This window comes from Protofrankia sp. Cas8, from assembly GCF_963555845.1.
Lineage (GTDB): Bacteria > Actinomycetota > Actinomycetes > Frankiales > Frankiaceae > Protofrankia.
In genome coordinates this window covers 1-50,151 of sequence record NZ_CAUVXI010000007.1, presented here as the reverse complement: position 1 = coordinate 50,151, position 50,151 = coordinate 1, and the positions used below count along the sequence as shown (strand labels likewise).

At 69.8% G+C, this 50,151-nt stretch carries 51 protein-coding genes, 3 tRNA genes, 1 pseudogene and 1 riboswitch; of the genes and pseudogenes, 49 read left to right on the top strand and 6 right to left on the bottom strand.

Annotation, left to right across the window (positions count from 1 at the left end):
• Nucleotides 1–337 (bottom strand): annotated as a pseudogene (locus U9977_RS02755) (site-specific integrase); the annotation flags it as partial.
• Between the two features lie 138 nt (nt 338–475).
• On the opposite strand from U9977_RS02755, the gene U9977_RS02750 reads away from it, so the two are divergent.
• Together U9977_RS02750 and U9977_RS02745 are read left to right on the top strand one after the other, a co-directional pair.
• Nucleotides 476–538, top strand: a tRNA-Leu gene (locus tag U9977_RS02750).
• A gap of 552 nt (nt 539–1,090) precedes the next feature.
• Complete coding sequence (locus U9977_RS02745) at nt 1,091–2,629, top strand: tyrosine-type recombinase/integrase (protein ID WP_322747556.1); 1,539 nt, start codon at nt 1,091–1,093, stop codon at nt 2,627–2,629.
• Nucleotides 2,630–2,667: 38 nt separating this feature from the next.
• Here U9977_RS02745 and U9977_RS02740 read toward each other — a convergent pair whose 3' ends face one another.
• Together U9977_RS02740 and U9977_RS02735 are read right to left on the bottom strand one after the other, a co-directional pair.
• A complete protein-coding gene (locus U9977_RS02740; RefSeq protein ID WP_322747555.1) occupies nt 2,668–2,877 on the bottom strand; it encodes a hypothetical protein in 210 nt (69 codons plus the stop codon).
• Between the two features lie 206 nt (nt 2,878–3,083).
• A tRNA-Ile gene (locus tag U9977_RS02735) sits at nt 3,084–3,157 on the bottom strand.
• Nucleotides 3,158–3,374: 217 nt separating this feature from the next.
• Between U9977_RS02735 and U9977_RS02730 the strand changes: the two genes are divergently transcribed.
• Nucleotides 3,375–3,917 carry a hypothetical protein gene (locus U9977_RS02730; RefSeq protein WP_322747554.1) on the top strand — a complete coding sequence of 181 codons (543 nt, stop codon included), beginning with the start codon at nt 3,375–3,377 and terminating at the stop codon, nt 3,915–3,917.
• Nucleotides 3,918–4,140: 223 nt separating this feature from the next.
• Entirely contained in the window at nt 4,141–4,722 is a 582-nt protein-coding gene (locus tag U9977_RS02725; RefSeq protein ID WP_322747553.1) for a hypothetical protein, read from the top strand.
• On the opposite strand, the gene U9977_RS02720 is transcribed toward U9977_RS02725, so the two are convergent.
• Complete coding sequence (locus U9977_RS02720) at nt 4,699–5,286, bottom strand: DUF1353 domain-containing protein (RefSeq protein ID WP_322747552.1); 588 nt, start codon at nt 5,284–5,286, stop codon at nt 4,699–4,701. The genes U9977_RS02725 and U9977_RS02720 overlap by 24 nt on opposite strands.
• Before the next feature lie 36 nt (nt 5,287–5,322).
• Between U9977_RS02720 and U9977_RS02715 the strand changes: the two genes are divergently transcribed.
• Nucleotides 5,323–6,339, top strand: a complete 1,017-nt coding sequence (locus U9977_RS02715; RefSeq protein WP_322747551.1) for an LLM class F420-dependent oxidoreductase — start codon at nt 5,323–5,325, stop codon at nt 6,337–6,339.
• A gap of 29 nt (nt 6,340–6,368) precedes the next feature.
• Here U9977_RS02715 and U9977_RS02710 read toward each other — a convergent pair.
• Nucleotides 6,369–6,441: transfer RNA gene (locus U9977_RS02710), tRNA-Asn, on the bottom strand.
• Nucleotides 6,442–6,755: 314 nt separating this feature from the next.
• Between U9977_RS02710 and U9977_RS02705 the strand changes: the two genes are divergently transcribed.
• The 17 genes from U9977_RS02705 to nusB all read left to right on the top strand — a co-directional run bounded on the left by U9977_RS02705 (nt 6,756) and on the right by nusB (nt 20,280).
• Nucleotides 6,756–7,052 carry a hypothetical protein gene (locus U9977_RS02705; RefSeq protein WP_322747550.1) on the top strand — a complete coding sequence of 99 codons (297 nt, stop codon included), beginning with the start codon at nt 6,756–6,758 and terminating at the stop codon, nt 7,050–7,052.
• Nucleotides 7,053–7,076: 24 nt separating this feature from the next.
• On the top strand, nt 7,077–7,484 hold the full coding sequence (locus U9977_RS02700) for a winged helix-turn-helix transcriptional regulator (protein WP_322747549.1): 408 nt from the start codon (nt 7,077–7,079) through the stop codon (nt 7,482–7,484).
• A 180-nt stretch (nt 7,485–7,664) separates the two neighbouring features.
• Nucleotides 7,665–8,594, top strand: coding sequence for a PaaX family transcriptional regulator C-terminal domain-containing protein (locus tag U9977_RS02695; protein WP_322747548.1), 930 nt, complete (start codon nt 7,665–7,667; stop codon nt 8,592–8,594).
• A gap of 193 nt (nt 8,595–8,787) precedes the next feature.
• Entirely contained in the window at nt 8,788–9,696 is a 909-nt protein-coding gene (locus U9977_RS02690; protein WP_322747547.1) for an MHYT domain-containing protein, read from the top strand.
• A 94-nt stretch (nt 9,697–9,790) separates the two neighbouring features.
• On the top strand, nt 9,791–11,215 hold the full coding sequence (locus U9977_RS02685; protein ID WP_322747546.1) for a replication-associated recombination protein A: 1,425 nt from the start codon (nt 9,791–9,793) through the stop codon (nt 11,213–11,215).
• A 290-nt stretch (nt 11,216–11,505) separates the two neighbouring features.
• Entirely contained in the window at nt 11,506–12,033 is a 528-nt protein-coding gene (locus tag U9977_RS02680) for a DUF948 domain-containing protein (RefSeq protein WP_322747545.1), read from the top strand.
• Nucleotides 12,033–12,329: a hypothetical protein gene (locus tag U9977_RS02675; RefSeq protein WP_322747544.1), complete on the top strand. Its 297-nt coding sequence runs from the start codon at nt 12,033–12,035 to the stop codon at nt 12,327–12,329. The genes U9977_RS02680 and U9977_RS02675 overlap by 1 nt, the downstream gene beginning before the upstream one ends.
• Before the next feature lie 57 nt (nt 12,330–12,386).
• Nucleotides 12,387–12,938 carry a Holliday junction resolvase RuvX gene (gene ruvX / locus U9977_RS02670; RefSeq protein ID WP_322747543.1) on the top strand — a complete coding sequence of 184 codons (552 nt, stop codon included), beginning with the start codon at nt 12,387–12,389 and terminating at the stop codon, nt 12,936–12,938.
• Entirely contained in the window at nt 12,935–14,176 is a 1,242-nt protein-coding gene (gene mltG, locus U9977_RS02665; RefSeq protein WP_322747542.1) for an endolytic transglycosylase MltG, read from the top strand. Before ruvX ends, mltG begins: the two co-directional genes overlap by 4 nt.
• Nucleotides 14,173–15,135 (top strand): shikimate dehydrogenase, encoded by a 963-nt coding sequence (locus U9977_RS02660; RefSeq protein ID WP_322747541.1) that lies wholly within the window; start codon nt 14,173–14,175, stop codon nt 15,133–15,135. Before mltG ends, U9977_RS02660 begins: the two co-directional genes overlap by 4 nt.
• Nucleotides 15,132–15,788 carry an A24 family peptidase gene (locus U9977_RS02655; protein WP_322747540.1) on the top strand — a complete coding sequence of 219 codons (657 nt, stop codon included), beginning with the start codon at nt 15,132–15,134 and terminating at the stop codon, nt 15,786–15,788. Before U9977_RS02660 ends, U9977_RS02655 begins: the two co-directional genes overlap by 4 nt.
• A 95-nt stretch (nt 15,789–15,883) precedes the next feature.
• Nucleotides 15,884–17,110, top strand: coding sequence for a chorismate synthase (gene aroC, locus U9977_RS02650; RefSeq protein ID WP_322747539.1), 1,227 nt, complete (start codon nt 15,884–15,886; stop codon nt 17,108–17,110).
• Nucleotides 17,107–17,643, top strand: coding sequence for a shikimate kinase (locus U9977_RS02645; RefSeq protein ID WP_322747538.1), 537 nt, complete (start codon nt 17,107–17,109; stop codon nt 17,641–17,643). The genes aroC and U9977_RS02645 overlap by 4 nt, the downstream gene beginning before the upstream one ends.
• Nucleotides 17,640–18,758 carry a 3-dehydroquinate synthase gene (gene aroB, locus U9977_RS02640; RefSeq protein ID WP_322747537.1) on the top strand — a complete coding sequence of 373 codons (1,119 nt, stop codon included), beginning with the start codon at nt 17,640–17,642 and terminating at the stop codon, nt 18,756–18,758. The genes U9977_RS02645 and aroB overlap by 4 nt, the downstream gene beginning before the upstream one ends.
• Nucleotides 18,759–18,768: 10 nt before the next feature.
• Entirely contained in the window at nt 18,769–19,209 is a 441-nt protein-coding gene (gene aroQ / locus U9977_RS02635; protein ID WP_322747536.1) for a type II 3-dehydroquinate dehydratase, read from the top strand.
• A gap of 103 nt (nt 19,210–19,312) precedes the next feature.
• Nucleotides 19,313–19,876 carry an elongation factor P gene (efp, locus tag U9977_RS02630; RefSeq protein WP_322747535.1) on the top strand — a complete coding sequence of 188 codons (564 nt, stop codon included), beginning with the start codon at nt 19,313–19,315 and terminating at the stop codon, nt 19,874–19,876.
• A complete protein-coding gene (nusB, locus tag U9977_RS02625; RefSeq protein WP_322756100.1) occupies nt 19,873–20,280 on the top strand; it encodes a transcription antitermination factor NusB in 408 nt (135 codons plus the stop codon). The genes efp and nusB overlap by 4 nt, the downstream gene beginning before the upstream one ends.
• 303 nt (nt 20,281–20,583) lie before the next feature.
• Here nusB and U9977_RS02620 read toward each other — a convergent pair whose 3' ends face one another.
• A complete protein-coding gene (locus tag U9977_RS02620) occupies nt 20,584–21,084 on the bottom strand; it encodes a transcriptional regulator (RefSeq protein WP_322747533.1) in 501 nt (166 codons plus the stop codon).
• 312 nt (nt 21,085–21,396) lie between these two features.
• Here U9977_RS02620 and pyrR point away from each other — a divergent pair, with 312 nt between their 5' ends.
• The 27 genes from pyrR to U9977_RS02485 form a co-directional block, all read left to right on the top strand.
• A complete protein-coding gene (gene pyrR, locus U9977_RS02615) occupies nt 21,397–21,996 on the top strand; it encodes a bifunctional pyr operon transcriptional regulator/uracil phosphoribosyltransferase PyrR (RefSeq protein ID WP_322747532.1) in 600 nt (199 codons plus the stop codon).
• Nucleotides 21,996–22,916: an aspartate carbamoyltransferase catalytic subunit gene (locus U9977_RS02610; RefSeq protein ID WP_322747531.1), complete on the top strand. Its 921-nt coding sequence runs from the start codon at nt 21,996–21,998 to the stop codon at nt 22,914–22,916. Before pyrR ends, U9977_RS02610 begins: the two co-directional genes overlap by 1 nt.
• Before the next feature lie 61 nt (nt 22,917–22,977).
• A complete protein-coding gene (locus tag U9977_RS02605; protein WP_322747530.1) occupies nt 22,978–24,357 on the top strand; it encodes a dihydroorotase in 1,380 nt (459 codons plus the stop codon).
• The gene (locus U9977_RS02600) at nt 24,354–25,376 is read left to right on the top strand and encodes a hypothetical protein (RefSeq protein ID WP_322747529.1); all 1,023 of its coding nucleotides are present in this window, start codon (nt 24,354–24,356) and stop codon (nt 25,374–25,376) included. Before U9977_RS02605 ends, U9977_RS02600 begins: the two co-directional genes overlap by 4 nt.
• Nucleotides 25,377–25,624: 248 nt before the next feature.
• Nucleotides 25,625–26,716 (top strand): glutamine-hydrolyzing carbamoyl-phosphate synthase small subunit, encoded by a 1,092-nt coding sequence (gene carA, locus U9977_RS02595; protein WP_322747568.1) that lies wholly within the window; start codon nt 25,625–25,627, stop codon nt 26,714–26,716.
• A 79-nt stretch (nt 26,717–26,795) separates the two neighbouring features.
• Nucleotides 26,796–30,293, top strand: a complete 3,498-nt coding sequence (gene carB / locus U9977_RS02590; RefSeq protein WP_322747528.1) for a carbamoyl-phosphate synthase large subunit — start codon at nt 26,796–26,798, stop codon at nt 30,291–30,293.
• Between the two features lie 52 nt (nt 30,294–30,345).
• The gene (gene pyrF, locus U9977_RS02585; RefSeq protein ID WP_322747527.1) at nt 30,346–31,098 is read left to right on the top strand and encodes an orotidine-5'-phosphate decarboxylase; all 753 of its coding nucleotides are present in this window, start codon (nt 30,346–30,348) and stop codon (nt 31,096–31,098) included.
• Between the two features lie 261 nt (nt 31,099–31,359).
• A complete protein-coding gene (gene mihF, locus U9977_RS02580; RefSeq protein WP_322747526.1) occupies nt 31,360–31,677 on the top strand; it encodes an integration host factor, actinobacterial type in 318 nt (105 codons plus the stop codon).
• Between the two features lie 287 nt (nt 31,678–31,964).
• Entirely contained in the window at nt 31,965–32,510 is a 546-nt protein-coding gene (gene gmk, locus U9977_RS02575) for a guanylate kinase (RefSeq protein ID WP_322747525.1), read from the top strand.
• Between the two features lie 297 nt (nt 32,511–32,807).
• Nucleotides 32,808–33,092: a DNA-directed RNA polymerase subunit omega gene (gene rpoZ / locus U9977_RS02570; protein ID WP_322747524.1), complete on the top strand. Its 285-nt coding sequence runs from the start codon at nt 32,808–32,810 to the stop codon at nt 33,090–33,092.
• A gap of 51 nt (nt 33,093–33,143) precedes the next feature.
• Nucleotides 33,144–34,430 carry a bifunctional phosphopantothenoylcysteine decarboxylase/phosphopantothenate--cysteine ligase CoaBC gene (coaBC, locus tag U9977_RS02565; RefSeq protein ID WP_322747523.1) on the top strand — a complete coding sequence of 429 codons (1,287 nt, stop codon included), beginning with the start codon at nt 33,144–33,146 and terminating at the stop codon, nt 34,428–34,430.
• A gap of 40 nt (nt 34,431–34,470) precedes the next feature.
• The gene (gene metK / locus U9977_RS02560; RefSeq protein ID WP_322747522.1) at nt 34,471–35,667 is read left to right on the top strand and encodes a methionine adenosyltransferase; all 1,197 of its coding nucleotides are present in this window, start codon (nt 34,471–34,473) and stop codon (nt 35,665–35,667) included.
• A 108-nt stretch (nt 35,668–35,775) separates the two neighbouring features.
• Nucleotides 35,776–38,058: a primosomal protein N' gene (locus tag U9977_RS02555; protein WP_322747521.1), complete on the top strand. Its 2,283-nt coding sequence runs from the start codon at nt 35,776–35,778 to the stop codon at nt 38,056–38,058.
• 189 nt (nt 38,059–38,247) lie between these two features.
• On the top strand, nt 38,248–38,796 hold the full coding sequence (gene def, locus U9977_RS02550; protein WP_322747520.1) for a peptide deformylase: 549 nt from the start codon (nt 38,248–38,250) through the stop codon (nt 38,794–38,796).
• Entirely contained in the window at nt 38,796–39,836 is a 1,041-nt protein-coding gene (gene fmt, locus U9977_RS02545; protein ID WP_322747519.1) for a methionyl-tRNA formyltransferase, read from the top strand. The genes def and fmt overlap by 1 nt, the downstream gene beginning before the upstream one ends.
• Nucleotides 39,833–41,374 carry an RsmB/NOP family class I SAM-dependent RNA methyltransferase gene (locus tag U9977_RS02540; RefSeq protein ID WP_416210450.1) on the top strand — a complete coding sequence of 514 codons (1,542 nt, stop codon included), beginning with the start codon at nt 39,833–39,835 and terminating at the stop codon, nt 41,372–41,374. Before fmt ends, U9977_RS02540 begins: the two co-directional genes overlap by 4 nt.
• A 166-nt stretch (nt 41,375–41,540) precedes the next feature.
• Nucleotides 41,541–42,239, top strand: coding sequence for a ribulose-phosphate 3-epimerase (gene rpe / locus U9977_RS02535; RefSeq protein ID WP_322747566.1), 699 nt, complete (start codon nt 41,541–41,543; stop codon nt 42,237–42,239).
• Nucleotides 42,240–42,384: 145 nt separating this feature from the next.
• A riboswitch (FMN riboswitch) is annotated at nt 42,385–42,513 on the top strand.
• A 124-nt stretch (nt 42,514–42,637) separates the two neighbouring features.
• Complete coding sequence (locus U9977_RS02530) at nt 42,638–43,351, top strand: riboflavin synthase (RefSeq protein WP_322747565.1); 714 nt, start codon at nt 42,638–42,640, stop codon at nt 43,349–43,351.
• Nucleotides 43,348–44,763, top strand: a complete 1,416-nt coding sequence (locus U9977_RS02525) for a bifunctional 3,4-dihydroxy-2-butanone-4-phosphate synthase/GTP cyclohydrolase II (RefSeq protein WP_322747518.1) — start codon at nt 43,348–43,350, stop codon at nt 44,761–44,763. The genes U9977_RS02530 and U9977_RS02525 overlap by 4 nt, the downstream gene beginning before the upstream one ends.
• Nucleotides 44,760–45,236 carry a 6,7-dimethyl-8-ribityllumazine synthase gene (gene ribH, locus U9977_RS02520; protein ID WP_322747517.1) on the top strand — a complete coding sequence of 159 codons (477 nt, stop codon included), beginning with the start codon at nt 44,760–44,762 and terminating at the stop codon, nt 45,234–45,236. The genes U9977_RS02525 and ribH overlap by 4 nt, the downstream gene beginning before the upstream one ends.
• Before the next feature lie 274 nt (nt 45,237–45,510).
• Nucleotides 45,511–46,662, top strand: coding sequence for a hypothetical protein (locus U9977_RS02515; RefSeq protein ID WP_322747516.1), 1,152 nt, complete (start codon nt 45,511–45,513; stop codon nt 46,660–46,662).
• Nucleotides 46,663–46,707: 45 nt separating this feature from the next.
• Nucleotides 46,708–47,178: an SseB family protein gene (locus U9977_RS02510; protein WP_322747515.1), complete on the top strand. Its 471-nt coding sequence runs from the start codon at nt 46,708–46,710 to the stop codon at nt 47,176–47,178.
• A 345-nt stretch (nt 47,179–47,523) separates the two neighbouring features.
• Nucleotides 47,524–48,108, top strand: a complete 585-nt coding sequence (infC, locus tag U9977_RS02505) for a translation initiation factor IF-3 (RefSeq protein WP_416210216.1) — start codon at nt 47,524–47,526, stop codon at nt 48,106–48,108.
• A gap of 43 nt (nt 48,109–48,151) precedes the next feature.
• Nucleotides 48,152–48,346 (top strand): 50S ribosomal protein L35, encoded by a 195-nt coding sequence (gene rpmI, locus U9977_RS02500; protein ID WP_239311477.1) that lies wholly within the window; start codon nt 48,152–48,154, stop codon nt 48,344–48,346.
• A gap of 87 nt (nt 48,347–48,433) precedes the next feature.
• A complete protein-coding gene (rplT, locus tag U9977_RS02495) occupies nt 48,434–48,829 on the top strand; it encodes a 50S ribosomal protein L20 (RefSeq protein WP_322747513.1) in 396 nt (131 codons plus the stop codon).
• A gap of 34 nt (nt 48,830–48,863) precedes the next feature.
• Nucleotides 48,864–49,703: an RNA methyltransferase gene (locus U9977_RS02490; RefSeq protein WP_322747512.1), complete on the top strand. Its 840-nt coding sequence runs from the start codon at nt 48,864–48,866 to the stop codon at nt 49,701–49,703.
• The coding region (locus U9977_RS02485) for a PAS domain-containing protein (protein ID WP_322747511.1) at nt 49,700–50,151 on the top strand (452 nt) is incomplete at its 3' end. The genes U9977_RS02490 and U9977_RS02485, both read left to right, overlap by 4 nt.

Sequence of the window (50,151 nt, the reverse complement as noted above, 5' to 3'; positions counted from 1 at the left end):
GGACATCGCCGGGCATGATCTCGAACATCCGCATCGTCTGGAACCACGGCATGATGTGGGCATTCACGCAGTAGCGGTAGACGCCTCGAGTGCTCGGCTCGATCAGATGGTGGGGAAACCACGTTCTGGTGACGTACTGCTCGAACGTCTGCCGGCCGCGACGTGGGTCGCTGACCCTTCCCTCGGACTGACGGGACTCCGCCCGCTGCCAGGCTTTGGCTGCCTTCTTGTCGCTGGTGAAGGTGCCCGCCGACTGCACAGTTCCTCGAAGATCGCGATAGCACGCTGTGTAGGTAACAGTGCCGTCCTTGCGGCGATGCTTGACGAGCCATCCCATGGGGTCACCAACATTGATCATCAGTTAGCGAGGAGTTAGCGGACGGGCTGTAATCGGGGGGCACGAGGCGGGAGGGGCCGGCATGAAAAAGCCTGTGCTACCAGCATCTTACCGCCGAGACAGACATTAATGCAGGAAGGAAATGAACGGGTATTTTCCCTGATAAGGAAGAGGCCGGTGGTTCAATTCCACCCGAATCCACCGAGATCAATTGTGGTATCCGTCGAGGTCCAATGATGATCGCGACGGGTGGCGATCTCGATCAGTGTTCGGGTTGTCGGTGTCCTCGGTGCTGACCGCTGCCCTAGCCAACCGGCTCCTCCACGACGCTCGCCCCATCCCCGTCAAGATTTTCTTGGTGGGGAGTTCCGCTTGAGGGGGGCGGATTCACACTGCGCGGGTGAAGCGGGGTCGTCGGCCGATTCCGCGTGATCAAGGAGGTTCGGTCGTGACCCGTGTGTGTTTTCAGTCCTGGGATGGCGGCGGTTGGGTCGGCGTGCAGCGGTGGCCGGTCAGCTCGCAACTGGGGCCGGTCGGGTCGAGTGGTGGCCGGGGGTGGCCGGGTTGGCGGGGTCTGGATGTGGGGGAGCGTCGGCTGGCGTTCGAGTCGCCTTGTTAGTGGGACCAGAAACGAAACGAGGCGACCATGAACATTTCTGCCCGCGCAAACCCGCGCACCCGGATGCAGGCCGGTGGCTCCGATATCGCGGCGGTATCGGCCGCACGGCCTGCATGTTGGGGAGGTGAGGGCCGGTGAAGGGCTCGGTGTACAAGCGGTGCGGGTGCCGTGATCCACAGTCTGGGCGGAAGATTGGCCGGGGCTGTCCCCGGCTGGACCGGTCGGATCACGGTGCCTGGTGGTTCCTGCACGATGTGCCACCCGGGCAGGACGGCCGTCGGCGCCGGACGATGGGCGGTCCGTTCCCGACCCGCGGCATCGCCGAAACCGAGTTGGCCAAGGCATTGGCCCGGCTGCACACCGGCGGCCATACCGACACCGATCGTGAACTGACAGTCGCCCGGTATCTGGACGACTGGATGGAGGGAAAGGTCAAGCTACGGGCCTCGACGCGGCGGTCGTATGAAAGCCACATTCGGCTGTACCTGAAGCCGGGTCTGGGGCATCTCCGGCTCGCGGACCTGCGTGATCATCATGTGGAGCAGTTGTATGCCGCGATGCGGCAGATCGGCCATGCCTCGAAGGAAGGTCGACCGTCGCCGTTGCTGCGGCGGCTGGTGGAGGTCCGCCAGGACAGTCCGGATCGGCGGCGGCCGATGAGCCCGGCGCGGATCCGGCGGGTGCATGCGACGGTGATGAGTGCGTTGAACAGTGCGGTGAAACGGCGGAAGATCTCGCACAATCCGGCGCAGTATGTCGAGTTGGCTTCGGGGCGTGCTCCCAAGCCGTTGGTGTGGACCACCGGGCGGGTGGCCGCCTGGCAGAACAGCGGCCGGCGGCCGTCGCCGGTGATGGTGTGGACGCCGGCGCAGGCGGGGGCGTTCCTTGATTTTGCCGCGGCGGATCGGTTGTATCCGTTGTGGCATCTGGTTGCCTATCGGGGTCCGCGCCGGGGCGAGGCGGTCGCTCTGGGCTGGGCTGACGTTGACCTGGACGCGGGTAGCGCGTATATCCGTGACAACCTGCCCGATCCTGATGATTTCGGTGAGGACGAGTGGGGGGATCCGAAGAGCGAGGCGGGGTTCCGCCCGATCAGCCTTGACCGTCGGACCGTCGCGGTGCTGCTTTCCTGGCGGGCGACGCAGAACGCGGAGCGTCTTCTCCACGGGCCGGACTGGGTCGACTGCGGCCGGGTGTTCACGCATGAGAATGGCCGGCGGTTGACCCCGAACGGTGTGTCGCAACGCTTTGACCGGCTGCTCGCCCGGTTCACCACGATCCGGCGGGAGCATGATGACAAAGGCTGGGACACGGCGTTCCTCGCGGCACGCCACCGCATGCCCGTCGTCGCTATCGAGACCGCGTTGGCGTTCGGGCCGTTGCCACCCATCCGACTACATGATCTTCGTCATACTGCGGCCAGTCTTACCTACCGGGCGACGCGGGATCTGAAGTTGGTGTCGGAGTTGCTGGGTCATTCCAGCATTCAGTTCACCAGCGACGTGTATACGTCGATCTTCGAGGAGGTGGATCGGGACGCCGCGGAGGCGGTCGCGGATATCGTTCCGCGCGCGCACCGTCCGGCCGGTTCCGCACCTGAGGGCACGGTCGCGACCGATAGTCCCATGGGAACAGTCGTCAATTTTGATCGGGGAAAGGATGTGACCGGGTAGGGCTGCGGTGCCCGCCCGTGAGGGGGCCGGGGCTGGTGTTACAGCAGCTCGGCGCGTCGTAGGGCCGGTTCGGTCCGGACGTTCTCGAGAAAGACGGCGGTTGTCTGTTCCTCGTGCAGGTCGTCGAGGGTGTCGCCGTCGGTGGTTGCCGCGGGCAGCGTGGCGACGGTGGCGGCCACGTCGCCGGCGTCGGTGGCCCAGGAGAGCACGAGCGCACGGCGGGCGGGGTTGTAGGCGTAGCGGCTCATCGTCCGGCCTGTCCTCGCGCTCTAGGTTTCACCCATCGCGCACTGTGGCGGTCCTCGATGATCGACGACCGGAAAGCGCTGTCCGTAGTTGCCATCCGTGGGAGGAAATATGGTTGCTGTTGCAACGTCACCACCACGTCACCACCAGGGCTAGTTGTGGATCTCTATGGCGATCTCCGTGACCTGTTCGTGCAGGTCAGCGGGGGTGGGGCGGGTGGGACTCGAACCCACGACCGACGGATTATGAGTCCGCTGCTCTAACCGACTGAGCTACCGCCCCGTGACCGCCGCGCCGGTCAGACCGACCGTATCGGTGGCTGGCGCCGACGGGGGCGAGCATATCCGCTGCCGGAGACTCGGATGCGATCGTCTGCCCGCTGGATCCGCCTGACAGGTGCAGCACAGCCGCGGCCCAGCGTCTCGACAGGTTCCGATTGGAAGGTGACCAGTAGCGGCCGCCAGCCCGGTGGCCACGCGACAAGGAGATCGCGCCAACCATGACCGACGATCAGACGACCGGTCGGACCAGAAGTAAGAAGGGACTCGCTTGGGCGGCGGGTCTGGTGACGGCAGGGGCTCTCACTGGCGGTGTGCTCGCCGGCACAATCAGTGCCTCCGCTGCCACGGAGAACTCCCCTGCCGCGGTGGTGGCCGCGGCGGACAGCAGTTCCACCACCCCCACCGCCCCCGCGACCACGGGTACCGCCGCGGGCCAGCCCCAGAGCCAGCGCCAGCCCCAGGGCCAGCCCAAAGGCCAGGCCGGCGGGGCAACGCCGGCGCGCAGTGACGAGAAACAGTTGACCGGCACCGACGCGGAGAAGGCGCGTGCAGCGGCGCTGCAGGCCGTTCCCGGCGGCACGGTGTACCGGGTCGAAACCGACGCCGGTGACGCCGAGTACGAGGCACACATGAAGAAAGCCGACGGCTCGCTCGTCACCGTCAAGCTTGACAAGAACTTCACCGTTATCAAGGTCGAGGACGGGATGGGTGCCGGTGATCCCGCTCCGTCCGGCCAGCACGGTACCAGGAAGAGCGGCTGAGGTAAGCCCCCGGAGCGGGGCTCACAACGCCTGACGCCGGGGCGGTTACGCGGTTGTTCAGTCGCCACGTAGCCGGCCCCGGTACGGCGGCTGAATGCGGCCGGCCCGGCTGTATGAGTCGATGTCTGCGGTGCGCTCGCGATCGTGGATGAACAGATCTACCCTGAGGAATATGACCATCACAACTGAGCCTGCACCGATAACGACCCGTAGAGGTGCGCCCGTGCCCGACACCGAGGCGGAGGCATTCCGGGCCGCGCGACCCGCGGACGTACCCGAGTCGCTGGACGAACCCGAGTCGCTGGACGTACTCGAGTCGGGGATCCGCCAACCGTTGGCCGGCCAGCCGGTCGCGGTGCGGTGGCGTCGCCGACCCGCGGTGCGCGCCCTGGGCATGCGGCCCACGACGGCGCGGCTGTGGGCTCTGGTCATGGTGGTCGGTTTCCTCACCGCCGGGGCGATCGAGCCGATACCGGACGGCCCGGATCCGGTTGTGCCCGCCTGGATCAACGCCGTCGGCAACGTGACCCTGTTGATTCTGCTCGCCGCCGTCGTGACGCTGCTCGCCGGCCGACGCGCCGGGTACGGCCTGGCCACCTATGCAAGCGCGGGTCTCGTCCTGCTGTCGGCGCTGTGCCCGACATCTGGTCACCATGTGCTGGCGCCCTGGTGGTTCGGCCAGTTTGCCATCACCGTCGGGCTGTTCGCCGGATCCCTCGCGCTGCGTTCCCGGGCGGCCCATTCTCAGGCGGCTCATTCCCGGGCAGCCCGGTCGCAGGCCCTACGACGACGTCCAGGGGAATGACGGGCGGTTGATCTTCTTTGCCGGGGTTTCCGATGGTTTCCGGCTTCCGCCGATCTTCAGCAGGACGAACGTGACGGATTCGGCGACGTAGAAGACGCCGAGCGCGGCCAGGACGACGAGTCCGGGTACGAGCACGAAGAGAAAGCCGGGAACCAGGACCGCGACGAACGCGGCGAACTGACCGAACCCGGGGTGCCACAGGGTGGAAAGTCCTGACTTGCGGACAGCGGCGAGCCTGACCGCTCCCCACATGAGCCAGCGCCGTAAGAAGGACACGTCCAGTTCCCGCATCGCGCGCCGGAAGATTCCGTCCGCGTCGGCGCGTTCGATGCCGCCACGGTCGGCCAGTCCCCAGAGCCAGTCATGGAGGATGGCTGCCTTGGTGTACCGTCCATACCTGGGTATCAGCCAGGTGAAGATTTGCGGTACCGACGCGAAGTCGGTGACGAAGCCCTTCTCGACAGTGAACAGCTGCTCGTTGCCCTGATACACGACCGCCTCCAGGACCCGCCAACTCACCTCGTCGATCTCTTCGACGACAACACCGCCGCTGACGAATGGCATGGCTCCCTCGTTACTTCGCTCGGAGGTCTTCGATCAATGACGGAAAGTAGCGGTATGGATGGTCGTGGTGCGGCGGGTGCGGCCCGTTACGGCGTTCATCTTCCGGTCCTCGACGTGCCGCTGTCCGCCAGTCGTGAACTGTTCGTGGAACTGTCCGAACTCGGCTACACCGATTTCTGGTCCGCCGAGGCCGACACTACCGACGGAATCATCCCGTTGGCACTCACCTCGTGCTGGGTGCCGACCGCGCGGCTGGGAACGGCGATTCTGCCTGTCTTCACCCGCGGGCCGGCGCTGTTGGCCACCACCGCGGCCACGCTCGCCGAAGCCGCACCCGGCCGGTTCGCGCTCGGCATCGGAGCGTCATCCAAGCCCATCGTCGAGGGCTGGAACGGCATCCCGTTCACCGAGCCCTACCGCCACACCCGCGACATGGTCCGCTTCCTGCGGCAGGCGTTCGCGGGTGAGCGGGTCGACGCGGCGTTCGACACCTTCACCGTGCGCGGTTTCCGCCTCGGAGTGGTCCCACAGGTGCCACCGGCACTCCTAGTCGCCGCGCTGCGGCCGGGGATGCTGCGGATGGCGTCGCGCGAGGCCGACGGCGTCATCCTCAACTGGCTGTCCGCGGACGACCTGCGTGACACCGTGCGCGCCGAGGTCGGTCCGGACAGGGAAATCGTCTGCAAGGTCTTCGTCTCGACCAATCCGGACCCCGACCGTTTGCGCACCGAGGCCCGGCGAATGATCGCCGCGTATCTCAACGTGGAGGTCTACGCCGCCTACCAGCGTTGGTTGGGGCGGGAGAAACTGCTCACACCGATGTGGGATGCGTGGGCGGCGGGTGACCGGCGTGGCGCGGTTGCGGCGATCCCGGACGAGGTCGTCGACCAGCTGATCGTCCATGGCACGCCCGAGCAGTGCCGGGCTGGGATCCAACGCTACGTGGACGCCGGCGCCACCACGGTCGTCATCGTCGGGATCGGGTGGGGCGACCCCGCTGACGATGTGATGCGTGCGGTTGCGCCTGGTGCGACGCGACAGGCCCGCACCTGACCGATGCGCAGCGACATACTCAAATAGCGCTCCCGCGACAGGACTCGAACCTGTAACCTGCCGGTTAACAGCCGGACGCTCTGCCAATTGAGCTACGCGGGACCGCGATGCTCCGGACCACGGTCCCGAGCACCTGACTTGGCAAGGGTACCTGAGGTTCGCGCAGACCGGTCGACGGGGTAGGAATCCCGAGGTCGGTCAGCGGGCGCAGCGCTGCCCACCGACCGGCGGGCAGGCGGCACGCAGGCGGCAGGCGGGCAGGCGGCATCCTGCCGATCGTCGTCCGGCCCGGGCGGCAGAGGCGCGATCATTCGCTTGGCGCGCCTTTGGAGGCCCCCGGAACCCACCCGGGCCAACGAGGTGCGATCATCCAGTTTCCGCGCCTTTTCAGGCCCTTGGAACCAGCGGGAGGCACCATGTACGTCAGGCCCGGTTTCGTTGTCGGTCTCGGGCTCGGCTACCTACTCGGCGCGCGTGCGGGTCGGGAGCGCTATGACGTGATCATGCGTCAGGCGCGCTCGCTCCGGGAGCGTCCGGAGGTACAGAGCGCGGCCGGCGTCGTTTCGGCCCAGGCCGGTGGGCTCGTCGACAAGGTCCGCCAGACGGTGGGTGGAGTCACGGGTCGAGGCAGTCGCCCACCGACGACCGGCGCCTTCGCCGGCACGGTCGGCGCGCACAGTGCGAACGGCTCTGGCGCTGTGCACACCTCCTGATCTCCAGCGGTCCTGTGTCAGCAGATGGCACCCAACGGCTCCCGCGACGGCTCGCACAGCGGCTCGCACAGCGGCGCCGGGCCGGATGGTCCGTCTGAGCAGGTCGCCGCGTTGGCCCATGTGATCGACCTGTTGGCCCGCCGGCACGCGTTGGGGATCTTCTGGCAGCTGCGGGAGGCTCCGGCTACATTCCGTTCACTCGCACTGCGCTTGGCGGCTCCGCAGGCCCAGTTGTCGCAACGGCTGCGGGAACTGCGCGAGGCCGGGATCGTAGAAGTAGACGAGGCTGGTGACTATCGGCTCACCGTGCACGGACGTCGCCTGCAAGGTGCTCTCGAACCGGTCGCGGCCTGGGCGGGGCAGTGGGCGCGGCTCGGCCCGCGTGGGCGGGTGCCACGCGGATCGAGCACCCGTGGCCGAGGTGAACCGTGAGTTCCCGTCGTGGCCGGCCGGCGAATTGTGCCCGGCCGGCGAATTGTGCCCGGCCGGCGAACGTCGACGGGCGAACAGGCGTCGACGGATGGATGGACGTCGGTGGGCAGGCGAATGCCGGCAGGTGGTCTCGGCGGAGCCGTTGGGACCGGTGTGGACATGCTCGTAAAATCATCTTTCGTGACAACATCCGTGTCCGTCGTCACCCACGACCGCTCGTCAGAAGTCGACCTACCTCGCCTGCAGAGCGGCGTCCAACCGCAGCGCCTCCTCACGACGCTTCTCGGCGACTACTGGAACGGACGTAAGGAGCACATACCGTCCGCGGCCCTTGTGCATCTGCTGGCGGACTTCGGTGTCTCCACAGTTGGCGCGCGTGCCGCACTGAGCCGACTCGCCCGGCGAGGTCTGCTGGATTCCTCGCGGATCGGCCGCAACACGTACTACGGCCTGACCGGCCAGGCAGCCGACGCCCTGCGGGAAGGCGCCGGGCGCATTCTGTCGTTCGGGCAGTGCCACACGCCCTGGGACGGTCACTGGACGGTGGCCGCCTTCTCCATTCCGGAAGAGCAGCGTGATGTGCGCCATGCCGTCCGGAACAAACTGCGTTGGCTGGGTTTCGCCCCATTGTATGACGGCATGTGGGTGACGCCCCGGTCGGTCGCGGATGCGGCCTTCCGAATGTTCGCGGAACTCGACGTTTCCCAGGCGACCATCATGACGGCCACCGCCGAAACCGGGATCATCGGCCCCCGGTCGCCGATCGAGGCGTGGGATCTGCGCGACCTGCGGTCCCGCTATGAGGAGTTCATTGTCGTCCATACGCCCCTGCTGGGGCGGATCAGACTGGGCGAGGTGGGCCCGTCCGAGTCGCTGGTTGCCCGTACCGCCGTGATGGACGCGTGGCGACGGTTCCCAAGTCTTGATCCCGACCTGCCGCTGGACCTGCTGCCGGCGCGCTGGCCGCGCGGTGAGGCACATCAGGTTTTCGGCGAGATCTACAATGCGCTCGCGCCACGCGCGGTCGATCGGGTATGCCAGATAATCATGGAGATTTCGCCGGAGCTCGACGGCCTCGTCCGTCACTACACGATCACTTGGGACTTCTGACCACCTGGAGCGCCCGCCCCTGTTGCCGGCCGCAGGTCAGGGGCTTGCCGGCCGGTCGGTAAGTATCGATGAAGGCCACCGGAACCGTTACGGCTCCGTCCCGTCGACCGGGTATCCACCGGCCGGCACGCTTCGGCACGACCAGGTTCATACCTAGGTGTGCTAAAAACGAGACAAACGAGGCATTTTTGGCATGGGTTGGGAGAATCTCATGGGTCTTGCGGCGGCAGCGCATCACACGGCCGACTACGACCTGCTGTTCGTCTGCGTGTCCGTCGGTCTGGCGCTGATGGGTTCGTTTGCCGCACTGGTGAGCGCGTTACGCATTCCCGGGAGCGGGGCCGCCGTGCGGCGACGCTGGGTCGCGTCCGCCGCCTTGTCTCTCGGCGGCGGCGCAATCTGGGCGATGCACTTCATGGGCATGGTCGCGTATCACGTCGAGGGGATGGACATCACCTACGACCTGGGCCTGACCGCGCTTTCCCTCGTCATCGCGGTGGCGGTGTCGGGAATTGGCCTGATGGTCGTCGCAACGAATCCCCGCAGCGTGGCTCGACTGGGTTTCGGCGGGCTCATCGCCGGTCTCGGTGTCGCGGCGATGCACTACACGGGCATGGCCGCGATGCGGACCGGCAGCACCGTCACCTACGACCTGACGCTCGTCGCGATCTCGGTTGTGATAGCCGTGGTTGCGGCGCTGGCCGCGCTGTGGATCGCCTTTCGGGTACGTAGCCGCAACCACGTGTTGGCCGCGTCGGTGGTGATGGCGGCAGCCGTCTGCGGCATGCACTACACGGGCATGGCCGCCACCCGGGTCGCCGTCACGTCCGGGGTGACGCAGCCCGGTGATGGCGTCGACCCGATCACGTTGAGCCTCGCCGTGTGCGTCCTGACCTTCTCCATCCTGGCGATAGTCATCTTCTCGGCCCTGGGCGGGGTCAGCGAGACGGACGTCTTCACTCGTGCGGCCGCGGTCCACGGCCAGGCTGCACCCTTGGCGGGAGGCCCGCTGTCACCCTCAGTGGAAGGCCCGCCGGCGGACGTGTTCGGCCGGACAGGTGACGCCGGGCGGCGGGGACACCGCCGTGACCGCGTCACGTGACCGCGTCACGCGACTGTGAGAACGCGACTGTGGGAGCGCGGCTCCGGCACAGCCGGCAGCACGACATCCGCGCGGGCGGTCATACGGTAGGCGGGTGAACCTGTTCGATGGCGGGCTCGAGCAGGCCCTCGCGACGTCGGGTCCGCTCGCGGCCCGGCTGCGTCCCCGCACCCTCGATGATGTCGTCGGGCAACGTCACCTGCTCGGGCCGGGCAGCCCGCTGCGGCGCCTGGCCGAGGGCGGCGGTACGACCTCGGTCCTGCTGTGGGGGCCGCCGGGTACCGGCAAGACAACCCTGGCCCACGTCATTGCGGGTTCCGGTGGGCGCCGGTTCCGTGAGTTGTCGGCGGTCACGGCCGGGGTGAAGGATGTGCGGGCGGCGATCGACGAGGCGCGTGACGCGCTGGCGATGTCCGGTGTGCGGACGGTGCTGTTCATCGACGAGGTCCACCGTTTCACCAGGACCCAGCAGGATGCACTGTTGCCCGCGGTGGAGAACGGCTTGGTCACGCTGGTCGCCGCCACCACCGAGAATCCGTTCTTCGCGGTGGTGGCACCGCTGCTGTCCCGGTCGTTACTGCTCACGCTGGAGCCGCTCACCGACGGCGATCTCCTCATCCTGATTAACCGGGCGCTCGCCGACCCTCGTGGTTATGGTGGCCGACTCGCGTTGGACGATGACGCGGTCGATCACCTGCTGCGCCTGGCCGGCGGCGACGCCCGACGTGTCCTGACCGCGCTGCAGGCCGCCGGCGACGCCGCGCTCGCCGCGCTGGGGGCGCTGGGAGCGCTGGGGGCGGATGCCCCCGCCCGCGTCGACCTCGCAACTGTCGAGCAAGCGGTGAACAGGGCCGCGGTCAGCTACGACCGGGCCGGTGACCAGCACTATGACGTGGCGAGCGCGTTCATCAAGTCCATCCGTGGCGGGGATGTCGACGCAGCCCTGCACTACCTGGCCCGGATGCTGGAAGCGGGGGAGGACCCTCGTTTCATCGCCCGCAGGTTGATCATCTTGGCCAGTGAGGACGTGGGACTGGCTGAGCCCGGCGCACTGGGCGTGGCGGTGGCCGCGGCGGCGGCCCTGGAGACGGTGGGCCTGCCCGAGGCACGGCTTGCGCTGGCCCAGGCCGTGATCCATCTCGCGCTGGCACCGAAGTCCAACGCTGTCATCCGGGCCGTCGACGCGGCTGTGGCCGATGTCCGGGCGGGGCGTGCCGGCCCGGTGCCCGTCCATCTTCGCGACGGGCACTACCCGGGCGCGGGTCGGCTGGGCCATGGCGGGGGCTACCGGTATCCCCACGACCACCCCGGTGGCGTGGTCGGCCAGCAGTATGCGCCCGACTCGTTGGTGGCTCGCGACTACTACCAGCCGAGCGGGAACGGGTTCGAATCGCGTGCCTCGCAGCGGCTGGCGTTCCTGCGTGCCACCCTGCGAGGCGCCGGTCATCCGGCCGCCGCCCACGGCGATGTGGACGAGCCGTCAGGGGCGAGTGGCCACGAAGCTGGTCGCGCTCGGTAGGGTCGCTCCAGGAACGCCCCAGCCTCGGGCGTTCCCGGCCGGTCCACCGACCGTGACCACGGCAGGAGCCCACCAGGGAGGCTCTGGCGGTTCTGGCGGACGTCGGTGGTACGGCCGGTAATGGATGAACATCCACCGGATGGCCGTGAGCCGGTGCCCCGATGCTGTCGGGTACCGCGTCCGGGCGCCGGTACTGTTGGGTTACGCCGATATTACTGGATTACGACAATAGTGCTTGATTATGACGATATGGCTGGGCTACGGCCCATGACAGCGGAGGCGGAGCACACATGTCCGGTGGTGCGATCGCGGGACTGATCGCGGCGGGGGCGTTCTCCGTGCTCGTCCTGTTCGGCTGCTACGTGTTGTTCAAGCTTGGGAAGATCTTCGACGAGGCGGCCGCGCGGGTTCGACAGACCGGGCTTGTCATCGACGAGGGCACCGCGCGGGTTCGGCAGGCGGGCGCGACCGTGGACGAGGTGAACCTTGCCCTCAGCCATGTGAACAAGGAGCTGGACCGGGTCGACGCCATCACGGCGAACGTGCAGTCGATCTCGACGAACATCTCCTCGCTCACGTCGCTGTTCGCGGCCACGCTCGGTGGTCCGGTCGTGCGGGTCGCGGCGTTCACCTACGGGGTTCGGCGCGCGGCGGCCAAGCGGAGCCGCGCGGACATCGAGTCGCGGGTCACGGCGGAGATCAAGGCCGACCGCACGTCCCGGCGGACCGCGCGGCGCGCCGGCACGGCCGGCGTCGGGGTACCGGGGCTGCAGACATCCGGCGCCGGGGTTCCGGGGCCCGAGAGCAGGAGTGCATAATGCCCCGGATGTTCTACATCGCCCTTGGTGCGGCGGTCGGCGTGGTCACCGTTCGGCGGGCCGCCCGCGCGGCGTCCACGCTCACCCCGGCGCACATGGCCGGTTCCCTCGCGCAGTCGGTGCAGGATTTCGTGGCGGACGTCCGGGAGGGCATGGCGGAGCGGGAGGATGAACTTCGGCAGGCTCTCGGGATCGGCGCCGGTGACGGCGGTGACGCCGGTGACGCCGGTGCACCGGGTGGGACATCCGACGGGCGAGCCGACGTGCCGGACGTCGCGGATGCGCACCGCCGCTAGCTTGCCCGGGAGGTCCGGGAGGTCCGGGAGGTCGTCCGGGGGCGGGGGGGGCGCCCGGTGACCCGCCGGACGGGCGTGCGCGTCGGTGTGGACGTGGGCACGGTACGGGTGGGAGTCGCCGCCAGCGATCCTGATGCAAGGATCGCTTTTCCGGTGACGACGTTGCGACGCGATCCCCGAATGCAACGCGATCTTGATGAGCTTGCAATTATTATTCGGGATCGTCGAGCTGTGGAGGTCGTCGTGGGTCTGCCGACGCAGCTGTCCGGGGTCGAGGGGCCAGCGGCCCGCCAGGCTCGGGCCTACGCCGATCTTCTTGCGGCACGCGTGACCCCTGTCCCGGTTCGGCTGGTCGACGAGCGGATGACCACGGTCGTGGCCCACCGTCGGATGGCTGAACGTGGCATGCGTGCCCGGGCTCGTCGTGGAGTTGTGGATCAGGAGGCAGCCGTGCAGATCCTGCAGTCCGTGCTGGACGCCCCGCCGGACGGGGGCGCGGCCCGAGCAGCGGTCACGCCGCCTGCCGGTCAACGGGTGGACGAGGCTTCGATGCGCGTGCGCAGGGGAGCCGAGGAACCGAGGTCGGACCGACCCGCGGACAGCGCGTGATCAGCGATGATCTCGATGAGTTGCTCGGTGACGCGCCGAACGGCGGTAGGCCCGAGCACCATCCGGACGACGACGACGACGACGACGGCCACGGCCACGGCCACGGCGATGACGGCCACAGCGACGACGGCGGCCCATCGAACGGCGGTCGCCGCAGCAGGCGTAACCAGGCCGGACAACGCAGACCCGCTGCCGTTCCGAAGCTTGTCGCGATCCTGGTCGTGGTAGCCGGATTGCTCGCCGGCGGAATTTACGGCGCGGGGAAGGTGATCGGGCGCATCGCGAAGGGCGAGTCGGCCGCCGACTTTGCCGGGCCCGGTGACGGTTCGGTCATCATCCAGATCCAGGCCGGGTCAACCGCCCGCGACATCGCGCGGGTGCTGGCGTCCGCGGACGTCGTGCGAACCCCGGCAGCGTTCGTCAACGCGGCCGCGGCCGACGAGCGGTCGCGGTCCATCCAGCCCGGCTTCTACAAGGTCAAGCAGCGGGTGCGCGCGGTCGACGCACTCGCCGCGCTGCTCGACGCCAGGTCGCACGCGCTGTTCCGGCTCACCATCGCCGAGGGCATGACCACCCGGCAGGTCCTCACGGCGCTCGCGGACCGTACCGGCCAGCCGCTTGCAGCGCTCGAGGCCCTCGTGAAGAACCCGGGCGAGCTCCAGCTGCCGTCCTATGCCAGCGGGGTCGAGGGCTATCTGTACCCGTTCACCTACGACCTGCAACCAGGTGCATCGCTGACTGCCACGGTCAAGATGTTCGTCGACCGATTCAGGACGGAGACGGCATCCCTCGACATCGAGGCTGGCGCGGCTGCTCTGGGCCGTACCCCGCAGGACGTCATCACGGTCGCGTCCATCATCGAGCGTGAGGTGAAGAACCCCGAGGAGGGCCCGAAGGTCGCCCGGGTCATCTACAACCGGCTTGCCGACACCTCCGGAGCTTTCCGTCGGCTGGACCTCGACTCGACCACCCGGTATGCGCTCAACGAATACGAGGGTCCGCTGACCCAGAATCAGCTGAACGCCAACAACCCCTACAACACCCGCAAGGTGTCCGGGTTGCCGCCGGGGGCCATCTCCAACCCTGGTCGATGGGCGCTGGAATCCGCGCTGCATCCGGCGGCGGGGCCGTGGATGTACTTCGTGTCGTTGCCGAAGTCGAATGTGACGATTTTCGCGACCACGGACAAGGAGTGGCAGGAAGCGCTCGCGCGCTACCGTTCCGAGGGGGGCTCGTGACCCGCCGGCGGGCCGCCGTCCTCGGCATGCCGGTGGCGCACTCGCTGTCACCCATTCTGCATACAGCCGCCTATGCGGCGCTGGGACTCGACTGGGACTACACGGCCGTCGAGTGTGACGAAAGCGCCCTGGCGGAGCTGCTCGGCCGGGTACGGGTTGATCCGGGCTGGGCGGGCCTGTCGCTCACCATGCCGCTCAAGACGGCCGTCCTGGCACTGCTCGACACACTGGACGACACCGCGGCGCTTCTCTGCGCCGTCAACACCATCGTCGTCCGTCCGGGCCCGACCGGCGGGACACCTGCGCGCCTGCACGGGTTCAACACCGATGTCATGGGCATCGCCCACGCGGTCACCCAGGTTCTCGGTACCGGCGTGGCACCGCGTAGCCCCCTGGTGCTCGGCGCGGGGGGAACCGCGCGAGCCGCCCTCGGCGCGTTGGCCAGCCTCGGCGCAGACCGGGTCGATCTGGTCGCGCGCCGCCCCGCGGCGGCGGCGCTCCTGGTCGACATCGGTGGCGCGCTCGGGCTCGGCGTCACGGTCCACCGTTGGGGATCACCGGATTCGGGAATCCTCGCCCGTCCGGGCGGGCCGGGGTCCCTGCGCGGCGCCGACATCGTCCTCGCGACCACCCCGGCCGGCGTGACCGACGATCTGGCACGCCACCCGTGGCCGTCCTCGACCGCGCTGGTCGAGCTGCTCTACCACCCGTGGCCCACCCGCCTGGCCGCTCGCGCACAGGCCGCCGGAGCGGCGCTCGCCGGTGGGCTGGTCGTACTCGCGGCCCAGGCGGCCGGCCAGGTACGGCTGTTCACCGGCGCCGAGGTGGATGTGGGTCTGCTCCTCGACGCGGGCCGGCGGGCGCTGGGGCTGCGGTCGGGATCGGCATCGGCATCGGCATCGGCATCGGCATCGGCGCCGACCGCCGCCGTCGGTTCCGGCGGCGGGACACCCGTGTGAACCTCGCTGCGGCCGCGTCCACCAGTGTGATCGTTCTTGCCGCGCTGGGCGCTGTGCCGGTGCTTCCCGCACTGGTAGGTGCCTTCGGGCCGGCGGACGGTGAGCAGATCCGCGGGCCGGTACCCACCAGCTGGTTGCTGGGCGTGCTCACCGGCGTGGTGGTCGTCGCGTTCGCCGTCAAGCTGGCCGACCATGTCAACTGGCTGCCGGCATACGCCTACCTCGGGGTGGTGGGTGTGACGCTGGCCGTCATCGACGTCCGGGTTCACCGCCTGCCCGATGCGCTCACGTTGCCGTCCTATCCGATCCTGGCCGTGCTGTTCGGGATAGCGGCCCTCACCGATGGGGATCCGGGACGGTGGATGCGCGGTGTGCTCGCCGCGGCGGTCGTGTCCGCGGTGTCTGCGGCGTTGTGGGCGTTACCCGGAGCCGGCCTCGGGTTCGGTGACGTGAAACTGGCCGGTCTGCTCGGCGGCGCTCTCGGGTGGCTCGGTGCCCCGGTCGTCCTCACCGGGTTCATGGTGGGGATGACGTTGGCCGGGATGTGGGCACTGCTCCTGCTGGTGACCAGGCGGGCGAGTCTGCGCGCGCACATCGCCTACGGGCCGTTTCTGCTCGCGGGCGCTTTCGTCGCGGTCCTGGGCAGCCGCTGACCAACGCCTGTCCGGTTCGCGTCGATGACCGGCGTGCGATGGCCGGCGTGCGATGGCCGGCGTGCGATGGCCGGCATGCGTGGAAGACTGGATTCATGCTGCGTTGGCTGACTGCAGGGGAGTCGCACGGCCCGGCTCTGGTGGCGACCGTCGAGGGGATGCCGGCCGGTATCCGGGTGTCGAGCTCCCAGATCGCAGACGAACTCGCCCGCCGCCGCCTGGGGCACGGCCGCGGCGCGCGGATGAGCTTCGAGCGTGACGAGGTCGAGCTGCTGGGGGGCATGCGCCACGGCCTCACCCTGGGCGGTCCGGTCAGCATCCTCGTTCGCAACACCGAGTGGCCCAAGTGGCGCCAGGTCATGGCGCCCGATGCGCCCGATGCGGTCGACGCCGCGGAGCTGGCGGGTCTGGCCCGAAACGCTCCGCTGACCCGGCCCCGACCCGGGCATGCGGACCTGGCCGGGATGCAGAAATACGGCTTTTCCGACGCCCGGCCCGTCCTCGAGCGGGCCAGCGCGCGCGAGACCGCGGCGCGTGTCGCCCTCGGGACCGTAGCCAAGGCCCTGCTCCGGCAGGCCTACGGCATCGAGGTCGTCTCGCACGTGGTGGCGATCGGCAGCGTGGAGACACCGCCCGGCTCGCCACCACCACAGCCGGTGACCATGGATGTGGTGGACGCCGATCCGGTCCGGTGCGCCGACCCGGCGACGAGTATCCGGATGGTCGCCGAGATCGACGCGGCCCGTCGGGACGCCGACACTCTCGGCGGGATCGTCGAGGTCCTGGCCTACGGTTGTCCACCGGGGCTGGGTAGCTACGTCCACGGTGACCGTCGCCTCGACGCTCGGATCGCCGGTGAGCTGATGGGCATCCAGGCCATCAAGGGAGTGGAGTTCGGTGACGGTTTCACCACGGCCCGGCGGCGGGGGTCGCAGGCCCACGACGAGATCGAACGGCTGCCCGCCGACGGCGTGTCAGGGGCTCCGTATCGGGTACGCCGGGCCAGCGACCGTGCCGGCGGCGTTGAAGGCGGGATGACCACCGGCGAGCCGCTGCGGGTCCGCGCGGCCATGAAGCCGATCTCGACGTTGTCCCGGCCGCTGGCCACGATCGACGTCGCCACCGGCGAACAGGCGGTCGCGATCGCGCAGCGCTCCGACGTGTGCGCGGTACCCGCCGCGGGGGTCGTCGCCGAAGCCATGGTCGCACTCGCGCTCGCCGACGCGGCCGTGGAGAAGTTTGGTGGCGACTCGGTGGAGGAGTCCCGGCGCAACTGTGAGGCGTACCTGAAGTCGCTGATCATCAGGTCGGAGCCGGTATGATCGCCGCTGACAGCGGCGGTGGCGGACGACGGCCGGTCGTGGTGCTCGTGGGCCCGCCCGGCTCCGGGAAGACCACGGTGGGGCAGGTGCTGGCGCGGCGGCTCGGGACGGCCTTCCGCGACACCGACGCCGATGTGGCGCGCCATGCCGGGATGCCGGTCGGCGACATCTTCATCGAGCGCGGTGAGGACGCGTTCCGTGCCCTGGAGCGGGACGCGGTCGCACGCGCCCTGACCGAGCATGAGGGCGTCCTTGCCCTTGGCGGTGGTGCGGTGCTGGACGCGGCGACGCGGGCGTCGTTGCGCGGGCACCTGGTCGTCCACCTCGACGTCCGGGTCAGTGACGCGGTGGCGCGCGTGGGTCTGGCCCGGGACCGTCCGCTGCTGGTCGAGGGGCCGCGTACCAGGATCACGGCGATGCTGCGGGCGCGGGCGCCGCTGTATGCCGAAGTCGCAACCGCGGTGGTGGACACCGCGGGCCGCACACCCGAGGAGGTAGTCGAGTTGGTCGAGAAGTTGGTGGTCGGGCCGTGACGGTGACACCGGTGACCCGGGTGGCGGTCGCTCCGGCGGGTGTGCGGCCCTACGAGGTCGTGGTCGGGGAGGGTCTGCTCGGCGATCTCGCCGACCTGGTGGCCGGCCGGACCCGGGCGGCGGTGATCCATCCGCGGGCACTGCGGGCGACCGCGGACGCCGTGGTCGCGGATCTGCGCGACACGGCGAAGATCGAGGCCCACGCGGTCGAGGTCCCCGACGGCGAGGAGGCCAAGCAGCTGCGCATCGCGGGCTTCTGCTGGGACGTCCTGGGCCAGGTTGGTTTCACCCGTGATGACATCGTCATCGGCCTCGGTGGTGGAGCCACGACCGACCTCGCCGGATTTGTGGCCGCCTCCTGGCTGCGTGGCGTCGACGTCGTGCAGGTGCCGACCACCGTCCTGGCGATGGTGGATGCGGCGCTCGGCGGCAAGACCGGGATCGACATCGACGCCGGCAAGAACCTCGTCGGCGCGTTCCATCACCCGTTGGCCGTGCTGTGTGACCTGGCGACCCTGGCGACCCTGTCCGCGAACGAGCGTGCCTCGGGGCTGGCCGAGGTGGTGAAGGCGGGGTTCATCGCAGACCCGGTCATCCTCGATCTGCTCGATGACGACCCGACGGGTCTGCGCCATCAGCGTGAGCTGCTGGAACGGTCGATCAGGGTCAAGGCGGACGTCGTTGCGGCCGACCCGTCGGAGGCCGGTCGCCGGGAGATCCTCAACTACGGGCATACCCTGGGGCACGCGATCGAGAAGGTCGAGGGCTTCACCTGGCGCCACGGTGCCGCCGTGTCCGTCGGAATGGTCTTCGCCGCCTCCCTGAGCCGGCTCGCCGCCGGCCTGGACGACGCCGTCGCCGACCGGCATCGCGACCTGCTCGAACGCATCGGCCTGCCCACGACCTACCGCGCGGACCGCTGGGCGGACCTGCTCGACGCGATGCGGGTGGACAAGAAGAGCCGGGGACGCCGGCTGCGATTCGTGGTCCTGGACGCGCTGGCCCGCCCGCGCATGCTGGAGGACCCGGACCCGGCGTTGGTCGTGGCCGCCTTCTCCGAGGTCGCCCGGGAGCCCGCCGAGCTCCCGGCTGTGGTCGATACGGTCCGGTCATGAGGGTCCGGTCATGAAGGTGCTGGTGCTCAGCGGCGCGAACCTGCGCCGGCTGGGCCGGCGGGAACCAGCGGTGTACGGCAGTCGCAGCTATGACGATCTTGTTGCTGCCTGTCAGGAGCAGGCCGAGGAACTGGGTCTGGAGGTCGACTGCCGGCAGACCGACGACGAGGCCACGATGATCGCCTGGCTGCACGAGGCCGCGGACAACGACGCAGCGGTCGTGCTGAACCCGGGGGCATGGTCGCACTACTCCTACGCGCTGCGCGACGCCGCCGCCCAGGTCGGGGGACCGCTGGTCGAGGTGCATCTGAGCCAGACCCACGCCCGGGAGGAATTCCGGCACCACAGCGTGATCAGTGCGGTGGCGGCCGGGACCATAACCGGTCTGGGCTTCGACTCCTACCTCCTCGCGCTGCGGGCGATCGCGGCTCGGCGCCCGCGCGCTGGCTGAGACGTCACCCGGCCGTCAGCCGTCCGGCATGGCGATAGACTCTCGCGAGATCCCTGTCTGTCGAACGGACCAACCTGGCGGTCCGGCTGGAGAGTTGCGCGCAGTGGCGACCACGAATGACCTGAAGAACGGCATGACACTCGACCTCGACGGCACCTTGTGGAGCGTCATCGGGTTCCAGCACGTCAAGCCCGGGAAGGGCGGGGCGTTCGTCCGCACGACGCTGAAGAACGTCCTGACCGGCAAGGTTGTCGACCGTACGTTCAACGCCGGCGTGAAGGTCGAGGTAGCCACCGTCGACCGGCGCGAGATGAGCTTCCTCTACCGCGACGGCGCGGACTTCGTCTTCATGGACAGCGAGTCGTTCGACCAGCTGCCCGTTCCGCCGGCCGTCGTCGGCGACGCCGCGAACTACATGCTGGAGAACACCACGGCGACCGTGGCGCTGCACGATGGTGCGCCGCTGTACGTGGAGCTGCCGGCGAGCGTCGAACTGATCATCTCGGAGACTGAGCCGGGGGTGCAGGGCGACCGCTCCACCGGTGGTAACAAGCCGGCGACGCTGGAGACCGGCGCCACCGTCCAGGTACCCTTGTTCATCACCGCCGGGGAGAAGGTCAAGGTCGACACCAGGGACGGTCGCTACCTCGGCAGGGTGACCAGCTGAGCGCGCGGTCGAAGGCTCGCAAGCGCGCCCTCGACATCCTCTATGAGGCCGACATGCGCGGGAACAGCCTCACCGACACGCTCGCCGAGCGGCTCGCGCAGGCCGACCCGCCGGTGTCGGAATACACCGTCAGCCTGGTCGAAGGCGTTGTCGAGCATCTCATCGACATCGACGAGATGCTGTCCGACCATGCGCAGGAGTGGACGCTTGAGCGGATGCCGCCGGTGGACCGCAACATCCTGCGGATCGGCGCGCTGGAACTGCTCTGGCGCGAGGACATCCCCGACGGGGTGGCCATCGACGAAGCTGTGGAACTCGCCAAGCTGATGTCGACCGAACGCTCGCCGGCCTTCGTCAACGGCCTGCTGGCGCGACTGCTTGACCTCAAGAGCGCCCGAGGATAGCCGGACAGTCCTGTCCTCGGGCGCTCTGAGCTGGGGCGAACGTTCCTTTTGTCATCAAAAGGATCAGTTCTGAGGTTGGTCCGCCGGGCACCCCCGATACCCGCCGGGCCGGGCCGGTACCCCTTGGCGCCTCCGGGCGCGCGAAAACCATGATCGCGCGCCCTTTGGCAGGGCCTGGCTCCGCAGAGCGCCTCCGGGCGCGCGCAAAAACTATGATCGCGCGCCCTTTGGCGGGGCCGGCTCCGCAGAGCGCCTCCGGGCGCGCGCGAAAACCATGATCGCGCGCCCTTTGGCGGGTGCGGGTTAGGCGGACTCGCTGATGCTTGCTTCCTGGCCCTGCTCGGGGCTCAGAACTCCCCACGACACGAGCTGCTCGGTCAGTTTGCTCGGTGAGGTGTCGTAGATGACGGCGAGGGAGCGCAGGTCCTCGTAGCGGATCGAGAGCACGCGGCCGTTGTAGTCGCCGCGCTGGCTCTGAATGGTCGCTGCGTACCGGGCGAGGGGGCCGCCCTGCTCCTTGGGTACCTGGGAAAGACGCTCCAGGTCGAGGACGATGCGCGGCGACTGCTCGAGGGGAGCCACGGTTGAACCTTCGGGGAGGAGTTCTCCCACCGGGACACCGTAGAACTCGGCGAGTTCTGACAGGCGCTGCACCGTAACGGCGCGGTCTCCGCGTTCGTAGGAGCCCACGACGACAGCCTTCCACCGCCCGTGCGACTTCTCCTCGACGCCATGAAGCGAGAGCCCCTGCTGGGTGCGTATTGCGCGCAGCCGAGTACCGAGCGCCTTCGCATAGTCGGACATCGGAGTGCCCACTCCCGTCGTGGTCGATCAGTTGGAACCGGGGCTCTTGCCTCCGGTGGTTACCCATAGTAGTCCCGGGTCGGTTGTGCCTCGACACCAGGGGGGTCGTGTTGACACTTTCTTTGTACCACTTTCTGTAGCACTTCGATCGCACTAGGCGCTACGGCTGTGGGAACTTCCCCACTTGGAGCTGTTCATACGCGTCGGGTTCCAAGTATGTAACGTGCAGTGACAATCTGAGGTGCCTGATACCGTCATCCGGACCGCTCCTTTAAGGACCGTCCAGTGAGGCGGGGAAGGAGGGACATCGCCATGGCCGCAGCTGCCACGGGTGGGTCCTCATCCGGTCCGGAGGCATCGGGCCATGGCGCCGCCCGTTCGATCCTCTCCGGTGCGGACATCGGCCGGATACTCACCCGGATGGCTCACCAGATCCTGGAGAAGACCTCCGGCGGAAACGGCGTCGTGCTTCTCGGGATACCCACCCGCGGGGTGCCACTTGCCCACCGGCTCGCCGCCCGGGTACGCGCGGTGGAAGGCGTCGAACTCGGGGTGGGTTCGCTCGACCCGACCATGCACCGTGACGACCTGCGGTTTCAAGCGGTCCGCCCGCTCGGGGTCACCGACCTTCCCGACGGGGGGATCGACGGCCGGACAGTGATTCTCGTCGATGACGTCCTGTACTCCGGGCGTACGGTGCGGGCGGCTCTCGACGCGCTGGCCGCATTCGGCCGGCCCAGGGTGGTACAGCTCGCGGTCCTGGTGGACCGCGGTCACCGGGAACTGCCGATCCGGGCTGACTATGTGGGCAAGAACATGCCGACATCCCGCCAGGAGGCCGTCGCGGTCCGGCTCACCGAAATCGACGGCCGTGACGCCGTCATGATTGTCTCGGACGGGCGGGCCGGGTGATGCGCCATCTCCTGTCCACCGAAGATCTTGGCCGGGACGACGCCCTGCTCGTGCTCGACACGGCCGAGTACATGGCGACCGTCGCGGACCGGTCGGTGAAGAAGCTGCCGACCCTGCGTGGTCGGACAGTGGTCAACCTGTTCTTCGAGGATTCGACCCGCACCCGGACGTCGTTCGAGGTCGCAGCCAAACGGCTTTCCGCCGATGTGATCAATTTCTCGGCCCGCGGATCGAGCGTCTCCAAGGGAGAAAGCCTCAAGGACACGGCGTTGACCCTTGAGGCGATGGGCGCCGACGCGGTGGTGTGCCGACATCCGGCCAGCGGTGCTCCGCACCGGCTCGCCGGTTGGGTACGTGGCAGCGTGCTCAATGCCGGGGACGGTACCCATGAGCATCCGACCCAGGCTCTGCTCGACGCGTTCACCATCCGCCGACGCCTCGGCCGCCTCGACGGCCTGTCCGTCACGATCGTCGGCGATATCCTGCACTCGCGGGTGGCCAGGTCCAACATGTGGCTGCTCTCGACTCTGGGAGCGGCTGTGACGGTGGTCGCCCCGCCCACCCTGGTGCCTGTCGGGGTCGAACGGTGGCCGGTCGAGGTCTCCTACGATCTGGACGCGGTGCTGCCCAAAAGTGATGTCGTCATGATGCTGCGGGTCCAGCGCGAGCGGATGACGGCGGCGTTCTTCCCCACCGAGCGGGAATACACCCGCCGGTACGGCTTGGACGCCGACCGACTGGCGGCGATGCCACCATCCGCGCTGGTGATGCATCCGGGGCCGATGGTGCGCGGCATGGAGATCGCCTCGGATGTGGCGGACTCGACCCGCTCGACAGTGGTCGAGCAGGTCGCCAACGGCGTAAGCGTGCGGATGGCCGTTCTGTATCTGCTGCTGGGCGGCACCAGGGAGGTGGCATGACCGGGTCCCCGACGGTCTCCTGCGCTGCGCTGCTTACGATGTTCGTTCTGGAGGCCGCTTCATGACGCAACGCGCCAACGTCGCCGCGTTCGATCCAGGCAACGGCAACGGCAACGGCAACGCACGCTGGCTCCTGCGCGGCGTGCGGCCGCTGGGCGCCGCCGCGGTCGACATGCTCCTGGCTGGTCCGGTGATCGTCGAGGTCGGGCCGGGCCTGAGCGCGCCCGGCGCCAACGTCCTCGACGCGGACGGCCTGATCGCCCTGCCCGGATTGGTCGACCTGCATACCCATCTGCGCGAACCGGGTCGGGAGGACGCCGAGACCGTCGCCTCGGGTACCCGGGCGGCGGCACTGGGCGGTTTCACCACCGTGTTCGCGATGGCCAACACCGAGCCGGTCGCGGACACCGCCGGGGTGGTGGAACAGGTCTGGCGGCTCGGCCAGGCCGCCGGGCACTGTGACGTCTGCCCGGTCGGCGCGGTCACCGAGGGGCTGCGCGGTGCCCGGCTCGCCGAACTGGGCGCGATGGCCTCGTCGGCGGCGGCCGTGCGGGTGTTCTCCGACGACGGCAACTGCGTGTCCGACGCGGTGCTGATGCGCCGGGCGCTGGAGTATGTCAAGGCATTTGACGGGGTGATCGCCCAGCACGCTCAGGAGCCCCGGCTGACCGAGGGCGCGCAGATGAACGAGGGCGCGGTGTCTGCGCGGCTCGGTCTGCCCGGGTGGCCGGCCGCGGCCGAGGAGGCGGTCATCGCCCGGGATGCGCTGCTGGCCGGCCATGTCGGCTCGCGGCTGCATGTCTGTCACGTCTCGACCGCGGGCTCGGTGGAGATCCTGCGTTGGGCGAAATCCAAGGGCTGGCGGGTCACGGCCGAGGTCACCCCGCACCATCTGCTGCTCACCGACGAGCTGGCCACGTCCTACGACCCGGTGTACAAGGTCAATCCACCGCTGCGGACCGCCACCGACGTCGAGGCGCTGCGGGCCGGGCTCGCCGACGGCACAATCGACTGCATCGCGACCGATCACGCCCCCCACGCCCCGCAGGACAAGGAGACGGAGTGGGCCGCCGCCCGTCCCGGGATGCTCGGTCTGGAGACCGCGCTGTCGATTGCGATCATGACCATGGTGGAAACGGGACTGCTGGACTGGGCTGGACTCGCCGACCGGATGGCGGGAACCCCGGCTCGGATCGGCGGCCTGCCCGCAGGCCACAGTCCCCGGAGCACTGACGGGTCGCGGGACATGGCCGGGGTGCTGTCCGCGGGAGCCGCGGCGAACGTCGTCCTGGTCGATCCGGCGGCCCGCTGGACGGTGGATCCCGCCGCATTTGCCAGCCGTAGTCGTAACACCCCCTACGCCGGCCGCAAGCTGCCTGGACGCGTCCAGGCCACGTTCTTGCGGGGGCGTCCCACCGTGCTCGACGGGAAGATCGTATGACCGACCATCTCACCTTCACCGCCTCGCTCGCCGCCGCCGCGGACGGTATCGCCGCGGCGGCGCCGCAACGCGGTCCCGACCGCTTGGGCCTGCACCTGCTGTTCGCCTTCGGCTGCCTGTTGCTGTTCGTGGCCGCGGTCGGCGGGATGCGCCGAACCTGGCGCCGTCGGGCCGAACGGCAGGAGGAGGACCTTCCCGACCTGCCGGCGGTTCCCGGCGAGACCGGCACCGTCCTCGCCGCGCCGCTCAAGGGCCTCTACCTGGGGACGGTGGACGCCGGGCACTGGCTTGACCGGATCACAGCCCGCGGGCTCGGTGGACGCGCGGACGCGTACGTGACCGTCTACGAGGGCGGGATTCAGGTGGACCGCACCGGCAGCGAGCCGTTCTGGATTGCGCGGGACGCCGTCCGCGGTGCCCGTTTGGAGCGGGCGCACGCCGGAAAGGTCGCGGGCGCCGGGCGCATCATCGTCCTGGCCTGGTCGTTGGGCGCCCACGAGCTGGAGACCGGCCTGCGCGGGGACGACCGAGCGCGCCAGCCCAAGGTGGTCCGGGCGGTGCACGGCCTGATCGGGCCGGCGCCGGGACCCACTGACGGTGAGATCACCAGGCCGCGGCCGATGGGCCGGGCGGTGTCGCGCCTGCGCCCGCGAGCGGCCGGCCAGGCGGTCCAGACGTCCCGCCCGACCCCGCCCGGGTCGGCGCCGGCCGGCGGCGTGCCACCGGCCCGCTCGCCCGGCGCGCTGGGTAACAGCCCGCCGGTGCTCGGCCCGGCCACCCCACCGGGTGTGCCCCGGCCGGCGGGTACCGGCCCGATACCGGTCGTCACCCGCGCGCCGCGCGCGGGTGACACTCCCGGGTCCCGGGGCGGTCCCGCCTACCCGCACAGCCCCCAGCCCGGCACCGCCGGCGCCGGCGCCGGCACGGAGAGCGCGGGATATCACAATCCCGTTCAGGTTGATCCCCTCACGTCCCCGCTGGGGGAGGTCGTCCGAAAGATGAAGAAGGACACCTGGTGAACGCAGGCGGGAGCGAGCGGAGTTCGCGTCCGAGGTACGAGGACGGGGACGCAGAGAGCGGGTCGCCGCAGCGAACCGGTGATGTGGTGAACGCAGGCGGGAGCGAGCGGGACGAAGGGTCCCAGGGGCACGAAGGGTCCCAGGGGCATGGCGGGTCGGAGCCGGACACCGGCTCCCTGAAACTGCCGTCGGAGCGCGGGTGGGACGACACCGGTCACACCGCCGCCGGTGTCCGGGCCGTGCGCCTGATGCTGGAGGATGGACGCAGCTTCGCCGGGGAGGCGTTCGGGGCGTCGGGGGAGGCGTTCGGTGAGATCGTCTTCGCTACCGGCATGACCGGGTACCAGGAAACGCTGACCGATCCGTCCTACCATCGCCAGATCGTGGTCATGACCGCGCCGCATATCGGCAACACCGGTATGAACGACGAGGACAACGAGTCATCGAAGATCCATGTGGCCGGCTTCGTGGTTCGCGACCCGAGCCCGATCGCCTCCAGCTGGCGCTCGCGCCGGACTTTGGACGACGCGTTGGTGGCCGCCGGCGTGGTGGGCATCAGCGGCGTCGACACCCGGGCACTCACCCGCCACCTGCGGGAACGCGGAGTGATGCGGTGCGGTATCGCCGATGCCGCGCAGGACGCGGACACCCTGTTGGAGTCGGTGCGCGCGAGCCCGCGCATGGTCGGTGCGGATCTGGCACCGGAGGTCAGCACGCGGGAGCCGTACGTGGTGGCGGCCGCGACCGGTGTGCCCATGTTCAGGGTGGCCGCGCTTGATCTGGGCATGAAGCGGTCGTCGCCGCTGGCGCTGTCCGCGCTCGGCTGTCAGACGCACGTCCTGCCGGCCCACGCCGGTGGCGCGGCATTGCTCAACCTCGCCCCGGACGGGGTGTTCCTGTCCAACGGCCCGGGCGATCCCTCGACCGCGGACTACGCGGTTGAGGCCGTGCGCATGGTGCTGGACGCCGGCATTCCGATCTTCGGGATCTGCTTCGGCAACCAGGTGTTGGCCCGGGCGCTGGGCTTTGACACCTACAAGCTGACCTACGGCCACCGCGGTGTGAACCAGCCGGTCGCCGACACCGCGACCGGCCGGATCGCGGTGACCAGCCACAACCACGGTTTTGCCGTCCGGGCACCGCGTGACCGCGTCACCCGGACGCCCTACGGGCCGGTCGAGGTCAGCCATGTCGCGCTCAATGACGGCGTGGTGGAGGGTCTTGCATGTCTGGATGTACCCGCCTTCAGCGTCCAGTTTCATCCTGAGGCGGCTCCCGGCCCCCACGACGCGCACGATCTGTTCGAACGGTTCCGCGATCTCATGGCGGCATTCCGGTGAACGCGGGTGAGCGGCACGGCGGGCCGGGTACACCCGCGCAGGCGTACGCGCAGGGATTGCGACGGGAGGTCATGCGCTGATGCCGCGGCGAGAAGATCTGAGCAGTGTCCTGGTCATCGGATCAGGGCCGATCGTCATCGGTCAGGCCTGCGAGTTCGACTACTCCGGCACCCAGGCCTGCCGGGTGCTGCGCGCCGAAGGCCTGCGGGTGGTGCTGGTCAACAGCAATCCGGCCACGATCATGACCGACCCGGATCTGGCCGACGCCACCTACGTCGAACCGATCACACTCGACATGGTCACCAAAATCATCGACCGGGAGCGGCCCGATGCGCTGCTCGCGACGATGGGTGGCCAGACCGCGCTGAACACCGCGGTCGCGCTGCACGACTCCGGTGTCCTGGACCGGTACGGCATCCGCCTGATCGGTGCGAACATCGACGCGATCCGTGCCGGTGAGGACCGTCAGGCGTTCAAGGACATCGTCGCGTCGGTCGGTGGTGAGACCGCCCGCAGCGCCATCTGCACGACCCCGCAGCAGTGCCTCGACGCCGCCGAGGAATTCCAGTACCCGGTCGTGGTGCGGCCGAGCTTCACTCTCGGCGGCGCCGGCAGCGGTATCGCGCATGACGCCGGTGAACTGCGCCGGATGGCCGAGGACGGCATAGCCGCGAGCCCGTCCTCGGAGGTGCTCGTCGAGGAGTCCGTCCTCGGCTGGAAGGAGTTCGAGCTCGAGCTGATGCGTGACTGCGCCGACAACGTGGTCGTGGTCTGCTCGATCGAGAACATCGACCCGATGGGCGTGCACACCGGCGACTCGGTGACGGTGGCACCGGCGATGACGTTGACCGACCGCGAGTACCAGCAGATGCGGAACATGGCCATCGCGGTGATGCGCGCGGTGGGCGTCGACGCGGGTGGCTGCAACATCCAGTTCGCGGTGGACCCGGCCACCGGGCGGCTCATCGTGATCGAGATGAATCCTCGGGTGTCCCGGTCGTCGGCCCTGGCCTCGAAGGCCACCGGATACCCGATCGCGAAGATATCGGCGAAACTCGCGCTCGGTTACACCTTGGACGAGATCCCCAACGACATCACCCGCACCACACCGGCGGCGTTCGAACCGACACTGGACTACGTGGTGGTGAAGGTGCCCCGCTTCGCCTTCGAGAAGTTCCCCGGGGCGGACCCGACGCTGACGACCACGATGAAGTCGGTCGGTGAGGCCATGGGCATGGGGCGTAGCTTCGCCGAGGCGCTGCAGAAGGCCCTGCGGTCCCTCGAGCAGCCCAGCGCGGTGTTCTCCTTCGCGGGCGGGACCGGGGATGTCGACGAGCTCCTGGAACGGGCCCGCATTCCGCATGACGGGCGGCTGCGTACGGTCCAGCAGGCACTGCGGGCCGGCGCTGACCCGGCCCGGGTCACCGAGGTCACCGGCATCGATCGCTGGTTCGTCGAGCAGATCGCCGGCATCAACGAGATCGCCGCGACCATCAGCCGCGACTCGGCGGGGATCCTGCGGGCCAAACGTGCGGGTTTCTCCGACGCGCAGCTCGCCGAGGTCCTGGGGACCAAGGAGGACGTGGTCCGCACGTTCCGGCACCGCGCCGGCATCCGGCCGGTCTACAAGACGGTCGACACCTGTGCGGCCGAGTTCGCATCCGCCACGCCCTACCACTACTCGTCCTACGATTCCGAGACTGAGATCGCCGCCGGCGACCGGCCGCGGGTGATTGTTCTGGGTAGCGGACCGAACCGGATCGGACAGGGCATCGAGTTCGACTACGCCTGCTGCCACGCGGTGATGGCGCTGTCGGCCGCCGGCTACGAGACGATCATGATCAACTGTAACCCGGAGACGGTGTCCACCGACTACGACACCGCCGACCGGCTCTATGTGGAGCCGCTCACCGTCGAGGACGTCCTGGAGGTCGTCCACGCCGAGCGCAGGGCCGGCCCACTGGTCGGGGTGATCGTTCAGCTTGGCGGTCAGACTCCGCTGGGTATCGCGGCGGCGCTCGCCGCCGCCGACGTCCCGATCGTCGGGACGCCCCCGCGCGCGATCCACATGGCCGAGGACCGCGGCCTGTTCGGGCGGGTGCTCGCCCGGGCCGGGCTGCCCTCACCGCCGCACGGGGTCGCGACGTCCTATGCCGAGGCCCGGACGGTGGCGGAGCGGATCGGCTATCCGGTCCTGGTACGGCCGTCCTACGTCCTCGGCGGGCGCGGGATGGAGATCGTTTACGACGACCAGATGCTGCGGACCTACATCGAGCGGGCGACCGAGATCTCCCCTGAGCATCCGGTGCTGGTCGACCGGTTCCTCGACGACGCCGTGGAGATCGACGTAGACGCCATCTACGACGGCACCGAGCTGTACCTCGGTGGCGTGATGGAGCACATCGAGGAGGCGGGGGTCCACTCCGGGGACTCGGCCTGCGCGCTGCCACCGATCACGCTGGGCCGCGCCGACCTGGAGCGGATCCGTGAGTCCACCCGGCTGATCGCGCAGGGGGTCGGGGTGCGGGGTCTGCTCAACGTCCAGTACGCGCTGCAGTCCGACGTCCTGTACGTCCTGGAGGCCAACCCGCGGGCATCACGCACCGTGCCGTTCGTGTCGAAGGCGACGGCGGTGCCGCTGGCAAAGGCCGCGGCCCGGGTGATGGTCGGCGCGACCATCACCCAGCTGCGCGCGGAGGGGCTGCTGCCGCCGCACGGCGACGGCGCGACGCTGCCGATGGACTCCCACATCGCCGTGAAGGAGGCGGTGCTGCCCTTCGGCCGGTTCCGGGACGCCGGCGGGCGCGGGGTGGACACCATACTCGGACCCGAGATGAAGTCCACCGGCGAGGTCATGGGCATCGACGCGGGCTTCGGCACCGCTTATGCCAAGTCGCAGGCGGCGGCGTATGCCTCGCTGCCCACCTACGGCAGGGTGTTCGTCTCGGTGGCCAACCGTGACAAACGTGCGATGATCTTTCCGATCAAGCGGCTCGCGGATCTCGGCTTCGTGATCTATGCCACCGAGGGAACCGCGGAAGTGCTGCGTCGTAACGGAGTGAAGGCGGTTGTGCTCGGAAAGCACTCGACGCCGAGCGCCAATCTGATCGACTGTGTTGAAATGATCACATCGGGTCAGATCGACCTGGTGATCAACACGCCGTGCGGGGTGGGGCCGCGACTGGACGGATACGAGATCCGGACGGCGTGTGTGGTGATCGGGGTGCCCTGCATCACCACGATCCAGGGCGCGGCCGCCTGCGTGCAGGGGATCGAGGCTCTGGTCCGCGGCGAGATCGGCGTGATGCCGTTGCAGAGCTTCCACGCGGACCTGCATGCAGCCTGGGCCGACCGGGATCGGTCCGGTGTACCCGGTGCCACCGGTGGCCCGTGGCGGACCCAGCTCGCCGACGCCCAGCCCCCCGACTCGCCGCCCCCCGACTCGCCGCCTACCGACGCCCAGCCCCCCGACGCGATCGGGGACGTCCACACCGCCCAGGACGTGCATGCCACCGGGGACGAACCGGGGTCGACCGGCCGGGTCACGCCGGCCACGACGCCTGGGCTGGCCGGCTGACGGCCTCACACGCTGACGGGGTGACGGGGTGACGGGGTGACGGGGTGACGGGGTGACGGGCTTGCCGGGGACGCGGCTGGCCGCTTGGACGTCGCGGCCGCCGGTGGCGGTCGCGCTGGACGTGCCCGACGGGCCGCAGGCGCTGCGGCTGGCCCGCGCGGTGGCGCCCCACGTCGCCGTGGTCAAGGTCGGATTGGAACTGTTCTACCGCGAGGGGCCGAGGATCGTGACGGCGCTGTGGGAGGCGATCGGGGGCGATCCTGGACCGGGCTCGGCCGAACAGGACAGGATCGGCCTCTTCCTCGACCTCAAGTTGCATGACATCCCCCACACGGTGGCCGGGGGGATGCGTTCCGTGGCCCGTCTCGGTCCCAGGTATGTGACCGTGCATGCCGCGGGGGGCGCGGCGATGGTGCGGGCAGCGGTCGATGCCGCGCCGGATGTCGAGATCGCCGCGGTCACCGTGCTGACGTCCCTGAGCGGTGCCGAGCTCGTCTCGTGCGGGTTTGGCGGGTCGCCGTCCGACGTGGTCCGCCGCCTTGCCGCGCTGGCCGTGGCCGCTGGTGCGCGGGCCGTGGTGTGCAGCCCGCGCGAAGTGTCGGCGGTGCGCGCTGAGGTTGGAAGCGATGTGACACTTATCACTCCTGGAGTCCGGCCGGCGGGCGCGAACGTCGACGATCAGGCGCGTACCGCTACGCCCGCGGCGGCCCTTCGGGCCGGTTCCGACCTTCTGGTGGTGGGGCGTCCGATCATTGCGTCGAGCGATCCGGGGGCCGCCGCGGCTCGGTTTGTGACCGGTACCTGACACCGCCACTGTGCCGCTGACCTGGTGTGACGTCACACAGGCCCCGATTGGGCCATCTCGAGGCGATCTGCCCGGTACGGTAGGTCCTCGAGCGACCGAAAGCAATCAGTAAGGCGCGGGCAACGCGATTCATCCGGACATCTGGGCACGGTCTTGTGGACAATAGTCCGAGGATGTACCCGTGCTACCGACTGGACCGAGACGCCTGTTACTCGCTAGTTTGCGCGGCGCCGCGATCACCCGAAAGAAGGAGGCGTACCCGTGCCCCTGCCGCCCCTGACGCCCGAGCAGAGGGCTGCTGCCCTCGAGAAAGCTGGGTTGGCGCGTAAGCAGCGTGCAGAACTCAAGGAACGGCTCAAGAAGGCGGAAGTCTCACTCGCGTCCGTCCTTGAGAGGGCCGACACCGATGAGGTCATTGGAAAGATGAAGGTGGCCGCTGTTCTCGAATCCCTGCCCGGCGTCGGTCGTGTCCGCGCCACGAAGATCATGGAACGACTCGCGATCAGCGACAGCCGTCGCCTACGAGGTCTTGGTGCCAAACAGCGTGCCGCACTGGTTCAGGAGTTCACGGCATCCTGATCACCACCAGTGTCCGGCAGGTGTGTGCCGCACATCCTCGGCCGTTGTGGGTTGGTGCGGCGTCCCGGTAATGGCGAGAACCTCGCGCCGTCGGGCCGCCGTACCGACTGTTTCTTTGCCTGCGCACAGGAGCTCAGGGTTCCGCCGGGCTTCGGCAGCGCGAAACGTGCCGATCGGTTCGTCTCGCGATCCTATGAGGTTCGTGAGAGTCGCATGACCTTTGGCCGACGTTCAACCGTCCGCAAGTGCCGCTCCGTCGCCGGTGGGACGGAGTCTAGGGTGTGCTGATGCGGCTCACCGTTCTGTCCGGTCCGTCGGGCGTCGGGAAAGGGACTGTCGTCGCCGAGGTGCGCCGGCGCCACCCTGAGGTCTGGGTCTCGGTCAGCTGCACCACACGCGCGCCCCGGCCGGGCGAGACCGACGGGGTGGAGTATCGCTTCGTCGATGCTGAGGAGTTCGCGTTGATGGTCAAGACCGGTGAACTTCTGGAGCATGCGATGTTCGCGGGTCACGCGTACGGGACGCCGCGTGCGCCGTTGGAGGCACGGCTGGCCGCGGGGGTACCCTGCTTGCTGGAGATCGAGCTGCAGGGTGCCCGTCAGGTGCGTTCGACCACGTCAGGCGCACGGTTCGTCTTCCTCGCCCCACCGTCCTGGGAGGAACTGGTCCGCCGGCTGGTCGACCGGGGCACGGAGCCGTCGGAAGTGATCAGGCGTCGGCTCGACCGCGCGCGCATCGAGCTCGCCGCCGAAGCGGAGTTCGACGAGGTCGTGGTCAACGACGACGTGACGACGGCGGCGGCGCGACTGGTGTCCCTGATGGCTGCCAGTTGACGGCTACACGTTGACGGGGACGAGCTGACGGGGATGAGCTGACGGCGGCGACCCGGGGGGGCTGCGCGCCGACAGGCCGGGGCCTGCTCTACGCTGAAGGGCAATATTGTTGTGAGGCAATATTGTGGTGCGTCGTGGGTTGATCGTGGGTTGATCGTGGGTTCGCGGGTTGATCGTGGGTTCGCGCTACACCGGGGCTCATGACGATCCAACCGCTCCCTGTCCGCTCCCGCCAACCCCGAGCATGCTGGCGGCTCACCACGAGCTGACAGCCCCTGTGTTTTCCGGAAGGACACCGTGTCCGGCACTGTCGCGCAGCCCGAAGGCATCACCAACCCGCCGATCGACGAGCTCCTGGAAGCCACCGACTCCAAGTACAGCTTGGTGATCTACGCGGCCAAGCGGGCCCGCCAGATCAACGCCTACTACTCGCAGCTGGGCGAGGGCCTGCTGGAGTACGTCGGACCGCTGGTGGAGACGGCCAGCGCGCAGGAGAAGCCGCTGTCGATCGCATTGCGTGAGATCAACGCCGGCCTGCTGACGCATGAGACCGTCATCGAGCCGCTGCCACCGGTCTCCTGACCGGGCATCGCCCGCTGTGGCCGGGTCCGCTGTCGTGATCGTGCTGTCGGGATGACGGGCGAACCGGTCGGATCGTGCGCGAGTCCGCGACGCCCCCGCATCGTGCTGGGCGTGGCCGGCGGGATCGCGGCCTACAAGGCGGTCGAGGTGCTTCGTCAGCTGACCGAGACCGGGCATGACGTACGGGTCGTGCCGACGGACGCGGCGTTGCGGTTCGTCGGTGAGCCGACCTGGGCCGCGTTGTCGGGCCATCCGGTGTCAACCGAGGTGTGGACCGACGCCGCGCAGGTGGCACACGTACGGCTGGGGCGCGAGGCCGACCTCGTCCTGGTCGTCCCGGCCACGGCGGACCTCCTCGCACGCGCTGCGACCGGACGCTGCGACGACCTGCTGACCGCCACCCTGCTCACGGCGCGCTGTCCGGTCGTGTTCGCGCCGGCGATGCACACCGAGATGTGGGAGCACCCGGCGACCCGGGCCAATGTGGAGACGCTGCGGGCCCGGGGCGCTGTGGTCATCGATCCGGCGGTGGGCCGGCTGACCGGTGCGGACTCCGGGGCCGGCCGACTCCCGGAACCAACGGAGATCGCGTTGGTGGCCCGGGCGGTGCTGACCCGCAACGGGCTCGCACCGGACCTGGCCGGGCGCACGGTCGTGATCAGCGCCGGTGGTACCCGCGAACATCTGGATCCGGTCCGTTTCCTCGGCAACTCCTCCAGCGGCCGGCAGGGCTACGCGCTGGCCAGGGCGGCGCTCGCCCGGGGAGCGCAGGTCGTCGTCGTGGCGGCCAACGTGGCCCTGGCGCAGGTCGCGGGAGCCCGTACCGTCCGCGTGGTGTCCACCGCACAGCTGCGGGCCGCCGTGCACGCGGAGGCGCCCGCGGCCGCCGTGGTCGTCATGGCGGCGGCGGTCGCGGACTTCCGGCCTGTCAACCGGGCGAGCCATAAGATCAAGAAATCGGACGGTGACCCCGAGCCCGTCGCCCTGGTCCGTAATCCGGACGTGCTGACCGAGCTGGTCGCCGCCCGCCGGCCCGGTCAGGTGCTCGTCGGATTTGCCGCGGAGACCGGCGCGCCAGGGGTCGACCTGCTCGACCTCGGCCGGGAGAAGCTCGCCCGCAAGGGAGCGGACCTGCTCGTCGTCAACCAGGTCGGTGACGGCCTCGGTTTCGAGGTCGAGGACAACGCCGCCGTGGTGCTCGGCTCGGACGGCACCGAGACGGTGATCGAACGGACCAGCAAGGATCTTCTTGCGCACCGCGTGCTCGACTTGGTGGTCAGCCGGCTCCCGCCACTCGATGGCACCGTTATCGCTGTTGCCGACGGTGTCGGTCGGTAGACTGCGCCGGAATCGACTGGATCTCCCAGGGGGTCAGAACGTGGCGACGCGCCTGTTTACGTCCGAGTCCGTTACCGAGGGGCATCCGGACAAGATCGCTGATCAGATCAGCGACTCCATCCTCGATGCAATGATCAAGGATGACCCACACAGCCGGGTCGCGGTCGAGACTCTGATCACCACTGGTCAGGTCCACGTCGCCGGTGAGGTCACCACGGACACCTATGTGGACATCGCCGCCGTCGTCCGGGAGCGTGTTCTGGAGATCGGTTACGACTCGTCCAAGAAGGGCTTTGACGGCGCGTCCTGTGGCGTGAGCGTGTCGCTCGGCTCGCAGTCGCCCGATATCGCCCAGGGTGTCGACAGCGCCCACGAGACCCGCGTCGGCGGATCCAGCGACGACGAGCTGGACAAGCAGGGCGCCGGCGACCAAGGGCTGATGTTCGGCTTCGCCTGTGACGAGACGCCCGAGCTGATGCCGTTGCCGATCGCTCTGGCGCACCGGCTCGCCCGCAGCCTGGCCGCCGTGCGCAAGGACGGTAAGGTCGGCTACCTGCGTCCGGACGGCAAGACCCAGGTCACGATCGAGTACTCGGCCGGTCGGCCGGTTCGGCTGGACACCGTGGTCGTGTCCACCCAGCACGCGGCCGACATCGACCTTGACACCCTGCTCGCGCCGGACGTCGCCGAATACGTCGTCACCCCGGAGCTGGCCGCACTTGAGATCGCCACCGACGGGTACCGACTGCTGGTGAACCCGACCGGCAGGTTCGAGGTGGGCGGCCCGATGGGAGACGCCGGTCTCACCGGACGCAAGATCATCGTGGACACCTACGGCGGGATGGCCCGGCACGGCGGTGGCGCCTTCTCCGGCAAGGACCCGTCCAAGGTCGACCGCTCGGCCGCGTACGCGATGCGCTGGGTCGCCAAGAACGTCGTCGCCGCCGGGCTCGCCCGCCGCTGCGAGGTCCAGGTGGCCTACGCCATCGGCAAGGCGCAGCCGGTCGGACTGTTCGTCGAGACCTTCGGCACCGGCACAGTGCCCGACGAGCAGATCCAGGATGCCGTGACCTCCGTCTTCGACCTCCGGCCGGCTGCGATCATCCGGGATCTGGATCTGCTGCGGCCCATCTACACCCAGACCGCCGCGTACGGTCACTTCGGCCGCCCAGAGCTCGACTTCACCTGGGAGTCGACCTCGCGCGCAGATCTCCTGGCGACCGCCGTCCGCGGGTAGTGCGGGCCGCGGTCAGGTCGGTGGCTGGGTCCGTGGTCAGCGCCGTGGTCAGCGCCGTGGTCCGGTGCGCGGCCGGGCCTGTCGGATGCACCTGGTACTAAACGAGGTATGCCCGAACGGTCTGACCCCTGCGCCGGGCGGGATGCGCCGGGCGGCGCATCCCGCCCACCGACGAGGGCCGGGTCGGCTCGGCGCCCGGCGCGGTCCACCGGCCTGGGCGCGCCGGAACCGGCTGGCGACCTGCCGGTCGCCAGGGTCGCGGTGGACGTCTCACCCGCCCACCTGGATCGACTGTTTGACTACCTGGTGCCGGCGCAGTGGGCGCAGGCCGCCGTTCCCGGCGCACGGGTCCGGGTCCGCTTCGCCGGTCGGCTCGTCGACGGGTTCATCCTGAGCCGGTGCGAGCGGTCGGACCACACCGGCACGCTCGCGTTCCTGACCCGCGTGGTGTCACCGGAGCCGATCCTCGCGCCCGAGATCGCGGAGCTGGCCCGGGCGGTCGCCGACCGCTACGCCGGAACCCTCACCGACGTGCTCCGCCTCGCCGTCCCGCCCCGGCACGCCCGGGTGGAAAAAGAACCGCCGCCAGCCGCCGACCCGCCAGCCGCCGACCCGCCAGCCGCCGACCCGCCAGCCGCCGACCCGCCAGCCGCCGACCCGCCAGCCGCCGACCCGCCAGCTGGCGCCTGGTCGCAGTACCCCCAGGGCGAACGGCTGCTGGGCGACCTGGCCACCGGCGGCAGCCCCCGAGCGGTGTGGTGGGCCCTTCCCGGGCCGTCCTGGCCGGCGATGGTGACCGCGGCCGTGGCCGCCACAGTCCGATCCGACCGGGGTGCCCTGGTCGTCGTGCCCGATCACCGTGACATCGACCGCGTCGTGACCGCGATGCGGGATGTCCCCGGCGTGGCCGGCTGTGTCGCGCTGCGCGCCGACCTCGGCCCGGCCGAACGGTACCGCCGATTCCTGGCCGTCAGCCGCGGGACCGCGCGGGTGGTGGTGGGCACCCGCGCGGCCGTGTTCGCGCCGGTCCGCGACCTCGGCCTGATCATCGTCTGGGACGACGGGGACGATCTGCACGCCGAACCGCGCTCGCCCTACCCGCACACCCGCGACGTCGCCGTGTTGCGGTCCCGGCAGCAGCGTTCGGGTCTGATCATCGGAGGGTGGTCGCCGTCGGCCGACGCGCAGGCCCTGGTGCGGGTCGGCTGGGCCGGCGTGCTGGCCCCGCCGCGGTCGGTGGTACGGGCCGCCGCCGCCCGGGTGGAGGCCACCGGTTCGGATTTCGAAGCGGCCAGGGATCCGGCGGCACGGGCTGCGCGGCTGCCGTCCCTTGCCTGGCGGGCGGCCCACGACGCGCTGGCCGCCGGCACGCCGGTGCTCGTCCAGGTGCCGCGGCGCGGGTACCAGCTTTCGCTGGCCTGCACCGGCTGTCGTCGCCCGGCCCGATGCGGCCACTGCCAGGGTTCGCTCGGGCGTCCGAGCGGCACCGGGCCGCCCACCTGCAACTGGTGCGGCCGCCCCGCGCTCGACCTCTCCAGCCGACCGCCGACGGGGGCCGCCGGGTGGCGGTGTCCGTCCTGTGGCGACACCCGGTTGCGGGCAACTGTCGTCGGTGACCGGCGGACGGCCGAGGAGCTCGGGCGCGCGTTCCCGGGCGTCGCCGTCCGCACGTCGGGCCGGGACGGCGTGCTGGCGAGCGTCCCGGCCACGCCCGCACTCGTGGTCGCCACTCCAGGCGCCGAGCCGCTCGCCGACGGCGGGTACGGCGCGGTCCTGTTGCTCGACACCTGGGCGTTGCTCGGCCGCGCGGACCTGCGGGCCGCCGAGGAGACCCTGCGACGCTGGTGCGCAGCAGCGGCACTGGCACGGCCCGCCTCCGACGGCGGCCGGATCGTCGTCACCGCCGATGTCGGTCTGGCGGTGGTGCAGGCGCTGACCCGGTGGGACCCGGGCTGGTTCATCCGTCGTGAGCAGGACGAGCGCGCAGCCCTCGGCTTTCCGCCGGCGACCCGGATCGCCGCCGTCGAGGGCGCTGCCGGTCCGGTCGCCGAACTGATCGCAGCCGCGGAGCTCCCGGCCGGCGCCGATGTCCTCGGTCCGGTTCCCCTGGAGACCTGGGGACTTCGGCCGCCGGCGATGCCACCGAACCACGATCGCATCGCCGGTGGCCCGCTAGATGAGGTGGGCAGGCCAGCCGGGCGGGCCGGCGCCGGGCAGTCCGGGGCCGGGCAGCCCGCTGCCGGCGAGGAGCGGCGAGAGCGTGTCCTGGTGCGGGTCCCCAGGGCCCGTGGCCAGCAGCTGGCCGTTGCCCTCAAGGCCGCGCGCGGAGTGCTCGACGCCCGTCGGTCCGCGCCGGTACGGGTCATACTCGACCCGATCACCCTGTTGTGACGGGCGCCGCATCCGGGTCGGCCCGGACGCGTGCGACCATTGTGATGCGCGCGACCATGGTGTTTCCGCCATCGTGCGTTCGTGCTCGCGGCTTCGGTGCTGCGGCGACAGCCCGTAGCATGGATTCTCTTCATGGGTGTGGCGGCACGGCCCCCGCTCTCGACATGTGTAGCCGGAAGGGGTGCGACAGTGACGGTGCGGGAGATCCGACTGCTGGGAGATCCGGTGCTGCGAACGGTGGCCGATCCGGTCACCACTTTTGACAAGGAGCTTCGCCGGCTCGTCGCAGACCTCACCGACACGATGCACGAGGCGGAGGGGGTCGGGCTGGCCGCGCCGCAGCTCGGTGTCTCACTGCGGGTGTTCACCTTTGACGTGGACGGTGAAGTTGGGCACCTGGTCAACCCCGTGCTGGGGCCGTTCAGCGAGGAGATGATGGACGGTGAGGAGGGTTGCCTCTCCCTACCCGGCATCGCGTTCGAGCTGAAACGACCGGACCGGGTGCTGGCCGTCGGCCAGAACGTCCACGGTGATCCTGTCGTGATCGAGGGCAGCGGCCTGATGTCACGCTGCGTCCAACACGAGACCGATCATCTGGACGGGGTGCTGTTCATCGACCGACTGGACCGGATCACAAAGAAGGCGGCGATGAAAGCCATCCGTGAGGCGGAGTGGGCCGGCCAGGCCCCGCCGGTGGTCAAGGCCTCGCCGCATCCGCTGTTCGGGCGCGCCCGCTGATGCGGTTGGTGTTCGCCGGTACGCCGGCCGCCGCGCTGCCGAGCCTGCGCGCCCTGCTCGATTCGCCTCGGCACGAGGTGGTCGCCGTGGTGACGCGTCCTGACCGGCCGGTCGGTCGCGGTCGAAAGGTCGCCCATTCGCCGGTCCGGGCGCTCGCGCAGGAGGCCGCGGTGGATGTGCTGACGCCCGAGCGCCCGCGCGACCCCGCCTTCCTTGCACGCCTCGCCGACATCGCGCCGGAGTGCTGTCCGGTGGTGGCCTATGGGGCGCTGCTCCCGCGGGCCGCCCTCGACATCCCCAAGCATGGCTGGATCAACCTGCATTTCTCACTGCTGCCAGCGTGGCGCGGTGCCGCCCCGGTGCAGCACGCCCTGCTCGCCGGGGACGAGGTGACCGGGGCGTCGGTCTTCCAGATCGAGGAGGACCTTGACACCGGTCCGGTGTACGGGACCCTCACCGAGACCATCGGCGCCCATGACACCGCCGGTGACCTCCTGGAGCGGCTGGCCGCCGCCGGCGCCCGGCTGCTCACGGGGGTGTTGGACGGCATCGACGACGCGTCCGTACACGCCCGACCGCAACCGGGCGAGGGCGTGTCGATCGCGCGCAAGCTGACCGTGGCAGATGTGCGCATCGACTGGTCCGCGCCGGCCTTGCACGTCGACCGGCTGGTCCGGGCGGCCACGCCGGCACCCGGTGCCTGGACGACGTTCCGCGATCATCGGATCAAGCTCGGCCCGGTGCGTCCGCTGTCCACGTCGGACGACCAGATGGCCCCGGCCCCGGCCCCGGCCCCGGCCCCGGCCCCGGCCCCGGCCCCGGCCCCGGCCCCGGCCCCGGCCCCGGCCCCGGCGCAGGTCCAGGTCCAGGCATTCGAGCCCGGACGGATCGTCGTGCGCGCCGGCGACAGCGAGATCGCCGTTGCAACCGGTGGTGGCGTCGTCCTGCTGGGGGATGTGCGTCCCGAGGGGCGCCCGTCCATGACCGCCGGTGCCTGGGCACGTGGGGCCCGGTTGACCGACGGCGAACGGTTCGCGTGAACCGGGCTACCACCGCCGGATCCGGCGGGTCGGGCCGCACCGCGTCGGGGTCGGGCCGCACCGCGTCGGGGTCGGGCCGCACCGCGTCGGGGTCGGGCCGCACCGCGTCGGGCCGGGCCGCGCCGGCACCGGCACCGGCGCCGGCACGCTCGCCGCGGGCTGTCCCAGCCGATCCCGCGCGGCTGCTCGCCTGGGAGGTACTGCGAGCGGTCGACGAGCGTGGCGCATACGCCAACCTGCTGCTGGCAGCCCTGATGGCACAGCGCCGGCTCCCGGCCCGAGATCGAGGATTCGCCACCGAGCTGACCTACGGGACGCTGCGTGCCATGGGCATCCTCGACGTCCTGCTCGGGACGGTTGCCAGCCGGCCGGTGGACGCTGTGGACCCGAAGGTGCGCGATGCCCTGCGGCTCGGCGTCTACCAGTTGCTGTACACCAGGGTGCCGACCCGCGCGGCGGTCGCCTCAACGGTCGACCTGGTTCGCCACACCAGCGGTGAGCGGCCGGTCCGGTTCGCCAACGCGGTCCTGCGCCGGGTCGCGTCGCGGGTGGAGGAGACCGGTGGTGACCTTGCGGTCCTGCTCGCCGCTCCCCGCTACGACGACGACCCGATCGGCCATCTCTCGATGGTCACCGCCCACCCGCGTTGGGTGGTCGAGGCGTTCGCCGCGGCGCTGGGCGGTGACCTGGCGCAGACCCGCTCGGCGCTGGAGGCCGATGACCAACGTCCCACCACGCACCTGGTCGCGCGACCAGGTCTGATCGGCTCCGAGGCGCTGATGGACGCGGTCCGGGGCGCAGGGCTGGAGGCGCAGCCCGGCCGGTGGTCGCCGTACGCGGTCCGTCTCGCCGGTGGTGATCCGGGACGGCTCGCCGAGGTCTCCGACGGCCGGGCCGCCGTACAGGACGAGGGCAGTCAGCTGGTCGTGGCGGCGCTGTCGCGGGTGGTGACGGTGGGGACGGATGTCGGGGTGAGCGTCGATCTGTGCGCCGGCCCTGGCGGAAAGACCGCCCTTCTCGCCGGCCTGCTGCCCGGGACCCGGCTGATCGCGCTGGAACCGCGGGCTACCCGTGCCAGGCTGGTGAGCCAGGCGGTGGCCGGCCGGTCGAACGTGACGGTGGTGCAGGCGGACGGCCGTGTCTCACCGCTGCGGCCGGGCAGTGTCGACCGGGTGCTGGCCGATGTCCCCTGCACCGGCCTCGGGGCGCTGCGGCGTCGGCCTGAGGCGCGCTGGCGTCGCACGCCGTCCGATGTCGTGGTGTTGTCCCGCCTGCAGCGGCAGTTGGTGGCCGGGGCCCTCGACCTGGTGCGTCCCGGTGGTGTCGTTGCGTATGTCACCTGTTCGCCGCACCCGGCGGAGACCACCGACGTCGTGACGGACGTGGTCGGGCAGCGCACCGACGTGTCCGTTCTGGACGCCCGGGCCTACCTACCAGACGTGGACGGCCTCGGCGACGGCCCGTTCGTGCAGCTGTGGCCGCACCGGCACGGCACCGACGCGATGTTCCTCGCCCTCCTGCGCCGCGGCGGCCCGTGAGTCACGAAAGCTGACTACGGTAGGTGGAAATCGTCATCGGGGTGACCGAAACCACCTAACACCTGACTACGGTCGGCGGATGCGGTAGGTGGAAATCGTCATCGGGGTGGCCGAAACCACCTACGCTTCCGCTGTCGCATCGCCGGACGTCGATACGCTCGTAGGTGTGGCCACAGCGCAGATCTACCCGAGCTTGCTTGCCGCCGACTTCGGGCGGATCACGCAAGCGGCGCTGGCGGTCGAGGGACACGCCGACTGGCTGCACGTCGACATCATGGACTACCACTTCGTCCCCAACCTCGCCCTCGCGCCGGACACGGTGACCGCGTTGCGCACGGTCACCTCGACGCCCCTCGACTGCCATCTGATGATCGAGGATCCGGACCGCTGGGCCGCCGGCTACGCCGAGCGGGGCGCGGCCAACGTCACGATCCACGCCGAGGCCGTCACCGACCTGCCCCGGACCACCGCTGCCATCCGGGCGGCCGGCGCCCGTACCGGCCTGGGGGTGAAGCCGGCCACTCCCGTCGAGCGTTACCTCGATGACCTGCACCGGTTCGACCTGCTCCTGCTGATGACCATCGAGCCGGGGTTCGGTGGGCAGCGGTTCATGGACGAGGTCCTGCCGAAGATCTCAGCGGCACGGCGGCTGTTGGACGACCGCGGCCTCGATCTGTGGCTGCAGATCGACGGTGGGGTCAACGCCGACACCATCGAGCGGGCCGCCGATGCCGGGGTCGACGTCTTCGTCGCCGGCACCGCTGTCTACGGTGCGGCTGACCCGGCGGCGGCGGTCGAGTCGCTGCGTGCGCAGGCGCTGCGCGCCTCGCCGCGGCTGGTCGCACCTGGCGTGCCGACGCCCTGACCGCCCTGTCGATGGTCGGTGACCCTGAGCAGGTTGGCATTTCTGCGGGCAGTGGTGGCACCGCGCTCATCCAGCGGCGCAGGCCGGGCTTTCTCGTGCCCATGCGGCTTTCATGTGCAAGACTCAGACAGGTAGTTGCAGTAGCACGCGCGCTCCGGGGTCGGTGAAACTCCGAGCCGGCGGTGACAGTCCGCGACCCGTCCGCAGCCAGCGGCCGGTGGACCCGGTGAAATTCCGGGACCGACGGTGAAAGTCCGGATGGGAGGACGCGCGCGGGCGTGTGCCGTCCGGCGGTCTTCACCGTCGCGCACGGTCCGTCCGGCGCCCATGTGCCGGTGGCGTCCCGCGTGCTCACCCCTGTCTCGGACGTGGTGCCGAGACAAGGGGGCACGTCAGTAATGTTCACCGGAATCGTCGAGGAACTCGGTGTCGTCGCGGCGGTCGAGCCGCTTCCCGCCTCGGCTCGACTCGTCGTCAGCGCCTCCACCGTCCTTGCCGACGTCAGCGAGGGCGCGTCCATTGCCGTCAACGGGGTCTGCCTGACCGTCACCAGTTGGTCTTCCCGTGATGGTGGGCGGGCGTTCGTCGCCGACGTCATGCAGGAGACCCTGGACCGTTCGGCTTTCGCCGGTCTGTCCGTCGGGGACCCCGTCAACCTGGAACGCGCCGTGCGCCTGGCCGACCGCCTCGGCGGCCATTTCGTGCAGGGGCATGTCGACGGCGTCGGCGTGGTGGTCGATCGACGGCGGGAGACCCATTGGGAGGTCGTGCGTATCAGCCTGCCGCCGGGCCTGGACCGCTACCTCGTCGAGAAGGGGTCCATCACCGTGGATGGCGTCAGCCTGACGGTGGTGGACGTGACCGCGGCGACGGCGTCACCGTCAGGATCATCCCCGGCCTCGTTCACCGTGAGCCTGATTCCGACGACGCTGCGGATGACCACCCTTGGCCGTCGCGCGGTGGGGGACCGGGTCAACCTCGAGGTCGACGTCCTGGCGAAGTACGTCGAGAAACTCATCGCCGCCGGTGACACGACCGGCGCGGGTCGCCTCGTGAGCCCCACCGCCACCCTCACCCCCACGATTCCGAGCGGGAACGGACAACCGTCATGACCGGACCCCAGACAGCCGGCGACACCCGCCTGGCCTGCATTGACGACGCGGTAGCCCAGATCGCGGCCGGCCGGCCTGTCATCGTCGTCGACGACGCCGACCGCGAGAACGAAGGCGACCTGATCTTTGCGGCCGAGCTGGCCACGCCGGAGCTGTTGGCGTTCACGATCCGCTACACCTCCGGTGTGATCTGCGTGCCGATGGCCGGCGCCGACCTCGATCGGCTGACTCTCGATCAGATGGTCCCCCACAACACCGACCGGATGGGCACGGCGTTCACCGTCTCCGTCGACGCCCGTGACGGGGTGACGACCGGCATTTCAGCCGCTGACCGGGCACACACGATCGGACTGCTGGCCGATCCTGGGACCACCGCCGCCGACATCACCAGGCCCGGCCACGTCTTCCCGTTGCGGGCGAAGGCCGGTGGGGTGCTGCGCCGCCCCGGCCACACCGAGGCGGCGGTGGATCTGGCCCGGCTGGCGGGGCTGCGTCCGGCCGGGGTTATCTGTGAGATCGTCAACGACGACGGGACCATGGCCCGGTTGCCGGAACTGATGCGGTTCGCCGCCGAACACGGGCTGTTGACGATCTCGATCGCGGATCTGGTGGCATACCGGCGCCGCAGCGAACGGCATGTCGAGCGGGTCGCCGAGGCGACCATCCCGACCCGGCACGGGGAGTTCCGGGCCCTGTGCTATCGCAGCATCATCGACGGCACCGAGCACCTGGCCCTGGTCAGGGGCGACATCTCCGACGGCCGCGATGTGCTGGTGCGGGTGCACAGCGAGTGCCTCACCGGTGACGTCTTCGGCTCACGGCGCTGCGACTGCGGGACTCAGCTCGACGCCGCGCTGCGCGCGATATCCCTTGAGGACAGGGGGGTGGTGCTCTATATGCGGGGCCACGAAGGCCGTGGTATCGGCCTGGGCCAGAAGCTTCGTGCCTACGAGCTGCAGGATGGCGGGCACGACACCGTGGACGCCAACCTCGCTCTCGGCCTACCCGCCGACGCCCGTGACTACGGCACGGGCGCCCAGATCCTGGTCGACCTCGGTGTCCGGGCGATGCGCCTGCTGTCCAACAATCCGACCAAAAGGGCCGGGCTTGAGGGCTACGGTCTGGAGATCGTCGAGCGGGTGGGACTCCCGGTGACCTTCACTCCCGAGAACCTGGGCTACCTCACGACCAAGAGGGACCGGATGGGGCACGATCTGCCGGGTCTGCCGGGTCTGCCGACGGCGGTGGGTGCCCGTGCCGATGTGCCGCGTCATCGTGTCCCGGCGAACGGACCCGTGGACACCGACCTGCTGGAGGGCCAAAGGGCGCGCGACGATCGTCAGATCGCGCGCCCGGAGGCCGCAGTCCTGGCAGCACTGATGGTGGACGCGTGTCAGGGGGAGTCGGCGTGAGCGGCACGGGCTCGCCGGCTGGGTCCATCCCCGACGGCGCCGGTCTGCGGCTGGCCGTGGTGGCGGCCCGGTGGCACAGCGAGATCACCGATGCCCTGTTGGACGGGGCATTGCGGGCCGCCAAGGACGCCGGCGTCGCCTCGCCGGCGGTGGTCCGGGTGCCCGGTGCGGTGGAACTCCCCGTCGTCGCCGCGGCGCTCGCCGCCGACCATGACGCGGTGGTGGCGTTGGGAGTGGTGATCCGCGGCGGCACCCCGCACTTCGATTACGTCTGCCAGTCGGTGACCGCCGGGCTCACCCGGGTGGCTCTCGATACCGGTGTGCCGGTCGGGTTTGGCGTCCTGACCTGTGACACGGTCGAGCAGGCGCGGGATCGCGCCGGGCTGCCCTCGTCTGGCGAGGACAAGGGACGCGAAGCCGCTTTCGCCGCGCTGATGACCGCGAACGTCCTGCGGGAGTTGCGGCATCCATAGGCGTCGCCCTGGCCGAAGGCGTCCGGCTGGCCGATTCAGGTCAACCTTGTAACTCGGCCCGGTGACGGGGACTCTTGTCCGTAATGGCTACCGCATACCGTGTACCACCAGAGGGCCAAAGGGTGCGCGACGATCGTCAGATCGCGCGCCCGCAGGCCGCAGTCCCCGGGTCGCGCCGCGCCGCCGGAGGCCCTGATCAATCAGGTGGCCACCATGTTCCGGCGGTAGACCCCGGTCGCACGTGGCGGGGTCCCCGTGGGGACGGGAGGCGGTGGTGAGCGCAATGACGGCGCGTGATCCGGATGAGAACGGTGACCTGCCGGGTGCACAGCGGGAAGCCGGTGCGGTTCAGAGCCCCGGTGATGGTCCCCAGCTGCGACCCGGCGCGGTGTTTGCGGCGGATGTCGGTGACGCGCGGCCCGTGTCCCTGCTCGGTCTGCGCATGCCGGGCGAGGACGACGACCGCGAGGCGACCGTGAGTCGGCGACCTGGCCGGTCACGGATCGGCACACGCGCTCCGGGTCCGCTCGTGACGCCGGCCCGGCTGGACCAGCCACGAGCGGACCAGCCACGACCGCTGGTGCCGGCACCGGCCCCTGCTGGCTGGACCCCGGACGTGGGGCACTTCCTGCCGGCCGTGGACATCGCGGCCGTGGACATCGCGGCAGCCGATCCGGTGCCCGCGAGCTCTCCGGAGACACTGTCGCCGGAGCTCACCTGGCCTGATGTCGCGCTGCCGGAAGCTGGGGAGATCCCGGAGATCCCGGAGACGGTGGCGGCCGGCGGTTCGGCCGACGGTTCGGCCGGCGTCGACCGGGGGCCGGTGGACGGCGCCGAGCCCGCGACATCCATGATCAATTATTTACGGGTGCATGTCGGCGGGTTCAGCGGTGGCGCTGGACGCACGGCCGCGGCCGGTCTCGGGATGGCTCTCGCCGCATCCCGCCGCGACCGGCTCATCGCGGTGGACGTGTGTGCCGAACAGGCCGGCCGCGCCCAGGACGTGTTGGCGGTCTGGTACGAGGTGGTGCTGGTCGACGGACCTCCAGGCTGGGACCAGCCGCTGCCCGCGGCTGCGTCTTCCCGCGTTGACACGGTCGTGGTGGCCGCGCGGGCCGACCTTGTTGATCTTTCGGCTGCAGACGACGTCCTGGTGACCCTCGCCGGCCCCGAGATCGCCGACGTCGCCTGGAGCGGGGCTGGCGTCTCGCTGGTGGTCGCGGTCGTGGAGACCGTCCCGATCCGCTGGTCCGCCCGGGCCCGCCGTCGCCTGGCACGGCTTTCCGATCGCGCGCGGGCCGTTGTCGTCGTCCCGTTCGATCCGGCGCTGGTCGACGGTGTTCCGTTCACCTGGTTGGGCCTGCGTCGTCGCACCAGAGCGGCCTTCGGTGAGCTCGCCGCCGCCGTGGACGCAGCCTCCGGTTGATCGCCTTCACGCGTACAGGCGGGCCGGGAGCAATAGGGTCGACCGGTGAAGCGGGAGCTGCTGGCGCCATCCGGGCAGGGTGATCACGGTGGTGCGGACGGTGCGTTGCGCGCCGCGCTGGATGCGGGGGACGAACAGTCGGTCGCGACCGCGCTGGTCCGGGCCCGGGTGTTCGTCGCGATCGAGGCCCGACGGACAGATGCCGATCCACCCGGCGATCCACTCGGTGATCCAGATGTCGATCCACCCGGTGATGCCGGCACCGGCGCCGAGAAGTCGTCCGAGATGGTTCTGGTGACCCTCTGGGTGCCCTCCGGAGCTACCGCGATTCCGGCGTTCAGCGGTGTCGACACGCTGGCGCGGTGGCGCCGGACGGCCCGGCCGGTCGCGGTGCCCGGTCATGCCCTGTGTGCCCAGGCCGTGCGCGATGGCCACAGCGCGGTCGTGCTTGACATCGCCGGACCGGCGATGGCTACCGTCGACGGTGAGTTGTTGGAGCGGATCGCCGCGCTCTAATGCCTGTCCGGTGGATATCGGTCGATGCGCGCGTGGTGGATTGACCGTTTTCGGATGAAGTACCCCTTGCGGGCCGTTGGGCCCGCTCGGCAGGGACTCCATATCCCACGGTCAACTGATCGTCGCATCCGGCCCACTACTGCTAGGCTGTTGGTCGACCGCTTGTCACCCGGGCCGGAGTCTCGTAGCGATTCCTTCCAGTGGTGACAAGGCCAAGCGGAGGCTTGCCTCCCACCCGACGTCGCAACTTCGGCGGCCGGGTCGCCGGTCGGCCGAGCCGTTGTGTGACGGCGTATCGGCCGGGTGCCCAGTCTGGCTGGGTGCAGGGCTCCGCAGCGGCAGGTCATGCCCGCGCGTCGAGTCCACGGAGGGAACCACATCAGCGCAGAGTCACGTATTAACGACCGGATCAGGGTGCCCGAGGTGCGCCTGGTTGGGCCCGAAGGCGAGCAGATCGGCATTGTGGCCATTGCCGAGGCTATGCGGCTGGCCCAGGAGGCCGATCTCGACCTGGTTGAGGTCGCTCCGACGGCCCGTCCGCCGGTCTGCAAGCTCATGGACTATGGGAAGTTCAAGTACGAGTCCGACCAGAAGCGTCGTGAGGCTCGTAAGAACCAGGTCCAGACGGTAATCAAGGAAATGAAGCTTCGGCCGAAGATCGATCCGCACGACTACGAGACCAAGAAGGGTCACGTGGTCCGGTTCCTGCGGGCCGGCGACAAAGTCAAGATAACGATTATGTTCCGCGGGCGGGAACAGTCCCGACCCGAGCTCGGCATCCGGCTCCTGCAACGCTTGTCGACCGATGTTGCGGAGCTCGGTTACGTCGAGGCTCAGCCCAAGCAGGACGGCCGGAACATGACCATGGTGATGGCACCGCACAAGGGGTCCCGACCTCAGCGAGCGCCTGAGCCGGCCGGACTGGTCTGACCAGCATGCCGTTGACGACCACCACTGATTGCAGGATCTCCAGATGCCCAAGATGAAGACCCACACCGGCGCGTCCAAGCGGTTCAGAATCACCGGAACAGGCAAGGTGATGCGCCGCCGGACCAACCGCAACCACCTGTTGGAACACAAGTCCAGCCGGCGTACCCGGCGGCTGTACAACGAGGTGACGCTCAGCCCGGCGGACGAAGGACGCATCAAGAAGCTGCTGGCGCGCTGACCACCGCTCGCCCCCGAACCGCTCCCATGGGTTGGGAGCGGTGCAACGCGGTGCCGCCAGTCACGACTGAAGGAGAGTTCCCCCCTCATGGCAAGGGTCAAGCGGGCGGTCAACGCCCAGAAGAAACGCCGGACGGTGCTGGAGCAGTCCAGCGGGTACCGGGGGCAGCGCTCAAGGCTGTACCGCAAGGCCAAGGAGCAGGTCCTGCACTCGATGGCCTACTCCTACCGCGACCGGCGAGCTCGCAAGGGCGACTTCCGGCAGCTGTGGATAGCCAGGATCAACGCCGCCGCGCGGGCGAACGGGATGACCTACAACCGGTTCGTCCAGGGGCTGCGGCTGGCCGAGGTGGACGTTGACCGCAAGATCCTCGCCGATCTCGCGGTGACGGACCCGGCCGCGTTCACCGCGCTCGTCCAGGTCGCGCGTGCCGCCCTGCCGACGGTGCCGCCGGTCCGCGCGTCGGAGACGTCGGCGGCCTGATCGATCGCGTCGGACGGTACCCGTATCCGAATTCATGCTGGTGGTCCCGGACCCGGCTGGCCCGCGCTCGTCGCGGGTTCTCGACGCGCGGCGCCTGCGCCGTCCGGCGACCCGTCGCGTGCGCGGTCAGTTTCTGGTCGAGGGGCCCCAGGCGGTCACAGCGGGGCTTGCGGTCGGGGCACTGCACGAGATCTTCGTTGGTTCGTCGGCGATGAGCAGGTACGCGGCCCTTGTAGACGGAGCGGGGATACCGGTGCGGGTCATATCGGATGACGCAGTGGCGTCACTGTCCGAGACAGTGACGCCTCAAGGTGTGGTCGGGCTGGCTGACTGCCCGCGCCACCGGGTCGCAGACCTCGACCAACCCCGGCTGGTGGCGATCTGCCTCGACACTCGCGATCCGGGCAATGCGGGGACGATCATCAGATCCGCGGACGCCGCGGGCGCGGACGCGGTGGTGTTCGCCGGGTCGTCGGTGGACCCGTTCGGGGGCAAGGCTGTCCGAGCGTCCGCGGGCAGCATCTTTCACCTACCGGTGGTGACCGACATCGATCTCGACGACGCGATCCGCCAGCTGCGGGACCACGGCTGCCGCATCGTGGCGACGAGCCCGCTCGCGCCGCGGGATCTCGACGCCGCGGCGGACGCGGGGGAGCTCGACGTGCCCACAGCGTGGCTGTTCGGTAACGAGGCACACGGTCTCCCCCGTGCCGGCGTGGTGTCCGCGGACGCGGTACTTCGGGTGCCGGTGTACGGTCAGGCCGAGTCGCTGAATCTTGCGGTGGCGACGGCGATCTGCCTGTACGCGTCAGCGCGCGCGCAGGCGAGGTCCGGGTCCGGGGCTCCAGGCGCCGGGGGAGGTGGACGGCTGTGACACACACGGTCACGTCGGCTCCCGACCAAGCTCGCAATCCACCGGCGGACGGGGAGCTACTGCCCGGTCCCGGGCCGCGGGCGGATGGGACGCCGTACCACGAGGCACCCACCGTGCCACCGGTGTCCTGGGACGATCTCCCGGACGGGATCGTGATGGTGGACGCGGACGGGCGGGTGCAGGTGTTCAACGCCGCGGCCGTCAAGATCACCGGTGTCGCGGCGACCGCCGCTGTGGGAGGTCATCTCACCGACGTCCTGCCGTTGCTGGACGAGCGGGGCAATGACTGGTGGGAGTGCTCACGGGTGAGCCGCAACCTGCCACGGGTGACCGGTCAGCCCGAGCGTCGACTCACGTTCGCAGGTTCCCAGTGTGAACGTGATCTTAACGTGACCGTCCGTTACGTCCGCGTCGAGGGGCAGCTGGTGCAGGTTGCGTTGTCCCTGCG

Excerpts from the sequence above, each read along its gene's own strand:
- infC (WP_416210216.1), top strand. The coding sequence starts at position 47,524 with ATGCCCGCGCGTCGAGTCCACGGAGGGAACCACATCAGCGCAGAGTCA.
- U9977_RS02490 (WP_322747512.1), top strand. The coding sequence starts at position 48,864 with ATGCTGGTGGTCCCGGACCCGGCTGGCCCGCGCTCGTCGCGGGTTCTC.
- U9977_RS02715 (WP_322747551.1), top strand. The coding sequence starts at position 5,323 with ATGACGGAAAGTAGCGGTATGGATGGTCGTGGTGCGGCGGGTGCGGCC.
- U9977_RS02530 (WP_322747565.1), top strand. The coding sequence starts at position 42,638 with ATGTTCACCGGAATCGTCGAGGAACTCGGTGTCGTCGCGGCGGTCGAG.
- rplT (WP_322747513.1), top strand. The coding sequence starts at position 48,434 with ATGGCAAGGGTCAAGCGGGCGGTCAACGCCCAGAAGAAACGCCGGACG.
- U9977_RS02605 (WP_322747530.1), top strand. The coding sequence starts at position 22,978 with ATGACGCAACGCGCCAACGTCGCCGCGTTCGATCCAGGCAACGGCAAC.
- U9977_RS02720 (WP_322747552.1), bottom strand. The coding sequence starts at position 5,286 with ATGCCATTCGTCAGCGGCGGTGTTGTCGTCGAAGAGATCGACGAGGTG.
- U9977_RS02680 (WP_322747545.1), top strand. The coding sequence starts at position 11,506 with ATGTCCGGTGGTGCGATCGCGGGACTGATCGCGGCGGGGGCGTTCTCC.
- rpmI (WP_239311477.1), top strand. The coding sequence starts at position 48,152 with ATGCCCAAGATGAAGACCCACACCGGCGCGTCCAAGCGGTTCAGAATC.
- U9977_RS02525 (WP_322747518.1), top strand. The coding sequence starts at position 43,348 with ATGACCGGACCCCAGACAGCCGGCGACACCCGCCTGGCCTGCATTGAC.
- U9977_RS02620 (WP_322747533.1), bottom strand. The coding sequence starts at position 21,084 with ATGTCCGACTATGCGAAGGCGCTCGGTACTCGGCTGCGCGCAATACGC.
- U9977_RS02555 (WP_322747521.1), top strand. The coding sequence starts at position 35,776 with ATGCCCGAACGGTCTGACCCCTGCGCCGGGCGGGATGCGCCGGGCGGC.
- U9977_RS02740 (WP_322747555.1), bottom strand. The coding sequence starts at position 2,877 with ATGAGCCGCTACGCCTACAACCCCGCCCGCCGTGCGCTCGTGCTCTCC.
- carB (WP_322747528.1), top strand. The coding sequence starts at position 26,796 with ATGCCGCGGCGAGAAGATCTGAGCAGTGTCCTGGTCATCGGATCAGGG.
- U9977_RS02700 (WP_322747549.1), top strand. The coding sequence starts at position 7,077 with ATGGCACCCAACGGCTCCCGCGACGGCTCGCACAGCGGCTCGCACAGC.
- carA (WP_322747568.1), top strand. The coding sequence starts at position 25,625 with ATGCTGGAGGATGGACGCAGCTTCGCCGGGGAGGCGTTCGGGGCGTCG.
- U9977_RS02610 (WP_322747531.1), top strand. The coding sequence starts at position 21,996 with ATGCGCCATCTCCTGTCCACCGAAGATCTTGGCCGGGACGACGCCCTG.
- U9977_RS02600 (WP_322747529.1), top strand. The coding sequence starts at position 24,354 with ATGACCGACCATCTCACCTTCACCGCCTCGCTCGCCGCCGCCGCGGAC.
- coaBC (WP_322747523.1), top strand. The coding sequence starts at position 33,144 with ATGACGGGCGAACCGGTCGGATCGTGCGCGAGTCCGCGACGCCCCCGC.
- U9977_RS02730 (WP_322747554.1), top strand. The coding sequence starts at position 3,375 with ATGACCGACGATCAGACGACCGGTCGGACCAGAAGTAAGAAGGGACTC.
- U9977_RS02645 (WP_322747538.1), top strand. The coding sequence starts at position 17,107 with ATGATCGCCGCTGACAGCGGCGGTGGCGGACGACGGCCGGTCGTGGTG.
- U9977_RS02690 (WP_322747547.1), top strand. The coding sequence starts at position 8,788 with ATGGGTTGGGAGAATCTCATGGGTCTTGCGGCGGCAGCGCATCACACG.
- pyrR (WP_322747532.1), top strand. The coding sequence starts at position 21,397 with ATGGCCGCAGCTGCCACGGGTGGGTCCTCATCCGGTCCGGAGGCATCG.
- aroC (WP_322747539.1), top strand. The coding sequence starts at position 15,884 with ATGCTGCGTTGGCTGACTGCAGGGGAGTCGCACGGCCCGGCTCTGGTG.
- fmt (WP_322747519.1), top strand. The coding sequence starts at position 38,796 with ATGCGGTTGGTGTTCGCCGGTACGCCGGCCGCCGCGCTGCCGAGCCTG.
- U9977_RS02675 (WP_322747544.1), top strand. The coding sequence starts at position 12,033 with ATGCCCCGGATGTTCTACATCGCCCTTGGTGCGGCGGTCGGCGTGGTC.
- aroQ (WP_322747536.1), top strand. The coding sequence starts at position 18,769 with ATGAAGGTGCTGGTGCTCAGCGGCGCGAACCTGCGCCGGCTGGGCCGG.
- gmk (WP_322747525.1), top strand. The coding sequence starts at position 31,965 with ATGCGGCTCACCGTTCTGTCCGGTCCGTCGGGCGTCGGGAAAGGGACT.
- U9977_RS02705 (WP_322747550.1), top strand. The coding sequence starts at position 6,756 with ATGTACGTCAGGCCCGGTTTCGTTGTCGGTCTCGGGCTCGGCTACCTA.